Source organism: Burkholderia sp. FERM BP-3421, from assembly GCF_028657905.1.
Taxonomy (GTDB): Bacteria; Pseudomonadota; Gammaproteobacteria; order Burkholderiales; family Burkholderiaceae; genus Burkholderia.
The window spans coordinates 1,607,088-1,664,758 of sequence record NZ_CP117781.1 but is presented as its reverse complement, the minus strand read 5'-3'; the positions used below and the strand labels follow the sequence as shown (position 1 = coordinate 1,664,758).

Here is a 57,671-nt window from a genome sequence, read left to right as displayed (position 1 = left end):
GAACGGCGTCGCGCTCGCCTTCCGCCCGCTGCCGGCCTGACCTCATTCCGCCAGGAGTCTTCACCATGTTGCTGATCGTTCTCGCTTATCTCGGCGGCGTCCTCACGATCCTGAGCCCGTGCATCCTGCCCGTGCTGCCGTTCGTATTCGCGCGCGCCGACCAGCCCTTCGTCCGCAGCGGGCTGCCGCTGCTCGCCGGCATGGCGCTCACCTTCGCCGCCGTCGCCTCCCTCGCCGCGATCGGCGGCGGCTGGGTCGCGCAGGCCAACCAGTATGGCCGCTGGCTCGCGCTCGTCATGCTCGCCGCCTTCGGCATCACGCTGCTCGCGCCGCGCGTCGCCGAACACCTGACCCGGCCGCTCGTCGCGCTCGGCAACCGGCTCGCCGCGCACGCCCAGCGCGACGGCCGGCCCGCGGGCGTCGGCGCGTCGCTGCTGCTCGGCGTCGCGACCGGCCTGCTGTGGGCGCCCTGCGCCGGGCCGATCCTCGGCCTCGTGCTGACGGGCGCCGCGCTGCGCGGCGCGAGCGTCGGCACCACGCTGCTGCTGATCGCCTATGCGGCCGGCGCGGCCACCTCGCTCGCCGCCGCGCTGCTGGTCGGCGGCAAGCTGTTCGCCACGCTCAAGCGTTCGCTCGGCGCGGGCGAATGGGTGCGGCGCGGGATCGGCGTCGCGATGCTGGGCGGGGTCGGCGCGATCGCGCTCGGTCTCGACACCGGCGTGCTGGCCCGCGTCTCGACGGTCGCGACGGGCGGCCTCGAGCAGGCGCTCGTCAACCGGCTCGGATCGGACGGCGGCGGCGGCGCGATGCGCGCCTCGACCGAGGCCGGCGGCGCACCGTCGAACGCGGCCGCAGGCGGCGCGATGATGCAGGCCGCGCCGGGCATGCTGCGGGTCGACGCGAGCGCGTTGCCGGTCGAGGGCCGGCTGCCGTCGCTGGACGGCGCGGTGCAATGGCTGAACTCGCCGCCGCTCAGCGCGGCCGCCCTGCGCGGCAAGGTCGTGCTGATCGATTTCTGGACCTATTCCTGCATCAACTGCCTGCGCACGCTGCCCTACGTGAAGGCATGGGCCGCGAAGTACCGCGACCAGGGGCTCGTGGTGATCGGCGTGCATGCGCCCGAGTTCGCGTTCGAGCGCGATCCGGCCAACGTGCGCAAGGCGATCCGCGATCTCGGCATCGATTATCCGGTCGCGATCGACAACAACTATGCGATCTGGCGCGGCTTCGACAACCAGTACTGGCCCGCGCACTACTTCGTCGACGCCCAGGGGCGCGTGCGCTACCACCACTTCGGCGAGGGGAACTACGCGCGTTCGGAGCAGGTGATCCAGCAGCTGCTGGTCGAAGCCGGCCACGCGGACGCCGCGCGGGTCGCCACCGGCCTCGACGGCATGGCCGCGCAAGGCGTGCAGGCGGCCGCCGATCCCGACGACATGCGCTCGCCGGAAACCTACGTCGGCTATGCGCGCGCGGAGAACTTCGCGTCGCCGGGCGGGGCCGCGCGCGACGCCGTGCGCCGCTACACGACGCCGACGCGGCTCGACGTCAACGACTGGGGCTTCGACGGCGCGTGGCGCATCGGCGCGGAACACGCCACGCTCGCGCAACCGGGCGGCGCCCTGATCTACCGCTTCCATGCGCGCGACCTGCACCTCGTGCTCGGGCCCGGCGCCGACGGGCGGCCGGTGCGGTTCCGGGTGCGCGTCGACGGCGCGGCGCCGGGCGCGGCGCACGGCACCGACGTGGACGCGGCCGGCAACGGCACGGTGGTCGCCCAGCGGCTCTACCAGCTGGTGCGCCAGCCCGGCGACGTCGCCGACCACACCTTCTCGGTCGAGTTTCTCGACCCCGGCGTGCAGGCGTTCGCCTTCACGTTCGGCTAGCAGGCTGTTGAAAAGCGCCTCGCTTTGGCGATCGGGGCACGGTTTAAAAGGGTTTCGTATGCGATTGGCCGCTGAGTTGCAGACGGATCGTGCCGGATGCGCCGCTGGAGAGCGGACCGGCCGGCGCGTTGCCACGCAACTGCTGCGCTCGGGCGGCTCATCGCGTGGCTCCTTGCGGCACCGCTGCCAGTATTCGGGCCATTCGAGTCAGGTTGCTCGCCAGCATCGTCAGCTTGAAGTGCTGGTCGACCCGCTTGATGCCGCGATACGCGGTCTGCCGAATCCTGCCGACGGTCTTGCCCCAGCCGAAGTGCTCTTCGATGCGCTTGCGAATCACTTGGCTGATGCCATAACCGGCGTGCCGCGACGTCCGTCCGTCGATCGCGCTGCCGCCTTGATGCGTGTCGTTGCGCGCGACGTGCGGCGTCACTTTGCGCGTTCGGCAATCCCGCACAAAGTCGCGCATGTCGTAACCCTTGTCGGCACCGAGCGTCTTGGCGTGACGACCCGGTACGCAATCGAGCAGGCGCAATGCACTCGCGCGTTCGCCGAAACCGTCCGCGTGACTGACCACTGCGCCCACCACCAAGCCCGAGCGGTTCTCCATCAGGATGTGCCCCTGATAACAAAGGATGGCTCCGCTTTGCCGCCCCTTTCGGAACAGGCGCGCATCCGGATCAGTGCTCGATTCATGCGTGTCGTTGCTGCGCCGCTTGCCCTTCCAGTCGGTGTCGACATTGCGGCCACCGCCGGCCGGTGGATCGTCCGAACCGTCCTTGGGCCGGAAGCTCTTGTGGCTGGCCCACGCCTGGATCAGCGTGCCATCAACCGAGAAGTGTTCTCTGGAGAGCAGCCCTTGCTTGTCGGCCAAGCTCATGACTTCGGTAAAGAACGCTTCGACCACTTCGTGCTCGAGCAGACGATCCCGGTTCTTGGAGAACACCGAGTGGTCCCAGACGGCGTCTTCGATCGCCAGTCCGACGAACCAGCGGAACAGCAGGTTGTAGCGCATCTGCTCCATCAGCATGCGCTCGCTGCGCACCGAGTACAGCACCTGCAGCAGCAACGCACGCAGCAGCTTCTCGGGGGGGGAATCGACGCACGGCCGCTGTCCGCATAAATCGTGCCGAACAATCCGTTAAGTCGCTTCAGCGCTTGATTGACCAGCAACCGAAGCGGTCGCAACGGATGATCGGCCGGCACGAAGTCTTCCAGCTTCACCGTCGTGAACAGCGGTTCTTGCATCTCGTCCATTCCGCGCATCGCTCTCGCCTGCTCAAGATCATGAACACGATATCTCTAACGCACCGCCCTCAGGGCCCGTTTACACCGTATCCAAATTCAACAGCCTGCTAGGGCCTCGGCTCGCTCATCCATCCAGGAGGTTTCATCGTGAAGACGCAAGCAACTCAATCCACGCCGGCGCGAGCGCGCGGCTGGCGCGCACCCGGCCTCAGGACGGCCGGCGCGCTGGCGATCGCGGCGCTGGCGCTCGTCTGGCAGCACGCCGCGCGCCCGGCCGAGCCCGCCGTCGCGCTGCCGGCCCCGGCCCATGACGAGCCGGCCGGCGCGGCGCGCACCGAGACCGCCGTGCTCGCGGGCGGCTGCTTCTGGGGCATGCAGGGCGTGTTCGAGCACGTGCGCGGCGTGCGCCGGGTGGTGGCCGGCTATGCGGGCGGCGTGGCTGAAACCGCCCACTACGAATTGGTCAGCGACGGCGGCACCGGTCACGCGGAATCGATCCGGGTCGACTACGACCCGGCGCAGATCAGCTACGGGCGCCTGCTGCAGGTGTTTTTCTCGGTCGCCCACAATCCGACCCAGCTCGACTACCAGGGCCCCGACCACGGCACCCAGTACCGTTCCGCGATCTTCCCGACCACGCCGGCGCAGCGCGCCGTGGCCCGCGACTACGTCGCGCAGCTCGGCGCGGCGCGCGTGTTCGGCGCGCCGATCGTCACGCGCATCGAGGACTACAAAGGTTTTTATCCGGCCGAGGCGTATCACCAGGATTACCTCGCGCAGCACCCGGACGCGCCGTACATCGCCTTCAACGACCTCCCGAAGATCAGCGCGCTGAAACAGATGCTACCGGCGCTGTACCGGGCCGACCCGGTGCTGCTGACGGGCGCCGGGAACTGACGCGGCGCGGGGCGCCCGTCAGCGCGCGGCGAAGGTGTCGCATTGCCGCACGTCGCCGCTGTCCAGCCCGCGCCGCAGCCAGTACACGCGCTGTTCGCTCGAACCGTGGGTGAACGCGTCGGGCACCACGTAGCCCTGGCTCTGCTTCTGGAGGCGGTCGTCGCCGATCGCGGCGGCCGCGTTCAGCCCCCTGCTCCAGGTCGCCCGCTTCGAGCAGTTGCCGGTTCGCGCGCTGCGCGTTGTTCGCCCAGACCCCGGCGAAGCAGTCGGCCTGCAGTTCGAGCCGCACCGACAGCCAGTTCCCCTGCACGCGGCCCGCCCGCGCGCGCGTCGCGTCGACCTTGTCGGAAATGCCGAGCAGCTTCTGCACGTGATGCCCGACCTCGTGCGCGATCACGTAGGCCTGCGCGAAATCGCCGCCCGCGCCGAATCGATCGCGCAACTCGCGATAGAACCCGAGGTCGATGTAGATCTTCTGGTCCGCCGGGCAGTAGAACGGCCCCATCGCGGCCTGCCCGTTGCCGCACGCGGTGGGCGTGCTGCCTGTATACATCACGAGCGTCGGCGCGACGTACTGCGCGTGCAGCTGGGTCTGGAACACGGTCTGCCAGGTGCGTTCGATGTTGCCGAGCACCTTGCGCGTGAAGACGGCCGGCGCGTCGGCCGCGCGCGCCTGCTGCGCCGCGGGCGGCGCGGACGGGGCCGGCGCGCCGCCTTGCAGCATCGACGCGCCCTGGATGATCACGCGCGGATCGATGCCGAGGAAGTACGACGCCGCCAACGCCACCACGAGCGTGCCGATGCCGACGGTCGCGCGCCGCCCGCCGAACCCGCCGCCCCCCGCGGCGGTCCTCGACGTTCTGGCTTTCGGTTTCGTTGTCGAGACGCATGCTGTGACTCCGTCAATCAATGAGCAGTACTGTGGATCGGCTGCGCGGCGCGGCGATCTCGCGCCGCGCGCGGTCGGGTTCAGAAGTTGTGCATCATCCCGATGTACGCGCCCGTCTGCGATTCGCCCGCGAGCGGGCTCGTGTTGGGGCTCGCGTCGCGCGGCGTCGCGAGCAGCGAGAAATTCGAGTTCCCGCCGTTGCGCACGTAGGCGACCGTGCCGTACAGGAAGGTCCGCTTCGACAGGTTGTAGGTCGTGCCGAGCGCATACAGCATCGCGTGGCCGGACGGATCGTGCGACGCGTCGCCGCCGCCGCTGCCGACGCGGATGTAGTAGCCGCCGCCCGTCACCGCCCACTGCGGCGTCGCCTGGTAGGTCGCGCCGAGCCAGAAGTGATCGGCGCGATCGGCGAGGCCCGCCGGCGTATCCGGCGCCGAGTAATGCGTATACGCGCCCTGGATCTTGAACTGCTGCACCTTCACGTTCGCGCCGACGAAATATTCGCGCGAACTGGTGAACACATTGCTGAAACGACCGTTCGCATCGCGCAGCTCGTCGTAGATCCCGCGCACGTCGAGCAGCGGAGAGTGATACGAGATCATGATGCCGTCCGAGCGGCCGAAGTCGTTCGGCGCGCCGTAGTTGAAGCCGCGCGACTGATTGCCGAACGCGTATTGCCCCTGGATGTCGAAGCCGCCGAACACCGGGCTGTGATACTCGATGTTGTTGCTGGTCTGCTGCCAGTTGCGGCCGCGCACCAGCGACGCCGACGAAAACGCCTGCTGGACGAACGGATCGAATTCCCACACGCCGTCGCTGTCGATGAACAGGTTGCGGCCGGCCTGGACGGTGCCCCACTCGTTGCTCTTGAGGCCGACGAACGCGCGCCGCGAGAACATCCGGCCGCCGCCCGTGGTGCCGTTCATGACCTGGAACGCGGTCTCCAGGTTGAAGATCGACGACAGGCCGCCGCCCAGGTCTTCGACGCCCTTCAGGCCGAACATGCTGGTGCCCCAGTCGCCGCTCTCGGCGCTCCAGCGGCTCGAACTGCCGCCCGACGGGTTCGCGATGTGGTTCAGGTATTCGATGCCGCCGTCGATACGGCCGTACAAGGTCACGCTCGACTGCGCGAACGCAGCGGCCGGAACGGCCGCCGCCAGCGCCAGGATCATTTTTGCGCGCAACTTCATCTCCTCGTTCAAGAGTCTGCTCTCAGGTTTCGGAATACGCCGCGCCGGCCAGGCGCGGACGCACGGAGCCGGCATGCCGGACGCGGAGCGCCGGTTGCCGGATTGTCTTCAAAAAATGGGATCACCGCCACCCCGCGTCGGCGTCGGCGTCGGCGTCGTGCGCGGCTGCGGCTGCGGCTGCGGCTGCGGCTGCGGCTGCGGCTGCGGCTGCGTGCAGCGGATCGTACCGGAGAAGGCGCGGGACGTCGCCGGCGCGGGCCGGCCGCGCCCTGGCGGGCATGATCCAGGGCAAGTCCGTCGCCCGCGCCCGCCCCCAACGCAAACGGGCGGCGCATCATGCACCGCCCGTTTGCCGAGCCGTCACGCCGGCCGGCCTTGCCCCACATCGAGGCTCGGCCCGGCCCCGCGCCGCTCAGCGCAGCTTCGCCACGTCCTGCTCGGTCACCTTCGCGGCCGGATTGCCGAACTGGCCGGTCAGGTAGTTCGCGAGCGCGGCGATCTGCGCGTCGGTCAGTTCGTACTTGAAGGCCGGCATCCCGACGTCCTCCTGGCCGGCCTTGCGCTGCACGCCGTGCAGGATCACCTGCACCAGGTTGGTCGGATTCGACGCGCCCACCGTCGTGTTGTGGAACAGCGACGGGTAGTAGCCGTCCGGCGTGCCCTTGCCCTGCATCTGGTGGCAGGTCGCGCAGTTGCCGAGGTACAGGCGCGCCGGATCGATGCCGCTCGACGCGAGCGGCACGCCGCGCAGGCGCGTGCCGTCGACCGACGGCTTGCCCCAGGTCGAGCGTGGCTGCGTGCTGCCGTCGGACACGGCCGGCACGGTGCGCACGTAGGTCGCGATCGCGCCGATGTCCGCATCGGTCATCTTCGAGAAGCTGTGCTCGATCGCCTCGGCCATCGGGCCCGCCGCCTGCGCGAGGCCCGCCACGCTGCCGGTGCGCAGGTACTGCGCGATCTGCGCCTGCGACCAGCCGCCGATGCCCGCGTTCGGGTCGGACGTGATGTTGAAGCCGTCCCAGCCCGCGAGCACCGAGCCCGACAGGAAGCTGCCGCCGGTTTCGTCGAGCGACTTCTCCTGCATGCCGACGCCGCGCGCCGTATGGCAGGTGCCGCAGTGCGCGAGGCCCTGGACCAGGTACGCGCCGCGGTTCCACTCGACGCTCTGCGACGGCTTCGGCTGGTACGGGCCGTCCTTCAGGAACAGCGCGTTCCAGATCTTGAGCGGCCAGCGCATGCTCAGCGGCCACGGGATCTCGTTCTTCGGCGGGGCCGCCTTGACCGGCTGCACGCCGTTCATGAAGTACGCATAGAGCGCCTTCACGTCGTCGTCGCTGACCTTCGCGTAGGACACGTAGGGCATCGCCGGGTACAGGTTGCCGCCGTCCTTCGACACGCCGTGGCGCAGCGCGCGCTCGAAGTCATCGAGGGTCCACTTGCCGATCCCGTTGTCCGGGTCCGGCGTGATGTTGCTCGTGTAGATCTTGCCGAGCATCGGCACGGGCATCGGCAGGCCGCCCGCGAACGGCTTGCCGCCCTTCACGGTGTGGCACGCCATGCAGTCGCCCGCGACCGCCAGGTACTGGCCGCGCGCGACGAGCGCGGCGTCGGCGCTCCCGGCCGGCGCGGCGTCGGCCGCGCGCGCGAGGCCGGGCAGCACGAGGCAGCCGGCCAGGATGAAGGAGAGAGTATGTTTCAGCACGTCAGACTTCCTTCTTCAACTGATCCGAGATCCGCAGCGCGAGCGCCGCGATCGAGAGCGTCACGTTGACCGTGCCCACCGTCGGCATCGTCGAGCTGCTCGAAATGAACAGGTTCGGGTGGTCGAACGTGCGGCAGTCCTTGTCGACGACGGAGTCGCGCGCGTCCGCGCCCATGATCGTCGCGCCCGTGATGTGGTTGTTCGGCGCGAATTCGTCGTTGAACACGACGTCCGTGCCGCCCAGCACCTTCGCCGCGCTCGCGTACACCTCGCGGGTGTGCACGGCGCCGCGCTTCACGTAGTCGTCGATCGCATAGGTGATCTCGGGACGCGGGATGCCGATCGCATCGGTGGCCGTCTTGCTCGGCACGATGCGGTTCTCGGGCTGCGGCAGGATCTCGTGGAAGCAGTCGAACTGCACGTAGCGCGCCGAGCGGTCGCGGATCTGCGCGTCCAGCTCGTCGGGCTTCAGCAGCTTGCCGCCCTTGAAGATCTTCTGCGTTTCCTGGTCGATCCGCGACAGGTTCGACAGGTGGATCTTCTTGGCCGCCTGGGTCGCGCGGAACGCACCGTCCCGGAAGCCGATCAGCGAGGTCATCTCCTGCGGGCCGCGACCCGGCCACAGCTTCTCGCTCGCGTAGAACGACACGCCGGTGCCCGGATGGTCCATCAGGTTGCGGCCGACCATGTCGGAACTGTTGCCGACGCCGTTCGGGAAATCGCTGCTGGTCGACATCAGCATGATCTTCGGCGTCTCGATGCCATTCGCCGCGAGCACGAAGTACTTGCCCTCGACCCGGTGCTCGCCGCCCTTCGGATCCTTGTACAGCGCCGCGACGATCTTCTTCTGCGGGCCGACCTCAAGCTTGTACACCACCGCGTTCTCGATCAGCTTCGCGCCGGCCTGCTCCGCCTTCTCGACATGCACGATGCCGTTGTACATCGCGCCGATCGGGCAGATCGGCATGCAGTTGTTGTTGCCGCAGCAGGTCGGGCGGCCGTCGTACGGACGGCTGTTGCGCGCGACCGGCTCGGTCACCACGTGGTACGCGGGATCGTAGCCGTTGAGCGCGGTCTTGATCGTGCGCTCGTTGTACGACAGCGGCAGCGGCGCCATCGGATACGGCGCCTTGCGCGGCGACAACAGGTTCTCCTCGGGACCGGGCCCCCACACGCCCAGCTCTTCCTCGGCGCGCTGGTAATACGGCTCGATCTCGTCATACTGGAGCGGCCAGTCGCGACCAACGCCGTACACCGTCTTCATCCTGAAGTCGTTCGGGATGAAGCGCCACGCCGACGCGGCCCAGTGCCAGGTCGTGCCGCCCACGGCGCGGATGTACTGCGAGTTGAACTTGTGCTCGCCCTTCAGCACCAGGTAGTCGTTCGGCGGGCCGTACTCCGGATGCGGCGCCCACGCGCTCGACGGATACGGCGCCATGAAGTCCATCTTGTCCGGCTGATTGCGGAAGCGTTCGACGATTTCCCAGCGCGGCATGCGCGGGCCGGCTTCCAGCAGGATCACCGACTTGCCCGCCATCGCGAGCTGATGCGCCACGATCGCGCCGGCGACGCCCGAGCCCACGACCACGATGTCGGCTTGTTGTGTATCGGCCATCAGGCTTGCCTCTCGATCGGTTTATCGGCCCAGAAGCCAGGTTTGTTGGGGCAGTACGAACGGATCACCAGCGTGTCGGAGACGACGCCGAACATCAGCGCCTCTTCGTAGGTGATCACGACGTTGTCGACGACGCCGAGATACCACGCTTCGAGGATGCGCAACGCCAGCGCCTCCTGGTCGGCGCTCAGCGCGTTGCCCGAGGCGAGCACGCCCGCGAGCGCGGGCAGGCTGTCGGCGGTCTGGAACGAACCCTTCTGCAGCGCCTGCAGCAGGCGCTCGCCGACCGCACGGCTCAGGTCCGTCTTGCCGGTCAGCGATGTTGAAAGGGTCATGAAAGTATCGAGGGGCGCGGCGCCGGGATTGTCGGCCAGGGCCTTCAACGCGAGCGAGCCGGCGAGGCCGGTGGCGGTGAGCGCCAGCGCGCCCTGCAACCACTGACGCCGGGTCATGCCGGGGGCCGCGGACGCGGCGGCGTCGCTGGCGCGACGCGAGTGGGGAGTCATGTCGTTGTTCATCTTTCCTTCTCTCAGACGCCGAATTCGGGAAATCCTGAGTTGATATTTCTCAAGTTTTGGCGTGGAACCGAAATGTACGCGCTCATGTCGGTTTGAACAATCTCTTTATAGTCCATGGAATATTCCGTATTCCCGCACAATCTTTTCTTTTTACTTTTTTTGTTAATTCGGTCACCCGATTTGTTAAATCGACGGATGTCGCGTGAACTGATTCGACCTACAGGGGCCTTACAGCGCGTCGGTTAGAATCCACTACCATTTCTACAAAGCTTCTGCCCAGGGGGCGATCGCGCCATCATGCACATCCATTCGAAGAAAATCCGGCTCTGGGGCGCGCTCGCCGCGTGCGTCGCGGGCGGGCTCGCGACCGGCGCATGGCGCGCCGATGCGGCGCGCGTGACGAGCGTGTCGCCGCAAGGCACCGTGTCCGAGGTGCGGCAGACCGTCGTCAAGTTCGACGAAGCCATGGTCGCGCTCGGCGACGCCGCCGCACCCGCGCCGGGCCGCGTCGCATGCTCGGATCCCGACGCCGGGCGCGGCCAGGGGCACTGGCTCGATGCGCAGACCTGGGTCTATGACTTCACCCGCGACCTGCCGCCCGGCGTGCGCTGCTCGGTCGAGCTGGGCGAGACGCTGCGCTCGGTGGCCGGGCGCGCGGCGAGCGGCCCGAAGCGCTTCGCATTCCAGACGGGCGGGCCGTTCCCCGTCACCGCGCGCCCCGACGACGGCGAGATCGAGGAACAGCAGGTGTTCGTGCTCCGGCTCAATGGGCCCGCGACCGACGCCTCGGTGCTGTCCGGCATGTGGTGCGAGGCCAACGGCATCGGCAACCGGATCCCGGTCAAGCTGGCCGACGCCCCGACGCGCGCCGCGCTGCTCGATCATTTCCGCTGGAAGAAGGATGCCGCGCGCGTGCTGACCGTCAGCTGCGCGCAGACCCTGCCCGCCGGGGTCAAGGTGCAGCTCGTCTACGGCAAGGGCGTGGCGAGCCCGAGCGGGATCGTCAACGACACCGAGCGCCGCTTCGACTACACGGTGCGCGAGCCGTTCGCCGCGACCTTCTCGTGCGAGCGCGAGAACGCCAAGGCGCCTTGCACGCCGCTGCGGCCGCTGCGCCTGAGCTTCAACGCGCCGATCACGCGCGCCGACGCGGAAAAGATCCGCCTGGCCGGCCCGCAAGGTTCCGTCGGCCCCACCTTCAAGCCCGACGACAAGGGCACCGACACCGACCATGTCGAATTCGCCGCGCCGCTGCCCGCGCAGGCCGACCTCAAGATCACGCTGCCCGACGACCTGAAGGACCTGAGCGGCCGCCCGCTCGCCAACCGCGACCTGTTCCCGCTCTCGACCCGCACCGCCACGATGCCGCCGCTCGCGAAATTCTCGTCGGGCACCTTCGGGATCATCGAGCGCTTCGCGGAGCCGGGCGCGCCCGCGCTCGTGCCCGTCACGCTGCGCAACGTCGAGGCGGACCTCAAGATCGCCGGCCTCAATACCGGCGGCGCGCAATTCTCGAACCTGAAGGTCGAGAACGACGCGCAGATCCGCGCCTGGATGCGGCTCGTCGACCGTTTCGACGGCTGGTCGATGTCGGTCAAGGACATCGAGAAGGCGCGCCCCGGGCTGTTCGCGCGCGCCCTCCACCCGGTGTTCGTGCCGCCCGCGCAGGGCGAGCGCGCGCCGACGGGCAACAATCGGATCGTCGACATCCGCTCGCTGTCGCTGCTCGCGGGCGAGCCCGGCGTGCAGGCGCTGACCCTGCCGAAGGCCGATCCGGCCAAGCTGCGGCCGTTCGAGGTGGTCGGCGTGCCGATCGACAAGCCGGGCTTCTACGTGCTCGAACTCGCCTCCCCGGCGCTCGGCGGCGCGCTGCTGTCGCGGCCCGCCGCGATGTACGTGCGCACCGCGGTGCTCGTGACCAATCTCGGCGTGCATCTGAAGCTCGGCCGCGACAACAGCCTCGTGTGGGTGACGACGCTCGACAAGGGCCGCCCGGTGCCGAACGCGGACGTCCGCGTGTCCGACTGCAACGGCGAACAGGTCGCCGCGGGCCGCACCGATCCGAACGGCGTGCTGCGCATCGACGCGCAGCTCGCGCCGCGCCGCGCCTGCGACTACGCGACGGGCTACGGCGACTACTTCGTGTCCGCGCGCGTCGACGATCCGAAGACGGGCCCCGACATGGCGTTCGTCCGCTCCGACTGGAATCGCGGAATCGAGGCGTGGCGCTTCAACGTGCCCACCGACAGCGGCACGGACGCGCCGGCGCGCGCGCACACCGTGTTCGACCGCACGCTGCTGCGCGCGGGCGAGACGGTGTCGATGAAGCACTTCCTGCGCGTCGAGACGCTCGACACGCTCGCGTTCCCCAAGCAGTACCCGAGCCGCGTGACGATCCGTCACCTCGGCTCCGACCAGACCTATCACCTGCCGTTGACCTGGGCGGCCGATCACTCGGCCGCATCGAGCTTCACGCTGCCCGCCGCCGCGCGGCTCGGCGAATACAGCGTGTCGCTCGACAGCGGCAGCGGCGACGACGACGCGGCATCGGGCGCGACCTACGACACGGGCGCATTCCGCGTCGAGGCGTTCCGGCTGCCGGTGCTGAAAGGCTCGATCGGCGTGCGCGACGGCCGCACGAGCCCGCTGATCGCGGCCAGGGAAGCGCCGCTCGCGCTGCAGATCGACTATGTGTCGGGCGGCGGCGCGTCGAACCTGCCGGTGCAGGTGTCGGCGCTCGCCAAGGCCGCGAGCCCGCCGTTCGCCGACACCTACCCCGACTACAGCTTCGAGCCGTACCGGCCCGAGCCGGCCGCGAACGACGCCAACGCCGATGCCGGCGACAGCGACGCGAACGACAGCGACGCCGGCCGCCAGGATCCGGACGCCGCGAAGCTGATCGCCGACAAGGAGCCGCTGACGCTCGACCGCAACGGCGCGGGCTCGCTCGTGCTGAAATCGCTGCCGAAGGTCAACGCGCCGCAGCGCCTGAGCCTCGAGGCGAGCTTCGCCGACCCGAACGGCGAGATCCAGACGATCCGCGGCGACGCCCTGCTGTGGCCGGCCGCGCTCGTGGCCGGGATCAAGGCCGGCCAATGGGTGTCGGTGGGCGACAAGGTCGCGCTGCAGGCGCTGGTGGTGGATCTGCAAGGCAAGCCGCGCGCCGCCGCGCCGGTCGAGATCCACGGCTACGCGCGCAGCACGACCAGCTCGCGCAAGCGCATGGTCGGCGGCTTCTATGCCTACGACAACCACAGCGAAACCCGCGACCTCGGCACGCTGTGCAGCGGCAAGTCCGATGCGAAGGGCATCTTCAGCTGCGACGCGAAGCTGACCGAGGCCGGCGACGTCAAGCTGGTCGCGGTCGTCAAGGACGGCGCGGGCCGTAGTGCGAACGCGATGACCTCGGTGTGGGTCACGCGCGACGAGGATCTCTGGTTCGGCGGCGACAATACCGACCGGATCGACATCCTGCCCGAGAAAACCACCTACGCGCCGGGCGAGACCGCCCGCTTCCAGGTGCGCATGCCGTTCCGCTACGCCACCGCGCTGGTCGCGGTCGAACGGGCCGGCGTGATGGAAACCCGGGTCGTGGAACTGAACGGCAAGAACCCGACCGTCGACCTGAAGGTCGGCGAATCGTGGGGGCCGAACGTCTACGTGTCGGTGCTCGCGCTGCGCGGCCGGCTGCGCGAGGTGCCGTGGTACTCCTTCTTCACCTGGGGCTGGAAGACGCCGATCGAATGGGCGCGCGCCTTCTGGCGCGAAGGTCGCCACTACGAAGCGCCGACCCCGCTCGTCGACCTGTCGAAGCCCGCATTCCGCTACGGCGTGGCCGAGATCAAGGTCGGCACCGCCGCGCACCGGCTCGGCGTGACCGTCACGCCGGACGCGGCCAGCTACCCCGTGCGCGGCCACGCGCAGATCAAGGTCAAGGTCGCGCTGCCGGGCGGCAAGCCCGCGCCGGCCGGCACCCAGATCGCGGTCGCGGCCGTCGACGAGGCGCTGCTCGAACTGATGCCGAACCGCAGTTGGGATCTGCTCGATGCGATGCTCCAGCGGCGCGCATATGGCATCGAGACGTCCACCGCGCAGATGGAAATCGTCGGCCGCCGCCATTTCGGCCGCAAGGCCGTGCCGGCGGGCGGCGGCGGCGGGCTCGCGCCCACCCGCGAGCTGTTCGACACGCTGCTGCTGTGGAACCCGCGCGTGACGCTCGATGCGCACGGCGAAGCCTCGCTGACCGTGCCGCTCAACGACGCGCTGACCCGCTTCCGGATCGTCGCGATCGCCGCCGTGGATGCCGACAAGTTCGGCACCGGCAGCGCGTCGATCCGCAGCACGCAGGACCTGCAGCTGATCTCGGGCCTGCCGCCGCTGGTGCGCGAAGGCGACGGCTTCAGCGCGTTGTTCACGCTGCGCAACACCACCCAGCGCGCGATGCAGGTGCGCATCACGCCGAGCGTCGCGGGCCTCGCGCTCGACGCGCAGACCGTCGCGCTGCCCGCCGACGGCTCGCGCGAGATCGCGTGGCATGCGACCGTGCCGGACGGGCTCGCCGACGCGGCGGGCGCGCTCGTGTGGTCGATCAGCGCCGCCGAGCAAGGCGGCGCGCATGCGGCCGACGCGCTGAAGATCACCCAGAAGGTGGTGCCCGCGCTGCCGGTCACCGTGCAGCAGGCCACGCTCGCGCAGGTCGACGGCACCCTCACGGTGCCCGTCGCCGCGCCGGCCGGCGCGGCGCTCACGCCCGCGGGGCTCGCGCGCGGCGGCCTGGCGGTCTCGCTGCAGCCCAAGCTCGCCGACGGCCTGCCCGGCGTGCGCCGCTGGTTCGAGCGCTACCCGTATCGCTGCCTCGAACAGCAGGCCTCGCGCGCGATCGGCCTGCGCGACCCCGCGCAATGGCAGTCGCTCGTCGCGCGCATGCCGGTCTATCTCGACCGCGACGGCCTCGCGAACTACTTCCCGCCGTCGTCCGACAGCGGCGCGACCGGCAGCCCCGCGCTGTCCGCCTACCTGCTCGTGCTGTCCGACGAGGCCGCGCGCCTCGACGCCCGCTTCGCGCTGCCCGAGGATATCCGCGGCCAGATCGAGGCCGGGCTCACGCGCTTCGTCGACGGCCGGCTGCAACGCGAGACCTGGTCGCCGCGCAAGGATCTCGACCTGCGCAAGCTGGCCGCGATCGAGGCGCTGTCGCGCTTCGGCGCGGCGCAGGGCCGCATGCTCGGCTCGATCGAAGTGGCGCCGAACCAGTGGCCGACCTCGGCGCTGCTCGACTATCACGCGATCCTGTCGCGCGTGAAAGACATTCCGCAACGCGACGACAAGCGCGCCCAGGTCGAACAGATCCTGCGCGCGCGGATGACCTACCAGGGCACGCAGCTGACCTTCTCGACCGCGCGCGACGACGACCTGTGGTGGCTGATGACGAGCCCCGAGACCAACGCCGCGCGGCTCGCGCTCGAATTCGCGGGCGACCCGGGCTGGAAGGACGAGATGCCGCGCGTGACCACCGGCCTGCTGGCGCTGCAGCGCAACGGCGCGTGGCAGACCACCACCGCGAACGCGCTCGGCTCGCTCGCGATCGAGCGTTTCTCGCACACCTACGAGACCACGCCCGTCGGCGGCCAGACCCGGCTGAAGCTCGGCGACACCGAGCGCGCCGTCAACTGGAGCCAGCCGGCCGCCGCCGCGAGCGCCGCATCAGCAACGCCGGCCGCGCGCACCGGCCCGGTCCGCAGCCTGCTGCTGCCGTGGCCGGCCGCGCGCGCCGCGGCGACGCCGCTGACGCTGACCCAGGACGGCCCCGGCAAGCCCTGGGCGACGATCGAGAGCCTCGCCGCCGTGCCGTTGAAGAGTCCGTTCGCGGCGGGCTACCGGATCGTCAAGACGGTCACGCCGGTGGATCCGGCCGTGCCGGGCGCGTATTCGCGCGGCGACGTGCTGCGCGTGAAGCTCGACATCGATGCGCAGACCGACATGACCTGGGTTGCGGTCAACGATCCGATCCCGGCCGGCGCGACGATCCTCGGCAACGGGCTCGGCCGCGACTCGGAGGCCGCCACCCAGGGCGAAAGCGCCGCGCACGGCGCCGATCCCGCGTTCGTCGAACGCGACTTCGACGGCTATCGCGCGTACTACGACTACCTGCCGAAGGGCCGCATCTCGATCGAGTACACGGTGCGGCTCAACAACGTCGGCACCTTCGGCCTGCCGCCCACGCGCGTCGAGGCCCTGTACGCGCCGTCGACCTACGGCGTGTGGCCGAACCCGGCCGTGACGGTCGGGCCGGCGCCCGCCGCGAAGCCGTGAGCGCGACGAGGTCCGGCATCCGGATCGCGGCCGGGCTCGTCCTCGCGGCCGGCCTGGCCGCCGCACCGGCCGCGCGCGCGGTGCCCAGCTACGACAACGTGCGCGGCGGCTGGCGCAGCTCGGACTGGGTGCTGCTCGCGCGCGACGGCACGCCGTTGCAGCGCACCCGCATCGACCTCGGCGAACGACGCGGCGACTGGGTCGCGCTCGCCGACATCTCGCCCGCGCTGCGCGAGGCGATCGTCGTCTCGGAGGACAAGCGCTTCTACGCGCACAGCGGCGTCGACTGGCGCGGCATCGCGGGCGCGGCGTGGGGAAACCTGTGGAACGAGCGCACCCGCGGCGCATCGACCGTGACGATGCAGCTGGCCGGCCTGCTCGGCGATACGCCACGCCGCTCCGGGCAACGCTCCCTGCCGCAGAAAGCCGGCCAGGCGATCGACGCGCTGTGGCTCGAACGCGCATGGCGCAAGGACCAGATCCTCGAGGCCTACCTGAATCTCGTGCCGTTCCGGGGCGAGACGGTGGGACTCGCCGCACTGTCGCAGACGCTGTTCGGCAAGGCCCCGTCCGGGCTCGACGAACGGGAATCGGCGGTCGCGGCGGCGCTCGTGCGCGCGCCGAACGCGTCATATCCGAAAGTCGCCGAACGCGCCTGCCGGATCCTGCGCGACATGCGCGCGCCGGGCGCCTGCGCGAACCTCGACGGTTTCGTGCAACTCGCGTTCGCGCGGCCGGCGGGCGCCGGCTGGCGCGACACGGACGCGCTGGCGCCGCATTTCGCGCGGCGCGTCGCGTCGGAAGCCCATCCCGCGGCGGGCGCGCGGCTGCGTTCCACGCTCGACGCGGGCCTGCAACGCTTCGCGCGCGACACGCTCACCCGCTCGCTGACCGAGCTGAACGCCCCCGCGCACCGCCGCAACGTGCAGGACGGCGCGGCGATCGTGATCGACAACGCGAGCGGCGAGATCCTCGCGTGGGTCGGCTCGTCGGGCGCGCTGTCGAGCGCGCGCGAGGTCGACGCGGCGCTCGCGTCGCGCCAGGCCGGCTCGACGCTGAAGCCGTTCCTGTACGCGCAGGCGCTCGACGAACGACGCCTGACCCCGGCCACCCTGCTCGACGATTCGGCCGTCAACCTCGCCGCGAGCGGCGGGCTCTATATTCCGCAGAACTACGACAAGCATTTCAAGGGCTGGGTGAGCGTGCGGACCGCGCTCGGCTCGTCGCTGAACGTGCCGGCGGTGCGCACGCTGGTGCTCGTCACGCCGCACCGCTTCGCGCGCACGCTGACCGCGCTCGGCCTGCCGCTGACCGAGGACGGCGACTATTACGGCTTCAGCCTCGCGCTGGGGAGCGCCGACGTGACGCTGCTGTCGCTCACCAACGCGTACCGCGCGCTCGCCAACGGCGGCGTCGAGAAGCCCACCGCCGATCTGTTGTCCGGCGGCGGCGCGCGCCGCGCGCCGCCGCCGGGCACGCGCGTGTTCAGTCCGGAGGCCAGCTACATCGTCACCGACATGCTGGCGGACAACAATGCGCGCACCCGCACCTTCGGCCTCGACAGCCCGCTCGCGACGCGCTTCTTCTCGGCGGTGAAGACCGGCACGAGCAAGGACATGCGCGACAACTGGGCGGTCGGTTATACGTCGCGCTATACGGTCGGGGTGTGGGTCGGCAATGCGGACGGCTCGCCGATGTGGGACGTCTCCGGCGTGACGGGCGCGGCGCCCGTCTGGGCCGCGCTCGTCGGTTACCTGCATCGCGCGACGGGCAGCGTCGCGCCGCGACCGCCCAAGGAGGTCGTGCGCACGCGCGTCTCGTTCGAGCGCGCGCTCGAACCGACCCGCGACGAGTGGTTCGTGCGCGGCACCGAGGTCGATACGGTGCGGCTCGCGGCTGGGGCCGCGCCCGATCTTCAGCGTGCGCCGCTCGCGATCGGCGCGCCGACCGACGGCACGATCTTCGCGCTCGATCCGGATATCCCGCCGCGCAATCAGCGCGTCTGGTTCGAGCGCGTGGCAGGAGACGGCGGGCGCAGTGCATGGCGGCTCGATGGACGTGTGCTTGGGCGCGGTGAACGGGTTGCGTGGCTGCCGTGGCCGGGGCGTCATGTGCTGGAACTGCTGGACGCGCAGGGCAAGGTTGCGGATACGGTGAAGTTCGAGGTGCGCGGCACGGTGGCGCGGCCGGATGTGGGTGCGAATAATGGGGCGGCGCGGGGCGGTAGGCGGGTTGTTGGGCGGTATTGGGCTTGGGGGAGATGGTCGAACAGGGCTCGTGTTTTCAGCGCACGAGGGCAATGAACGTCGCGACGATCAAGTTCTTTGCAGTATTGCGAGGATGTTGTTGTACGACCCTTCTCAGCCGGTCAAGTCCCGAGTATCACGTTTCGAAGCGCATCGGTCATCATCTCGCGCTCATGGCACAATAACCCGTCATCTGGTGGCACCCGTCCAAGCAGGTCGTAGATAATCATTTCCCGTTTCATCCTTACAAGCTTTCACTATGAAGAAGGGCATGCCGGAAAGAATTTGGAAAAACAGCCTCGGAAACTTTATCTACACATTTGCACATTTGGAGACGCAGCTATTTTTAATTTGCGCGTGCTTCATGGAACTCGAAGAAATCAAAAAGATTACTTTCTCAAAGAAAGTAGATAAGGCAATCGGCTTTCTGAGAAGGCAGTTTTCCGCGCAAGCGCACCCTCTGATCGATGCCCTGGTAAAAGCCAGAAAGCTGGCCCAATTCCGCAACGATGTCGTACACAACCCCGTGTTCAACTGGATCAGGTTTGATAAGGAAAATGGGCTGGACTACCAACCGGGATACATCATGGTTACGGGCACCACTTCCACCGATATTAAACTTCAAGATCTGAAAAACAAAACAGCCGAGCTAATTTCACTCTCAAAGGAAATCTCCCGCCACGATCGCATGCTCAAGCTTCATGAACTCGCCCGGATACCGGAACGCCGAAGTTAATGAGCCTCTTTCAGCCTTCTCTCTGGAGCCCCCATCTTTTCGAGCCGGAGCCAGTCGATCCAGTGGGCAGCGGCGCGCCTATATCAGATACTCGCCCCTTCGGTTCCCGGCTATCTTTCTGTGGATGTCGCGCCCATTCAATTGTCTATCCAGTGAAGACCTTCGACTGGAAATCCGCGATGAACCAGTTTGCTATTCTGTTCGGGGAGCGATTTACGCAAGCCCGCTGATCACTGGTTGTGCAACCGCCTCGCCCACAAAAAATGCGGATAGGTCCGGTCCCGAATTTACCTCTGACCACCCGCGTCAAATCCTTCGCGCCGTTCTCGCATGCATTCGCACGCACGGGGCGATCATCAACGTGAACGCCGTCAAACGCGCATCGACACACAGCGGCGGCTCGGCGCTCGACGGCCCTGCCCGTTAATTTCAACCGAGCCGCCCGCCCCCTGCTGCTCTACGTACTTCCCCGCCATTGACACACCTACTCGCCTTCACCCTATACTCTCCGAAGCGTCGAAAATTGTTGAACAATCAAACTCACGGATCGACGCCTGACCGGCCACCACCAATGATTCAGGCCGGATTTCGATATCTGCCAATCCTTCGCGAGGGCACCGCGTCATGTCGAACTATCCCGCCGCCTACCAGAACAGCACAGGCTCCGTCCTCAACCTCGAATCGTCCTTTTACGCCTCGATCGCGCAGCGCCAAGACGCGCGCGAACGCATCGAATCGCACGTCGTGCCGATCCGCAGCGGCTTCGCGTGGACGGTGCCGGCCGGCCATGTGTTTCGCATCGTCACGCTGGAAGGTCCACAAGTCGCCGACTTCAACATGTGGAACCTGCACAACCCGCGCGAACGCATGTGGGCATCGCGTACGCGCCAGCTACAGGCCGCGCACGTCACGACCTTCGATCGGATCTGGTCGACGCTGCCCTACCTGCGCCCGATGGTCACGATCACCGACGACACGCTGGCCGGTTACGGCGTCGACGGCGACGGCGGCCGCGTGCACGATCTGCTCGGCACACGCTGCGATCCCTACGTGAACAAACTGCTGACCGGCGAGGATTTTCATTTCCACTGCCACTCGAATCTCGTCCGCGCCGTCGCGCCCTACGGATTGACCGAGTTCGACGTGCACGACGTACTGAACGTGTTCCAATGCACGGGGCTCAACAACGACGACAAGTACTTCATGAAAGCCTGCCCCGCGAAACCGGGCGATTACCTCGAATTCTTCGCCGAGATCGACCTGTTGTGCGCGATGTCCACCTGTCCGGGCGGGGATCTGTCGGTGCCGATGTGGGGCCCCGATGCGCGCGACCCGATCGACGTCTGCCGGCCGCTCGGCGTCGAGGTGTACCGGCTCGACCCGCGCCTGCTCGAAGGCTGGTCGCAGCCGCCCGTCGCGCCTTACCAGGGCCGGCACGGCATGCAGCCGCCGCAGGCAGCCTGGCAGCACGACCAGACGGCATGACAAAGTCCGTAGAATGACGAACCGCCGCCGTCGACCCACCACGCCGACGGCGCGCGATCAGGAGAGGAGCGAACAAACGGCATGGCAAGCGAAAAAGCGGGCAGGCAATCGGTCTCCGACCGGATCAGCCATCAATTGCGCGAGCACATCATCAACGGCAAGCTGCCGCCCGGCACCGCATTGATCGAGATGGATCTCGCGGCCGAATACGACACGTCGCGCAACTCGCTTCGCGAAGTCCTGCATCAGCTCGGCCGCGAAGGCCTCGTGACGTTCGTGCGGCATAAGGGTGTCGTCGTTCGCACGCTCAATCGCCAGGATGTGCGCGACCTCTATGTCGCGCGCCGCACGCTCGAACTGCATGCGCTGAACACCGCCGAGCTTGCGCAGCCGGCCGTGCTGGAAAAAATGCAGGTCGCGATCCGCGCAGCCGAGCGCGAACTCGATAAGGAAAACTGGCAGGCTGTCGGCACGCACAGCCTGCGATTCCACCAGCATATCGTCGCACTGCAAAAAAGCGCCTTGCTCGACGAATTCTTTCGGACCATCTCCGCGCAGCTGCGTCTGGTGTTCGCCTCCGATCCCGACGAGAAACGCGTGCAGACGCCCGACTGGATCCAGCGCGACTACCAGATCTACGACCTGCTCACCCAGAACCATCGGACCAAAGCCGTCACCGCACTCACGCGCTATCTCGACGATTCCGAACGGATGCTGCTGGACGCGCTGAAACGCCGCCAACGAAAGCCCGCCTGATGAGCACCGCGCCGCACGATGCGGCGCGGGCGGCTCCGGCATCGCGCCTCATCCGGCGTCTTCGTCGGCCGGCAATGCATAGCTGCCGTCGTCCCGATGTGTTTCCAACCCCGTCAGCGGCGGATTGAACACGCACACGAGATGCAGATCGCCGCGCGTCGCGCGCAGGATGTGCGGATCATTCCGATTCAGCGCGTAGATCGTTCCGGGCGTGATCCGATGCACGGCCCCGGTGGCCGTTTCGATGACTTCCCCCTCGCCCGCCACGCAATAGTTGGCCTCGAAGTGATGCTTGTAATGCAAGTTCAACTCCGCGCCTTCCTGCACGCGCGTTTCATGAACCGAATAGCCGACGCCGTCCTGCTTGACGATCATGCGCTTGCTGTCCCAACCCGGACCGCGTGCGTGGCGTTCAGTGTTTGCGATATCGGCCGATCTTACGACTATCATGCGAACCTCCGATGAGTGACGAGGAAAGAGAACTCAGCGGTTCATACCGCCGAGAAACGGATCACGCTGAAGCGGCCAGCACGCGTTCGACCATCGCCGCCGCGTCGAGCAGGCATGCGTCGTCACCGCGCCGCCCCGTCATCAGCAGGCCGATCGGCTGCTTCAAGTGCGGGTCGCACGGCACGCTGATGCTCGGCAGGTCGAGTCGGTTCGCGAACTCGGTCAACTGGAATGCGCGTGCGTTCTGCGCCAGATACACGGTTTCGTCCGCCAGATCGGCAATGCGCGGCGGCACCATTGGCACGGTCGGCGTCAGTACCGCATGCGCGTCGTCAAGTTCAGCGTGGTAGGTGTCGGCCAGCGTCGCCAGACGCCGCAGCGCGGCCGCATACTCGTGCGCGCGCACCTGTTCGCCCGCGGCGATGCGCGGGCCGACGAGCGGATCGTAGCGATCTGCGGCGGTCGCCAGCCTCAGGCGATGCAACATGAACGCCTCGGCCGCGATGATGCCGCCCGCGCGCGCAATCGGGCCTGCCTCGGCGATGCAGTCGAGCCGCTTGTACGTAATACGCGCGCCCTGCTCGGACAATCGCGACAAGCATGCATCGAATGCCTGCCCCACGGTTGAGTCGACGTCATGGGTCGCGAACCGCTCGGGCACGATGAAATGCAGATCCTTCACGCTTGCCGGCGCGCGCCGGCTCGATCCGCCTCCGCACAGAACGGCGTCGATCCGCCGACATGAGCCGGCCGTCCTGGCCAACATCCCCGGCACGTCGAACGTCGTCGACAGGAACGTCATGCCGGCATCGGCATAGCGCCCGCGCGACGGCTTGAATCCGGCAACACCGCAAAACGCGGCCGGAATACGCACCGACCCGCTCGTATCGGAACCCAGCGACAGGTCGGCCGCGCCAAGCGCCACCGACACCGCCGCGCCCGAACTCGATCCGCCCGCCACACGCTCGCGCCGTACATCAAGCGGCGTCGCGAGCGTGCCATAGGCGTGATTCACGCCGAGCGCCCCATAGGCGAATTCCGTCATGGCGGTCTGCGCAACCAGGATCGCACCGGCGCGCCGCAGCGCCGCGACAAGCTCGGCGTCGGCATGCGCGGCAGGCTCTGCGGCCAGTACGCGCGAGCCGGCATGCGTGACCCACCCGTCGCAATCAATATTGGCTTTGACCGTCAACACCGAGCCGGCCAACGGCGCAGCGGCTGCACGCGTCGATGCATCCTGCGCACGCGCCTCGGCCAGCGCCGCCTCGTCGCGGCGTGCGAGCCATGCTCTCCCGATGTCGCCGGCATGCACATCAGCCAGCGCGAAACACGCGCGCAACCGCTCGACGCTTCCGCGCCCATCCGTGTCAGGCAACCGCAAATCAGCGCAATCCATCGTCGGTCCTCGCAGATCCTTCAGTTCCGCTCATGCAAAATGCACGTGCTGCAAAAAATCCCTCACACGCACATCCTCCGTGTCGCGAATCCGCTCGGGTGGCACGTCGTGCAGGATCCGGCCGTTCTCCATGAAAACGATCCGGTCGGACAGCTGGAACGCGAAGTTCATCTCGTGGGTGACGATGATCATCGTCATTCCCTCCTTCGCGAGCGTCTCGACGACCTTCAGCACGTCGCCGACGAGTTCCGGATCCAACGCCGACGTCGGCTCGTCGAACAGCATGATCGATGGCCGCATGGCGAGCGCGCGCGCGATCGCCACGCGCTGCTGCTGGCCCCCCGACAACTGATGCGGATACTTGTACGCGTGTTCGAGCATCCCGACCTTCGACAGCAACGCCAGCGCCTGCATCCGGATGGCGTCCGCATCGGCCTGCCGGTGATAACGCGGCGCCATCATGACGTTTTGCAGTGCCGTGCAATGTGGAAACAGGTTGAAGCTCTGGAACACCATGCCAATGTCGAGAATGCGATCGTGCGGTACGCGGGAATACGCGCCGGACGCGCGGATGAACGGCTCGTCATACAGTTCGATCTCGCCCTCGTTGAGCGGTGCGAGGCCGTTGATGGTGCGGATCAGCGACGTCTTGCCCGACCCGGAAGGACCGATGATCGAAATGATCTGGCCGGGCGCAACGTCGAGATCGATGCCCTTCAGCACCTCATGACGGCCGTATCGCTGCCGCACACCTCTCAGTCGCAGCGCGAATGCGGCGTTCGTGCGCGGCCCCGGCGCGACGATCCGCGTCGGCGTCGACGATGCGATGGCCTCCGCGCCCGCTCGCACCGGCACGCGCCGACTGACATCGAGGTGTCGTTCGAGATGGCTCAGCAGCCGGCTGAACACCGTGACGATCAGCACGTAATAAAACGCGACGGCCAGCATCGTCTCGAACACGAGGAAGTTCTGCGTGTACAGGCGCTGCCCGACGAGCAGGATCTCCGCGAGCGAGATCACCGACACGAGTGACGTCAGCTTCACGATCGTAATGAACTCGTTCGCCAGGGCCGGCAGCGCGATGCGGATCGCCTGCGGCATCACGATCATCCATTGAATGCCCGTGAAGCGAATGCCGAGCGCTCGGCCGGCTTCGATCTGCCCGCGAGGCACCGACAGGATCCCGCCGCGATGAATCTCCGCGAAGTAGGCGGTCTCGCTCAGCACCAGCGCGATCAGGCCGGCCGCGAACGGGTCGGACAGTAGCGCGCTGGTGGCCGGAAACACCTGCGGCAGGTTGTAGATGAAGACGAGCAGCACGAGCAGCGGCAGGCTGCGGAAAAACCAGATATACACACTCGCGGCGCGTTTGAGCGCGGCGCGGTGAGACTGCCTTGCGAGCGCCAGGGGAAAGCCGAGCAACATGCCGAGCAGCCAGGCGGAAATGCTGAGCTTGACAACCACGAAACCGGCGCGCCAGAAATCCCGGTCCCACAACAGTTGCAATGCATAGTGCCAATCGAACTGCATCGGAGGCTCCTCGAGTGCAGACAGGGGATGCGGGCGCCGTGCGTCCATCGCGTGTTCGCACCCGCGCGCATGCGTGGCCGTGCTTAGTTTGCCTTGCCGAGCGCAGCGGCAATATCGACCTCCGTCGGCTCCTGCAATCCGTATTTCTTCACGAGGCGGCCATACTCGCCGCTGCGCCTTGCCTCATCCAACGCGCCAGCCAGCGCGCTTTGCAGGCCCGCCTCTCCTTTCGTCACGCCGAGGCCGATCACGATCGGATAGAGCAGCGTCGTCGGGATCAACTCGACGCGCCCGCCCGTCTGCTTGGGAATGCCCTGCGCGACGGCCGCGTCTTCGATCTGCACATCCACCGCCTTCGACATCAGCGCGGACGTCGTTTCCGGCGAGGTCGGAAACTCGAGAATCGCGATCGCATCGCGACCGGCCGCCTTGCAGGCGCCCTGCGAGACGACGCGCAGCTTCGGCGTCCACGATGCGCCCTTGATCGTGCCGACACGCTTGCCGCACATGTCCAGCGGCGTTTTCGGCAGATACGCGCTGCCTTTCGTCACGAGCAGCAACGCCCCGGTTTTCAGGTAGGGAACGAAGTCGATCTGCTTCACGCGATCCGGCGTGACGTAGAGCGCCGATGCGACGACATCGAAGCGGCGCGCCTTCATTCCTAGGATCAGATCGGGGAAACGCGTGTCGAGGAAGACCGGATCGAGCTTCAGGCGGCGCGCGAGCATCCGCGAGAACTCGGCGTCGAAGCCGGCCGGCTTGCCGCTGTCCAGATACGCGTATGGCGGATAGGTCAGATCGGATCCGATCAGGAGGCTGCCGGGCCGCACCGTCTGCAACGGCGCCGCCGCAGCGAGCGAGCATACGAAGGCCAGGGACGCGAGTATTCCGCGCAAGAAATATCGAGACAAAAGTTGACCGTACATGACGAGGCTCCCGGGATTTTTCGGCTCTCGCTCAGTAACGGCGCGCGGCCATTCTCAGGCCGCTACGTTTGCATTCGAGAGGTTTTCATGCCGAAGATTGTTGAACAATCCAGGAACATTCTGACCAGTTCATATTGTTCACTGAATCCGGGTTTACTCGTGAAGTTGCGTAGCCGCTTGCGTTCGTCCATGCATGTAAGCGCCGCCGCCCGGCGCCGGCACGGATTTCAGAAATGGGAGACCGGCGGGGAGAAGGCGGCGATCCGATGGATCGCCGATGCGGCTGGCACACCGCTTATCGTTGCGCCGGCTTCAGCTGGAAAACCTAAAAGACGGTTTCAAAAAGGCTGCCGGGCGCGTCGGAGGGTGTTCCACAGCAGAGCAGGCGGCAACCGAGTTTGAGGAACGCGCCGTGAATATCAGCACGGCGCTTGAAACCAGCACGGAGGCGACGGAAGTGATGCAACCCGGCACGCGTGCGCCCAACGACCCGGCGATACTTGCCAAGGCCGCGGCCATGTTCGGTCCGGCGCTCGGCAGCCACCGGCTCGATACCGCGATTGCGCAACGCATGTCGATGTCACTCGGAGTCGGAACCGCGATCGGCGTGGACCACACTCGGCCTCTGCAATGGGTGGCCGCGCAATCCGCGAATCGGTGGAATCGCGTCGATCAGCGGCAGCCATTGCTTGACGTCGTTGACGTTCGCACCGGTCAGGATCGCGGCGAGCGGGGTGCCGTTGGCGTCAGTGACGATGTGGTAACGGTGCACCGGCCCGCACCACACGCTCGATCATCGCTTGACGGATTCGGATCACGACGTTGTTCGACACGTATCCGAGCAGGTAGGCGGAGGCGAACTGGGCGCCTCCGCGCAAGCAGGCGAGCCCCAGAAATGCCAGAGGAATAGTCCACCATGCGGATTGCGGCGCATGCTCGCCAAAACCATAGGCGAGTACGACCTTCAGGAAAGCTGGAATGGAGGTTTCCGTTGCCGCAACCAGTGCAGTCGCCGCAAGGCCGCATGCCGCGCTCCATGCCACCGGCCTAAGGAAAGGCCATAACCGTGCCAATACGCTTTTTACCGAGATACTCGTAAGTGACCTGTTCCATCTTGTTCGATCAAATAAACTTCCCGGCGAACATATCTCACGCAGTTTTTCAAATACGATAAACACTTTGGCTTCAACGTGGTGACGAAACCACTCGCGGTACAACAATGCATCGCACGGCTTGTCCTTGCCGCTTTCGGCAAAACCATCTTGCCAGAGACTATCTGGACGTATTGAAAGTCAAGACGATAGATACACCGTGCAGCAAGCGCATACCATCACGTCCGGACTCGGAAGCCACCTGCAATACAGGCGGTTGGCTGTACACCTGACGGTCACACGCTTGTGGAGTAGACTGCCGCATTGCCCCGAACGCGAACGCGCTGCACGAGTCGACTGACGACGTTATTAAGACGAGTAGGAATGAGGATCGGAAATTCTACAGATTCGACAAATTGGAGTACCAGCCTCTAATGTTCTTGGCGTAACTGATGGTCACCCATAAATATAGAACGGTCATTGCCAACCCTCCGGCACGACTTAGAACGGATTGGTTATTTTCAATACAACCAAATAAAATCAAGATTCCGCAAATACACAACAGAGCCGCACCCAAAAAACCAACACAATCGCACACAATAAGCTTGCTTGATTTTTTCATAACCTTGCTCGGCTGCTGGTTCAAAATACAGATCAATCAGCACCCTCTGCGGGAATCGCTATTCCAGCGCCATATACGGCAGCGGTGGCCGCGCACTGGCACTCGGTTCTTTCACGTTACAGATATGTGCATGCCACCCCAAAGCTATTCCTGCCCATTTTTCATGGATTTCATATCGCAACTCAGGGCAGGACAGAGAGTGCCTGGCAAGAAACGTTCTCCAAGCATGAATATTATCTCCGTGATGTCGCCAAGAATTGCGTCATCAAAAAAAGCATGCATTGAGTGTCGTTACTCGACGAGCGCAGATTGGCACCGACAAAACTAAAAATCAACATATTTTATCTTTCAAATTCAATACGACATGATTTCTGAATTTTTGTATATTAATGTGGTGACGCTCATTACATTTCTGCACAATTGAATTACAGGCTTTCCATCCATCGAGATTTATTATCGGTCGCACATAGCCGCTCCTGTTACGCATTCCGAAACATGTCGATCTGATGCGATTTTTGTGGAATGGATTCATCCGGCTCGACGGCCTCGATGCAATACTCATTTGCCTTCATCCGCCGTGGCTCACGGAAAACAACAAAATCTATTGTGATGTCCCAGGCTCCTCTTTTCCGTGAAGCAGCTCAGGACGCGCAGCGGACCCGGACGCTGGGTGAAACGATAAGGGTTCGTCCTGTGTCGTTTGCGTTCCTGACAGCCGCTGCCGCCTGCATGGCGTCCGTCGTGATGCTGTTCTAGCTATACGCGCCGCACCACAGTCGAAGGCGTGCTGAGCCCCGACACCGGACTCGTGAAGCTCTATGCAAAGCAGCCTGGCGTCGTGCTGGAAAAGCATGTGACCGCCTACGGCAAGCCATAGATGTTGCAATCCGGCATGGCACTACAGGCGGATGTGCTGCCGGAACGCCGTCGCTTGTACGAATGGGGGCTCGAACCTCTTTACAGCCTCACCGGCAAACTCTGACGCGGCGCCTGGTCATGTCCCTTCTGGATCGCCTTTCATTCGGCATCAGCGCCAAACTACCGATGCCCCTGCGGACCGAAGCCTGGTTCTCCGGAACAAACGCAAGGCAGCATCCGATTCATTTCGCAACAAGGTCCAAGGGGATATTGACGCCGAGATCCGCAACGCGACACGCATCGATCGCGCGACCCGGCCGCACAGGAGCGCGGCCCGCCCCCGCACACCCTCACGCAATCAGTACTGCGCCTGATCAGTCGGATTCCTGAACAACTGTTTCATTTCCGCCGACAGCGGATAGTTGAGACTCATCCCCTTGGGCGGAATCGGCTGCATGAACCAGCGATCATAGAGTTTCTCGGCCTCGCCCGACGTCTGCAGCTGCGCGATCACCGTATCGACCACCTGCTTGAACGCCGGATCGTCCTTGCGCAGCATGCACGCGTAGTTCTCGTGGGCGAGCGGCGTCCCCGTCACGGCATAAGCACCGGGGTTGCGATCCTTCGCGATCTCGCCGTACAACAGCGGCTCATCCATCACAAAAGCCACCGCCCGCCCGGACGTCACGTTCAGGAAGGCCTCGGCATGATCCTTCGCGCTGATGATCGTCATGTTCATGCCCTTCTCCTCGTTGAGCTTGCGCAGCAGGCGCTCGTCCGAGGTGCCGGCCGTGGTCGCGACCGTCTTGCCCGCCAGATCCGGGAAGTCCTTCACGCCCGAATCCTTGCGCGTGGTGAAACGGATGCCATAGAGAAAGATGCTGTTCGAGAAGGCCGCCTGCCGCTGCCGTTCCAGCGTGTTGGTGGTCGACCCGCATTCGAAGTCGATCGTGCCGTTCTGCACCAGCGGGATCCGGTTCTGCGAGGTGATCGGGATTTCCTTGACGACCAGCCCCGGCAGGCTCAGCCGCGTGCGCAGCGCGTCGACGATGCGCGCGGCGATGTCGCGCGAGTAGCCGATGTTCTTCTGCTGGTTGTCCGAATACGAGAACGGCACGGACGATTCGCGGATGCCGAGGCCCACGACGCCGGTGTCCTTGATCTTCTTCAGCGTGCCGGTCAGCGCCTGCGCGTGCGCCGCGCCGCCCGCGAAACACAGTGCGGCGGCCGCGGCGAGCCAGCCAAGACGACGATGCATGTCTTCCTCCTGTCTAGTGGTCGAACAGGCTCGCATCGTAATCCGGCCAAAATTCTCACGCGCCCGAATCGTCGATGCGCGGCTCGCAGCGGATCGGGAAATTGACCGAGTTGGCGATATAGCAGCGCGCATGCGCGACGTGATGCAGGCGCTCCGCCAGCGCGGGATCGTCGCCGGCGCGGATCGTCACGCGCGGCCGCAGCACGATGTCGGTGAAGCGCCCCGCCTCCGGGCCGTCGAGCATCGTGCCCTGCGCCTCGTCGACATAGTCGAGCACGGTCACGCCGGCCTCCGCGCACAGATGCAGATACCACAGCTTGTGGCACGCCGACGCCGACGCAAGCAGCAGATCCTCGGGATTCCAGCGCGCGGCGTCGCCGAGAAACGCGGGATCGGACGAGCCCGCGATCGGCGGCTTGCCGTCCGCCTCGATCAGATGGTCGCGCCCGTACTGCCGGTAGCCCGACGTGCCGCTGCCCCGGTTGCCGGTCCAGCGCACGGTCACGCGATAGTGGTGTTCGCCGTATCCCATGAGTCCTCCGTCGAATGTCGACCCGCCGCGATTCTGCCAGCGATCGGCAATTTGGTATACCATTATTCCAATCAACCTTCATCGACCATGAACAGCTCATTCGACTCCACGGCGGGCGCGATCGCCGCCTCGCTGCGCGAACTGATCGTCGACGGCACGCTCGCGAGCGGCGAGCGGCTCGTCGAGCGCGATCTCGCCGACCGCTTCGAGGTGAGCCGGATTCCGCTGCGCGAAGCGATCCAGCGGCTCGCGCGCGAGGGGCTCGTGACCCTGCAGCGCAATCGCGGCGCGACCGTGCGCGAACTCTCGGCCGCCGACGTCGGCGAAATCTACGACTTGCGCGTGCTGCTGGAAGGCGACGCGATCCGGCGCGCCGTGAAACGGATGGACGACGAGGCGCTCGCGCGCGCCACGCTCGTGCATCAACTGCTCGGCACGGCCGACACCCCCGCGCGCCAGGGCGCGCTCAATCGCGAATTCCACGAACTGCTTTACGCGCCCTGCGGCAATGCGCGTCAGCTCGTCGCGATCCATGAACTGCGCGCGCAGGTCGAGCGCTACGAGCGCCTGCACCATACGCTGCTTGCGGATACACCGGCGTTCCAGCATGAACACGCGCAGATCCTCGACGCCTGCCGCGCGCGCAATGCGCGCCGCGCGCAGGCGTTGACCGCCGCGCATCTCGATTCGGCGCGCGCGATCGTGCTGCGTCTCGTCGAATCCGGCTGAGCGCCCCGCGCCGTCGCCTGGGCGGCGCTCAGGCCCGGTCGCCCAGATGCGCGGCGAACCAGCCGACGGCCGCCTGGATCGCCCGCTCCGCCTGCGCGACGTAGGGATCGAAGTGCCCGCCCGGCAGGATCTCCAGCCGTTTCGGTTCGAGCGCGCGCTCATACGCGGCCAGCGCGAGGTCGGCCGGCGTCACGGTGTCGCGTTCGGCGACCAGCATCAGCAGCGGCGTCGGACTGACCCGGTCGATCCAGCTACCGGGCTCGTACGCGCTCGCGAGTTCGCTCGATCTGAGCGTGACGCGGTTTTCCCAGCCGGCGTCGCGCGCCGCCGACATCGTATAGAACGCGCGCGCATCGTCGCCCGCGTAGAGGCCGGCGACACCGTCCTCCGAGCAGACCCGCCGTTCGCCCGGCGCCTCGCCCGCATAGCGCGCGGCCCGGTCGCGCTCGAAATCGGCGCGCACCGCGTGCAGCCGCTCGCCCGCGCGGCGCAACAGGCTCTGGTAGCCACTGATGGTCGGCACCTGGCTGACGACGCAGCGCACGCGCCGATCGAGCGCGCCCATCATGATCGCGTGGCCCCCGCTGTAGCTGGAACCCCATACGCCGATCCGGTCGGCGTCGACTTCCGGCAGCGTGCCGGCCCAGCTCACCACGTCGCGTATGTCCGCGATCTGCTGGTGAGGATCGATTTCGCCGCGCACGTCGCCGCCGCTCGCGCCGAAGTTGCGATGATCGTAGAGCACCACCGCGAAGCCCGCCTGCGCGAAGCGTTCGGCGAAATCCGTCAGGTAGTGGCGCTTGAGCGCGGCGAAGCCGGGGCTCATCACGATCAAGGGCGCGGGACCGGGGCGCGTCGGGGTGTACAGCCAGCCATCCAGTTCGACACCGCCCGCCGCGATACGGCGGGATACGCGTACATAGTCGTCGCTCATGCCATGCTCCATCTGGAGAGGGGTTCGGAAGAGGCGAAGCGTAGCGCGGGCGAGCGGCCCGCGCCGCCTCCGGTACGCCAGTGGATCGCGCGCATCGGACAGGTTGGCGGCGCGAGACGGTGGCGCGCCGGCCCGGGAACGGCGCGACGCATGCCGCGGGACGGTCAGGCCGTCATCCTCCGGCCGCCCGGACGGCCGTCGCGACGGCCGTCATTCGCCGCTCGACGCGACCCGCCATGTCTTCATCATGGAACCACCGGCGCATATCGCTTTCATAGATACGTCGCTACCTCATTCCATCCCGTCGTCCGGCGGCCTCGCATCGGCGTCCCGATCCCGGAAATCACCGACAGCCCCTGCACCCGCCATCGAACGCGTCTTTCTCGACCTGAGCCCATTCGCCATGCCCCTCCACCCGATTTCCTCCGCCCGACAGCCGCGCCCGCGCCGGATGACACTCTCCATGCTGATGTCCCTCGCGTTGCTGAGCGGCGGCGCCCGCGCCGAGATCGCGCCCGTCTCCCGCGACCAATGCCGGCAGATGCAGGCGAGCGGCGTGATGCCCGCCGACGCGCCGGTGGGCTGCGATCGCCTGCGCAACGTCTCGTTCCAGTACCTCGGTTTCGAGAACGAGCCGCGCATGGGGACGATCGTCGTGCTCGACGCGCTTGCGCCGCGCGTGCAGGCGATCTTCGACGCGCTCCGCAAGCTGGATTTCCCGCTTCAGCAAGCCGTACCGATCGAGCATTTCTCCGGCGACGACGATGCGTCGATGAATGCGAATAACACGTCCGCCTTCAATGCGCGGCCGATCTCAGGCGGCAGCGCATGGTCGCTGCACGCGTTCGGCGCCGCGATCGACCTCAATCCGATCCAGAATCCCTACATCGTGCTCGGAACCGACGGCGTCGCGTCGGTTCGCCCGCCCGCTGCCGCGAGAACCTCGGTCAACCGCTTCGACGATCGGCCCGACAAGCCGAAACGACCGGGCATGGCCGAGGCCGTCGTCGATGTGTTCGCCGACAACGGCTTCATCGGCTGGGGCGGATACTGGAATTTCCCGATCGACTACCAGCACTTCGAGATCGGCTCGCGCGGCTTCGCGCAACGGCTGGCTCGCGCATCGCCTGACGAGGCGGGACGGCTTTTCGAGGCGCAGGTCACGCGCTACGCGGATTGCATGCGCGGCGCGCAAGGCGTCGAGCATGCCGCGGCGCGCGCCGCCTGCGTGACGCGCGTGTGGCAGTAAAGCGGCATGTCTTCGCAGCGCGGCGCGGGCGCATCAAGGCCGCCCCGCCTCATTCGGCCTGCATGGCGAACGCGCGCGGCGTGTGACCGGTCAGGCGGCGAAACACCGCGATGAACGCGCCCGGCGAGTCGTAGCCGAGATCGGCCGCGATCCGCGTGACCGGTTCGCCGTCCGCCAGCCGGGGAATCGCGGCCGCCACGCGCACTTGCTGGCGCCACAGCAGGAAGCTCGTGCCCAGTTCGGCGCGGAACAGCCGCGACAAGGTCCGCGCCGAAGCGCCGACGAGCGCGCCCCATGCATCGAGCCCCCGGTCGTCCGCCGGATCGTCGAGCAGACGCAGGCAGACGTTGCGCAAACGGTGGTCGCCGGGCAGCGGGATGTCGAGCGGCATCACCCGGGCGCGCTCGATCTCGTCGAGCAGCAGTTGCATCAGGTGGGCGTCGTAGCCGGACGCGGGCGTGTCGTCGGTCACCGCCTGCGCCTGCCGGATCAGTTCGCGCAGCAGCGGCGTCGCCGCCAGGCTGCGCGGCGCGTCGGGCAGGCGCTTCGCGCACAGGCGCGGCGCGACATAGACGCTGCGCAGCGTCACCGCCCCCCGCGCGCGCAGCGCATGCGGCAGTTGCGCGGGCATCCACAGCGCCTGCTGGGGCGAGATGATCCAGCAGGCGTCGCCGCACTTCAGTTCCATCACGCCGTGAAGCGCGTAGATCAGCTGCGCGGCGTCGTGCCAGTGGTCACTCAATGCATAACCGTCGGGATAGTCGCGCGCAACCGGCTTGAACAGTTCGTGTTCGGACGAGAAGACTGGCAGGTGCATGGAGAACGGCGCGCGTGGGATGCGGGAGCGGAGGTGCCGGCATTCTAGCCCGCACGACGCGCCGCGCATGCCCGAACCGCTTCGGACCGGTCTTGGCTCGTAACAGAAATACAGCATTGCGTCTCTTATCCACATTCCGCGTCGATTGCCTGCGTCCAGCGCGGTAAAACAGGAGGTCGGCGCAAGCATCCCGGCCGTATTGCACGTAATCCCGCGGCGACGGCCCATGCCTGGCCCCGCCTCCTCGCGCCGAACCCGCTCTGGCCCGCCCGATGCCCCGGCCGACATTGACACCCGTCCAACCCGCCCCCTACCATCGTCCGCAGCCATCACGCCACACGGAGGACTGAATCGATGAGCGCGCATCCCCCGAGAATTGTCATCGTCGGCGGCGGCATCGCCGGTTTATTGCTGGCCACGCGGCTCGGCAACCAGTTGGGGCGTTCGGGCCGCGCCTCGGTCACGCTGCTCGATAAAAGTCCCACGCATATCTGGAAACCCATGCTGCACACGATCGCGGCCGGCACGCGCAATATCCAGCAGCAGCAGGTCGTCTTCCTCGCGCATGCCAGCGAACACGGCTTCGCCTACCAACCCGGCGAACTGTGCGGCCTCGATCGCGAGCGGCGTGAAATCCACCTCGCCGACCTGCATACGCCCGACGGCGAACTGATCCTCGGCGCGCGCAGCCTCGGCTACGACGTGCTGATCCTCGCCATCGGTAGTCATGCGAACGATTTCGGCACGCCCGGGGTGCGCGAGCATTGCTATTTCATCGACAGCCAGTCCGAAGCCGAAACCTTCAATGTCGCATTGCGCACGCGCATCTTCCGCAGCGTCGCGGAAGACGAGCCGTTGCGCGTCGCGATCGTCGGCGGCGGCGCAACCGGCGTCGAGCTTGCGGCGGAGTTGAGCCGCCTGCTCGAACTCGCGTCGAGCTACGGCGATCCGCGCGCACGCGAGCGCCTCGACCTCACCCTGCTGGAAAGCGGCCCGCGCATCCTGGCCGCGTTTCCGCCCGGGATCTCCGCGTCGGCCGAACAGCAGCTCCGCAACATCGGGTTCCGGGTGCTGACCTCCACGCGCGTCACGTCCGCCGACGCGAGCGGTTTTCACTACGGCGACGGCGGCTTCGCGCCTGCCAACCTGATGGTGTGGGCGGCCGGCGTCAAGGGTGCGGATTTCGCGAACGGCCTCGGCGGCCTCGCGAGCACGCGCACGAACCAGATCCTGATCCGGCCGACGCTGCAGGCGCAGGACGACGACGCGGTCTTCGCGCTCGGCGATGCATCGAGCCTGACGCCCGACGGCGCCGAGCGCCCGCTTGCGCCGACCGCCCAGGTGGCGACGCAGCAGGCCGAATTCCTCGCCAAACATCTGCCCGCCTGGCTCGACGGCCGGCCGCTGCCCGACTTCGCGTTTCACGATTTCGGCTCGCTCGTGTCGATCAGCGACTACAACGCCTTCGGCACGCTCGGCCGCTTCGGCTTCTTCCGCAGCGCGTTCATCAAGGGCCGTTTCGCCCAGTTGAGCCACGCGATGCTCTATCGCCACCACCAGCAGGCGCTGCACGGGTTTCCCAAGGCCACGCTGCTGTGGACCGCCGAGCGGATCAACAGCTGGGTGCAGCCAAAGATCCGGCTGACCTGAGCGGCCAGCCGGCAAGGTCCGGGGCGGGGCGCGCCCGCCGCCGAGTGGTCGCGCGCGGGGATGAGCGCGGTATCGAGACCCTGGCGCAGGCATCCCGCGTCGGCGCGCTTGCCCCGTCACGTCGAAGCGACGCTTCTCCGCCTCGTTTAATGCTCATTGCTAGATCAGTTGCTCATTTCGGCAGCCTCTTGGCCAGATTCGAGATCAGCGACGTCACCGGTCCGAGCGGGCCCACGCCGTGCGCGCCCGCATTCGCCGCCGTTCCCGGGCCTCCGGTCACTACCGTGATCGTCTGAGCCGCGTCGCTGCCGCCGGCCCCCGCCAAGGACACCACGCTCACGCCTTCAAGCCGGCCGGCCGGCTTCGCGAGCCCGGCCGCGCGTCCGCTCCCCCCGGTCGACCGCCCAAGCAGACCGCCTGCCTCGCCCAATATTTCCGTCACCGACCCGATCACGCCATGCAGCGTGGCAATCGGACTGATCGGCATGACCGGATTCGCCGGCGGCGTCGCCAGGGCGCCAATGATCTCGTTCACCACCTTGCTCACCGGCGCGAGCGGATTGCCTCCGGTTCCGCTCCCTGCCGCCGGCGTCGGGATCCCATACACGGTCAGCCCCAGGCCGGGCACCTCCGTTGCACGATCTCCGCTCGCCCCCGCCCGGGCGGTCACGCTCGCCGCCAGCGCGAATCCCGTCAGGACGGCCAGCGCCAGATGCCTCCGTTTGAAGACGCGTTCCATGTTTGACCTTTTCCAGGTTGTGCCGCAGATGCGGCCCGGAGGTAGCTGCAGGGAAAGTGCCAGGTACCCGGGTTCGAGTGAGTGAAATTTAAATTTCGTAAATTCATAAATTATGGAATTTACAGCCAATTAATAGAAAAAACTTCGCAAAAAAATCGAACCATGGTCGTGATGTTACCCCTCGTTTCGATACGAAACGCCCGTGACGCGTGACATCCCCAACCCACACGCGCCCTCTCGACGCGCACGGGCCACTTCACTCCTCGCATGCGACACGACCACGCATGCGTTCACATTTTTATGATCATCCCGATCGTTAATTTTTTACGTCCACATCTGATTAACCACCACCAAAAGATAATCCCCACTAAACCTCAGACTTAATCCCTCTCAACGCCGCCCGTCCGCGCCGGGCCGACCTCTCGGAAATAGACCCCCATCAAATCATTTCCGGCCAACTATTAAGAATTGTTAAAAGCAGCCGTTACCCACATCCATGAGCCTCGCCGAAGCAGGACCAAATCCGGCGGGGACACGGGAAAAATCCGTTGGATGTGTCGGACTGCGAATTAATACGAGGGCGCTTCCGGCTCGCCGATTCCATCGGATTCCGCCCGCCTTAACCGTGGGATAGCGGTTTCGAACCATAGGACCGAGAGCCAACATGAGAGTCAAACGTTTCAACCTCCCCCCCGCACGGCTCAGCCAGACGCGTACGCTCGCAGGCATCCTTTCCGTTTCCCTGCTGATTCCCCTCGCCGGTTGCGGCGGCGGCGGCGGCGGCGGTGATGGCACTCCGTCCCCCCCGTCGACCGCGACGCCGACCACCCCGACCCGACCACGCCGACGCCGACGCCCGGCACGTCGACCTCGCCGAATTCGAATGCGTCCTGCGCCGCCCAGACCTCGTCGTCCGCGTCGTCGAGCACGACGCCCGGCACCACCGCGCAGGACGTGCCGGTCGACCACGTGATCATCAAGCTGCAGCCGACCACCACGTCGTCCGCTTCCGGAGCCCGCATCATGGCGGCGAGCGTCAGCGATCCGGCCCGCGTCAGCGCCGTGATCCAGCGCGTGATGACCAACTGGAACGCGCCGAGCGCGCAGAACAGCCAGGCGCGCAATTACGCGGCCAGCGCCGCGCAGCCGGCCGCCGTGCAGATGGAGCGCACGCTGTCGGACGGCTCCTCGCTGCTGTCGCTCGGCCGCCGGATGGCCGCCGCCGACGCGACCGCGCTCGCGCAAGCCTTCGCGGCCGACCCCGACGTCGCCTACGCGGAACCGGATCGCCGCGTGTTCACGCGGACCGTGCCGACCGATCCGATGTTCTCGCAACAATGGAACCTGACCGACCCGTCCGTCGGCATCGACCTGCCGCTCGCCTGGAACCTGACCACGGGCGCGCCCGGCCTCGTGACCGCCGTGCTCGACACCGGCTACCGCCCGCATCCCGACATCACGCCGAACCTGCTGCCCGGCTACAGCTTCATCACGAGCGTCGCGACCAGCAACAACGGCAAGACGCGCGGCCCGGACGCCACCGATCCGGGCGACTGGGTCACGCAGGCCGAAATCAACGATTCGACCGGCCCGTTCTACAACTGCGAAACGTCGCCGAACAACAGCAGCTGGCACGGCACCAAGGTAGCGGGCCTCATCGGCGCGTCGGCCAACAACGGCATCGGCATCGCGGGCGTGAACTGGAACAGCCAGATCCTGCCCGTGCGCGTGCTCGGCAAGTGCGGCGGCGCCACCAGCGACATCGCGGACGCCATGCGCTGGGCCGCCGGGATCCCGGTCGCCGGCGTGCCGAACAACACGCATCCGGCCAAGGTCATCAACCTGAGCCTCGGTGGCACCGGCCCGTGCGGCGACACCTTCCAGCAGGCGATCAACGACGTCAATGCGGTCGGCGTGAGCGTCGTGGTCGCGGCCGGCAACAACGGTCAGTCGACCGCGCAGGATCGCCCCGCGAACTGCAAGGGCGTGATCGCGGTCGCCGCGACCGACAACACCGGCCGTCGCGCGTGGTACAGCAACTTCGGCTCGGAGATCACCCTGAGCGCGCCGGGCTCGGTCATCCTGTCGACCTCGAACACGGGCACCACCTCGCCGGTGGCGGACACCTACGCGACCGACAGCGGCACGAGCCTCGCCGCGCCGCAGGTGGCGGGCGTGATCTCGCTGATGCTGTCGATGAACCCGACGCTGACGCCCGCGCAGATCGCGCAGAAGCTCGCGGCCACGGCCCGTCCGTCGCCCGTCGCCGCCACCGCGACATGCAGCGCCTTGCCGCCCGGCGCGGGGATCCTCGATGCGAAGGCCGCGGTGACCGCCGCGACGTCGAACTGAGCAGGACGCGTGGTGCGGCGATTCCGGCACGGGGTCGCCGCGTCATGCTTGCGGGAGAGATGAACGGCGGCGGCGCGTGATGCGCCGCCGTTTTTGCGTCGGGAGAACCGTTGCATGACGCGCGCGCCGCAACCTGGCGCAGGCGCAACGCGCCGCTCATCGGCCCGAGGGCGCGCCCCCGACACCGCGTCCGCCGCACCGGCTCACGCCGCGCACGCCATCCGGATCCGCTCGCGCTGCCGGCGATGCGCGGCATCGTGCTCGACGCGCGGATGCCACATCATCGACACCGTGACGCCCTCGGTCTCGACCGGCAGCTCGAACGTATGCAGGCCGTCCCGGCCCTGACGGGTCTGGCGCCCCGGCACGCAGGCGACGAACCGGCCGCCGCGCGCCAGCGCCAGCGCGGCCGAAAAACTCGACACGACCGCCGACGACACGAAGCCCACTTCGGCCGGCGTGAGCGCGAACGGCTTCGCGATGTCCTTGATGCCGTACGCGAGCGAGGTCAGGTCGTACGCATCGAGAAACACGCCGCCGAGCGCGATCACGATCACCGCGCGCGCCTTGCCGAGCGTCGCGCCCTGGTTCGCGAGCCGCGCGACGTCCGCGGCCGAGCGGATCACGGCGGGCGCGCCGGACGGAACGGCGCGCGCGGCGGACGCCGCCGGGTCGAGAATCACGATAGACATGCCGCACACTCCCTCGCACTGTGGCGGACGGCGAAACACGGCGACTATATCGGCCGCGTTCCGCTCCACAAATCCGCATTTCGCGTATCGATATCGCCGCGCCTGCGTGGCGCGCGCGGCATCCGGCGCGGCGGACCGGAACGAATCTGCGTAAACCTTGCGTAAAGGGGTTGACGTTTTGCTTGCCGGGCCTTTACCATCGGCCCCGTCTAAATACATGGAGTGTTCTGTGAACACCGATGCGAGTTGTAGTTGGTCCTGCACCAACTTTGACTGCTGACTGAGGAAACGCGCAGAGCTTCATCTCCTGCCGCATCCTCGATCGCAGGATGCGGTGTCCTTCCGGCCTTCCCGGCCCGATCTTCCCGCCCGAATTTCATTGAACGAACGACGCGCCCCATGCGCGCGCCTGTGTTCGTCCACGCCGTGCGGCCTTGCGCCGCCCGGCGAACGCGCCCGCACGACGCCTGGCGCGTGCGCGACCGCGCACGCGCAGCGGCTTGCGCCCCGATCGTGAAGGCCTTGCGCCTTTGCCCGCAATCGACAGGAGTTCTGATGGAAGCAGACGACAGTAGCCGATTATGGCTCGCCGGCGCGCACCTCCAGCGTGTGCCTGCCGATCGTCGCGCGCCGGCGAGCGACCCCATAGACCTCGAATCTCAGCCGAACGCGCCAGACGCGACGCGGCGGGGGACGCTCGCGCCGCGTTAACGCGACGGACGCCCCTCGCCGGTCCGCCCGGCCATGGAGCGTCCCATGACACAACGCACGAACCCGAAGAACAAGCAGCGCGGTTTTCTCAATTACGGCGCGCGTCAACGCGACGACGACGCGCAGTCCATGCGCATCGTCCGCGAAGCCGCCCAGCCGCTCGAAGCCACGCTGAAGAACCTGCGCACCACCACCGGCGGTCTCACCTTCGCCCAGGCCGAAGACCGCCTGCTGCTCGACGGCCCGAACGAGATCGCGCACGACAAGCCGCCGCACTGGACCCGGCAGTTGTTGCAATCGTTCAACAATCCGTTCATCTACGTGCTGCTGGTGCTCGCCGCCATCAGCTACTTCACCGACATCTATTTCGCCGAGCCCGGCGACCAGGATTACGTCAAGATCTCGATCCTGATGGCGATGGTCGGCATCAGCGCGCTGCTGCGCTTCTTCCAGGAATTCCGTTCGCTGCGCGCCGCCGAGAAGCTGAAGGCGATGGTGCGCACCACCGCCACGGTGCAGCGGCGCATCACCGAGGCCGGCGAACCCACGCGCACCGAAGTGCCGATGCGCGAGGTCGTCGTCGGCGACATCGTGCACCTGTCGGCGGGCGACATGATTCCCGCCGACGTGCGGCTGCTGTCGTCGCGCGACCTGTTCATCAGCCAGGCCGTGCTGACGGGCGAAGCGCTGCCCGTCGAGAAGTACGACACGCTCGGCGCGGTCGCGCAGAAGTCCGCGCATCATCCGGCCACCGAGACCGAGGCGAGCGCCGAGGCGCGCGAGCCGGAAGGCGCGCTGCTCGATCTCGCGAACGTCTGCTTCATGGGCACCAACGTCGTGAGCGGCACCGCGATCGCGGTCGTGGTCGCGACGGGCGAAGACACCTACTTCGGCTCGCTCGCGAAGAACGTGGTCAGCCACAAGCGCATCGAGACCAGCTTCGATCGCGGCGTATCGAGCGTCAGCTGGCTGCTGATCCGCTTCATGCTCGTGATGGTGCCGGTGGTGTTCATGATCAACGGCCTGACCAAGGGCGACTGGCTCAGCGCCCTCACCTTCGCGCTCGCGGTCGCGGTCGGCCTCACGCCGGAAATGCTGCCGATGATCGTCAGCGCGAACCTCGCGCGCGGCGCGGTCGCGATGGCGCGCCGCAAGGTCGTCGTCAAACGCCTGAACTCGGTGCAGAACTTCGGCGCGATGGACGTGCTGTGCACCGACAAGACCGGCACGCTGACGCAGGACAAGATCATCCTCGAGCATCACCTCGACATCCTCGGCCAGAAGAACGAGGACATCCTGCGCCTCGGCTGGCTCAACAGCTATCACCAGAGCGGCCAGAAGAACCTGATCGACATCGCGGTCGTCAATCGCGCGAACGAGCTGGGCGACCGGGTGAAGCCGAAGGAATACAAGAAGATCGACGAACTGCCGTTCGACTTCGTGCGCCGCCGTCTGTCGGTGGTGGTCGAGGATCCGCGCGGCGAGCATCTCCTCGTCTGCAAGGGGGCGGTCGAGGAAATGCTCGCGGTGTCCACGCACGTGCAGGACGAGGACGGCGTGCGGCCGCTCGACTACGTGGCCCGCAAGCGCCTGCTCGAACAGGCGAATGCGTACAACGAGGACGGCTTCCGCGTGCTGGTGCTCGCGACGCGCGCGATCCCGCGCGGCGACGAGCGCGAGCAGTATCGCACCGCCGACGAGCGCGACCTCACGGTGCGCGGCTTCCTGACCTTCCTCGATCCGCCCAAGGAATCGGCCGCGCCGGCGCTCGCCGCGCTGCGCGAGAACGGTGTCGCGGTGAAGGTGCTGACGGGCGACAACCCGACCGTCACGATGAAGGTGTGCCGCCAGGTCGGCCTCAATCCCGGCAAGCCGATCCTCGGCCCCGAGATCGACACGCTCGACGACGCGACGCTGTCGCAGGTGGTCGAACGCGCGACCGTGTTCGCGAAGCTCACGCCGCTGCAGAAGGCGCGCATCGTCAAGGCCCTGCAGGCGAACGGCCACACGGTCGGCTTCCTCGGCGACGGCATCAACGACGCCCCCGCGCTGCGCGACGCCGACGTCGGCATCTCGGTCGACAGCGGCGCCGACATCGCGAAGGAAACCGCCGACATCATCCTGCTCGAAAAGAGCCTGATGGTGCTGGAGGAAGGCGTGATCAAGGGCCGCGAGACCTTCGGCAACATCCTCAAGTACCTGAACATGACGGCCAGCTCGAACTTCGGCAACGTGTTCTCGGTGCTGGTGGCGAGCGCATTCCTGCCGTGGGAGCCGATGCTCGCGACGCAGCTGCTGATCCAGAACCTGATCTACGACACCTCGCAGATGCTGCTGCCGTGGGACAAGATGGACCCCGAGTTCCTGAAGAAGCCGCGCAAGTGGGAAGCAGGCAATATCGGCCGCTTCATGCTGTGGATCGGGCCGACCTCGTCGGTGTTCGACATCACCACCTACGCGCTGATGTGGTCGGTGTTCGGCGCGGGCGCGCTGTACCACCTGCATGGCGGCGCCGCCGGCCAGGTCGTGATGAACTCGGGCTGGTTCATCGAAGGGCTCGTGTCGCAGACGCTCGTCGTGCATCTGCTGCGCACCCAGAAGATCCCGTTCCTGCAAAGCACCGCGGCGCTGCCGGTGCTGCTGTCGACCGCGGTCGCGATCGGGATCGGCTGCTGGCTGCCGTTCTCGCCGTTCGCCGAGTCGCTCGGCTTCATCCACCTGCCGAGCAGCTACTGGATGTGGCTGATCGCCACCATGATCGGCTACATCGCGCTTGCGCAGGTCGTGAAGACGATCTACGTGAAGCGCTACCGGCAGTGGTTCTGAACCGCGCCCGCTGACTCCGGGCCCGTCCGCGCACGCCGCGCGGGCGGGCGACCCCGCTCCTCTCCTGCAGTCATCGACATGAAAAAGATTCTCCGTTTCGCGACCGCCTGCTCGCTGCTGTCACCGGCCGGCGCGTACGCCACCCATCCGCTCGTTTCCGACGACACCGGCACCCAGGGCGACGGCAACTGGCAATACGAACTCAACATGGAGCAGACCTCGCGCCAGTCCGACACCGGCCGCCAGCAGCTCTGGAACACCACGCTCACGCGCGGCTTCGGCCCGTCGTTCGATCTCTATGTGAACGCGCCCTACACGCACGTGCAGACCCGCTCGGACGAGGCCAGCTCCGGCTTCGGCGACGTCGAGATCGGCGCGAAGTGGCGCGTGCTCGAGCGCGGCCCGCTCAGCATCGCGCTGAAACCGCGCATCAACGTGCCGACCGGCGACGACCATCACGGGCTCGGCAACGGCCGCGTGAACGCCGGCGCGACGCTGCTCGCGCAGTACGACGTGGCCGCGTTCACGTTCCTCGTCAACGCGGGCGTCGCCTACCAGCCCAACAGCCACGACGACCGGACCTCGCTATGGCAGGTGTCGGGCGCGATGCTGTACCGCGTGACCGACCGGCTCCAGCTCGCGCTCGACATCGGCGCGTCGCGCAATCCGGATCGCGACCATCACACCTCTCCCGCGTTCCTGATCGCGGGCGCGATCTACACGCCGCGCCCCTGGCTCGATCTCGACGTCGGCTACCGGCGCGGGCTCAACGACCAGACCTACAATCACTCGCTGATGGCGGGCGTGACCGCGCGCTGGTAGCGCGTTGCCGGCGCGGCTCGACGCGGCGCGTCAGCCCGCGTCGAACAGCGCGGCGCACAGCGCGCGCCCTTCGTCGGTCAGCGCCGCGCTGCCCGTACCGTCGTCGCGCAGCGTGGTGACGGTCAGCCCCGCTGCGTCGAGCTGGGGTCAGCATCCGCCGCAGGCTGCTCATCGGCGCCCGCGCGCGCTTGCTCAGCTTCGCGAGCGACCAGGGCTTGCCCGCGCCGTCCGCCGCCGCCTCGTGGAGGCACGCGAGCAGCGCCGCCAGCGCCGGGTCCAGTCCGTCTTCGTCGCCGCCTTCGGGCGGCGCATCCGCCTGATCGTTCATCCTCTCCTTCCCCTTCATGCGTGCATGCGCGCGCAGCGCGCGGCCAGTTCGCCGAGCGTCTTGAGCGCCTGCTCGATCTGCGCCGACCACGGCGCGCTGTAGTTGAGCCGGATGAAATGCCGATAACCGTCGGTGGTCGAGAACATCCGCCCCGGCCCGATCGTGATGCGCTGCGCGAGCGCCAGTTCGTAGAGCCGCATCGCGTCGACCGTCGGCGGCAGCTCGACCCACAGCACGTAGCCGCCCATCGGCTGCGACAGCCGCGTGCCTTCCGGGAAGAAACGCCGCACCATCGCGGCCATCAGCTTCGCCTGCTGCGCATAGGCGCGGCGGATGCGGCGCAGATGATGATCGTAGCCGTCGTGGCGCAGGTATTCCGCGATCGCCAGTTGATCGATCGCGGGCGTCGCGAGCGTGTTCAGGAACTTGAGCTTCTCGACTTCGTCGCGGTAGCGCCCCGGCATCGCCCAGCCGATCCGGTAGGCGGGCGACAGGCTCTTCGAGAACGACGCGCAATGCAGCACCAGCCCTTGCCGGTCGTAGGTCTTCAACGCGCTCGGCCGCGCGTCGCCGTAGTACAGCTCGTGATAGACGTCGTTCTCGATGGCCGGCACGTCGTGGCGCGCAAGCAGCTCGACCAGCGCGCGCTTGCGCGCGTCCGGCATCTGGAAGCCGAGTGGATTCTGGAAGTTCGGCATCACCATGCAGGCGGCGATCCGCTCGCGCCCGAGTATCTCCGCGAGCGCGTCGAGGTCGATGCCGTCCGACGGATGCGTCGCGACCTCGATCGCGCGCATGCCGAGCCGTTCGATCGCATGCAGCATCGCGTAGAAGGTCGGCGACTCGACCGCGATCGTATCGCCCGGCCTGGCCACCGCCTGCAGGCACAGATTGATCGCCTCGGTCGCGCCGATCGTCACGACGATCTCGTCCGGCTCGACCGGCACGCCATGCTCGTGGTAACGGCGCGCGATCTGCCGGATCAGCTCGGGATTGCCCGGCGGCAGGTCGTCGATCACGCCCCAGCGGCTGCGCTGCCGCGCGATCGCCTGCGCGTGGCGGGCGATCCGCGCCGACGGGAACGGCGTCGAGTCGGGATAGGGCGAGCCGAACGGCACCGCGTCGTCGCGCGCGATCGAACGCAGCGTCGACAGCACGAGACGGCTCACGTCCACCCGCGCCGACACCGCGAGCGGCGCCGACGCGTGCAGCTCGGATGCGGCCGGCTCCGCCGTCCGCGCGCGCACGAAATAGCCGGACTGAGGCCGGCTCTCGATCGCCCCGCGGCTCTCCAGCACCAGATAGGCGCGCACCACCGTCGTCGCGCTCAGCTGCTGCTGGCGCGCGGTGTGCCGCACCGACGGAATCCGCTCGCCCGGCTGGTACACCCCGCGCCGGATCATCCCGTCGATATCGTCGGCCAGTTTCTCGTAGCGCTTCACGCCGCTCCCTGTCGAATATCTTTCAGAGACACAGTTCCTTGATCCGGCTCATCCAAACCGCGAACTGTACTCTTTTTTTGCACCGCAAGGTGTGCACGCAGGGCGCGCCGACCTGCACGTACCCTGTGCCTGTCATCGTCGCCCCAACCTCACCGCATCATGAAAAAGAAGCAAGCCAACGCCCGCATCGAGCCGTACACCCACCCCGCCGCGGGCTGGGGCGCGCTCAAGTACGTCGCGATCAACCTGATCAAGGAGAAGGTTCCCGGCCGCGACTACCGCCTGCTGTTCAAGCAGAACCAGCCGGACGGCTTCGACTGCCCGGGCTGCGCCTGGCCGGACCGCGCGCACGCGTCCACCTTCGAGTTCTGCGAGAACGGCGTGAAGGCGGTGGCCGCCGAGGCGACGGGCAAGCGCGTCACGCCCGCGTTCTTCGCGGCGCATACCGTCACCGCGCTGCTCGACCAATCCGACTTCGAACTGGAGCAGCACGGCCGCCTCACCGACCCGATGGTCTACGACGCGGCGTCCGACCGCTACGTGCCGATCGCCTGGAACGAGGCGTTCGCGCTGATGGCGCGGCACCTGCGCGCGCTCGACGATCCGAACCGCGCCGCGTTCTACACCTCGGGCCGCGCGAGCAACGAGGCGGCGTTCCTGTACCAGCTGTTCGTGCGCCGCTTCGGCACCAACAACTTCCCCGATTGCTCGAACATGTGCCACGAGGCGACGAGCCGCGGCCTGCCGGCCACGGTCGGGGTCGGCAAGGGCACCGTCACGCTCGACGACTTCGAGCACGCGGACACGCTGCTGATCTTCGGCCAGAACCCGGCGACGAACCACCCGCGCATGCTCGGCGAGCTGCGCGAATGCGCCAAGCGCGGCGCGACGATCGTGTCGATCAACCCGCTCAAGGAACGCGGCCTCGTGCGCTTCGCCGATCCGCAAAGCCCGCTGGAGATGATGTCGATGTCGGGCACCGCGATCGCGTCGATGTTCATCCAGCCGACCCTCGGCGGCGATTTCGCGCTGATCAAGGGCGTGGCCAAGCGCGTGCTCGAACTCGACGACGCGGCGCGCGAGAACGATGCGCCCCGGGTGCTCGACGTCGCGTTCATCGAAGCCCACACGCACGGCTTCGACGCGTTCGCCGATGACCTGCGCGCCGAGCGCTGGGGCGCGCTGACCGCCGAAAGCGGCGTGTCCTACGCGCAGATCGACGCGCTCGCGCAGGTCTACGTGCGCGGCGAGCGCACGATCGCCACCTGGGGGATGGGCATCACGCAGCACAAGCACTCGGTCCAGACCGTGCACATGCTGTCGAACCTGATGCTGATGCGCGGCAACATCGGCCGCGAGGGCGCGGGCCTGTGCCCGGTGCGCGGCCACTCGAACGTGCAGGGCAACCGCACGGTCGGGATCGAGGAAAAGCCGAGCCAGGCGTTCCTCGACCGGCTCGGCCGCGTGTTCGGCTTCGAGCCGCCCCGCCATCACGGCTACGACGTCGTCGAGACCATCGAGGCGATGCGCGAAGGCCACGTCAAGGTGTTCATCGGGCTCGGCGGCAACTTCGCGATGGCCACGCCCGACACGCCGCGCACCTGGGAAGGCCTGCGCCGCTGCGACCTGACCGTGCACATCACGACCAAGCTCAACCGCAGCCACCTGATCCACGGCCGCGACGCGCTGATCCTGCCGACCCTCGGCCGCACCGAGATCGACCTGCAGAACGGCGTCGCGCAAGGCGTGACGGTCGAGGATTCGATGAGCATGGTGCACGTGTCGTACGGCATGAACCGGCCGGCCTCGCCGAACCTGCTGTCGGAGACGGCGATCGTCGCGCGTCTGGCGGACGCGGTGCTCGGCAGCGGCGAGATCGACTGGCCCGGCTACATGAACGACTATGCGAAGGTGCGCGATGCGATCGAGCAGACCTTCGACGGCTTCGAGCATTACAACGAGCGGATCGCGAAGCCGGGCGGCTTCCACCTGCGGGTCGCGTCGCGCGAGCGCGAGTGGCTGACGCCGACCGGCAAGGCCAACTTCATCGCGCACCCGCTGCCGGCCGACACGCCGATCCAGCGCGCCCGCGCGCGCCACGGCGAGCGCCTGATGACGCTCATGACCACGCGTTCGCACGATCAGTACAATACGACGATCTACGCGCTCGACGACCGCTACCGCGGCGTGTATGGCCAGCGGCGCGTGGTGTTCGCGAACCCGGACGACCTCGCGATGCTCGGCTTCGCGGCGGGCGAACGGGTCGACCTCGAGACCGTGTGGGACGACGGCGTCGAGCGCCGCGCGAACGACTTCCTGCTGGTCGCCTACGATATTCCGCGCGGCTGCCTCGGCGCGTACTATCCGGAGACCAACCCGCTGGTGCCGCTCGACAGCGTCGGCGACATCTGCAACACGCCCACCTCGAAATCGATTCCGGTGCTGATGCACCGCTCGGCGACCCTGGCGACGGCCGCCTGACCCCGGGAGGCCCCGATGATCGTCCGACCGCGCGAGCACTGGCTGCGGATGCTGTTCGTCTGGCGCGGCTCCGTGCTGCGCCAGATCCTGCCGCAGCTCGTGCTGCTGACCGCGATCAGCTTGCTCGCGCTGCGCACGGGCGGCCGCATCTTCGGCGAGAAGGTCACGCTGAACCCGACGCCGTTCACGCTCGCCGGCCTCGCGCTCGCGCTGTTCGCGGGCTTTCGCAATACCGCGAGCTACGACCGCTATTGGGAAGGCCGCAAGCTGTGGGGCGGTGTCCTGACCACCGCGCGCGCGTTGACCTCGCAGGCGCTGTGTTATGTCGTGCCGGGCGTCGCTGCGCCGGGCGTCGCCACGTCGGGTGTGGCGGCCACGTCGACCGCAACTTCGCCGCGCACCGCCGGCTTCGACCGCCCCGGTTTCGTCAACCTGACGATCGCCTTCGCCTACGCGCTCAAGCACCAGTTGCGCGGAACCGATCCCGCCGCCGATCTCGCGCGCTACCTCCCCGCCCCGCTCCTGCCCGCGCTCGCCGCCGCCCACTACCGGCCGGTCGCCGTGCTGCACGCGCTGCGCGGCATGCTCGCCGAGCAGCAGCGCGCCGGCGCGCTCAGCGACACGCAGCTGTGGATGCTCGACGCGCAGCTCAACGAACTCGGCGCGAAGCTGGCCGGCTGCGAACGGATCGCGTCGACGCCGATCCCCTTCGCGTATCACGTGCTGCTGCACCGGACCGTCTATGTGTACTGCGTGATGCTGCCGTTCGGGCTCGTCGACTCGATCGGCTACGCGACGCCGTTCGTGTCGATGTTCGTCGCCTATACGCTGATCGGGCTCGACGCGATCTCGGGCGACATCGCCGAGCCGTTCGGCCCCGGGCCGAACCACCTGCCGCTCGACGCGCTGACCCGCACGATCGAGCGCTCGATCCTCGAAACGGCCGGCGAGCCGCTGCCCGGCGAGATCCGCGTCGACGCCGACTTCCGCCTTCACTGACGCCGCGCGGCAGCCGGCGTCCAGCGATAGACCACGAGGCTGGAACCGTTGTAGTTGTCCTTGGTGATCAGGTATTCGCCGCTCGCGCGCTGATAGGCGCGCAGGCCGTACATCGAATCGACGTCGTTGCCGACGTCGAGCACCGCCGGGTTCGAGTTGGCCAGCGTGGTCACGAGGCTGCCCGTCGCGAGGTCGAATACGTCGACGTCCGGCACCGTATGCACGTAGCCGACGAACAGATAGCCGCCCGCCGCCGCGATCGACTTCGGATTCGGCCTGGCCAGCTGGATCACCACGCCGGGCGTGGTCGTGTTGCCCGCGCGCCAGCCCGGATACACCTCGATATGGCCGTTCATCGCGGTCCAGTCCCAGTTGTTCGCAAGCCCCTGCGCGAGAATCATCGTGTCGCGTCCGGCCAGATAGATCACGCGCGTGAGCGGCGCGACGCTCGCCGGCACCGCGCTCGTCTGCGGCGCGCCCCATGACGGCGCGCCGTTCGCGTCGAAGCCGGCCAGCGGATAGCGGGTCAGCGCGTTGGTGCCGGCGAGGCCCGCCCATACGTCGCCGTTGTCGTCGAGGCAGAAGCCGTTCGTCACCTGCAGCTGCGTGCCGAACGCCGGCCCGGGCAGGGAGGCGTCCGGAATCGCGATATAGCCGCTCGCCGCATTGAAGTGATAGAAGTTGAAGTTGCCCGGGTTCTGGCCCGACGCCACGAGGATCCGCCGCCCGCCGACGCTCGCGAGCTGGCCGAAATGCTGGCCGCGCTGGTAGTCGTTCATGTCGAGGCGCGGATCGCGCGGATAGGTGAACGGATCCACCGTATTGGCGACGAATCCGCCGCCCGCCCCGCCCGCATAGAGATTCATGCCGCTGTAGAAATACGCGCCGTCCGTCACCGGGTCGGGCGCGGCGACGCCCTCGAAGTTGAGCGCCTGCAGCGTCCATAGCAGGTTGCCCGCGCCGTCGTAGGCATGCAGGTCGGTCGTGCCGTTGCGCCCGAGGTCCCAGCCGCCGCCCCACGGGTTGTTCAGCACGTACAACGTGCCCGTCGCGTCCCTGCCGATCCCCGCCACCCGCGTGAAGCGGCGCGCGCCCACCTGGCCGCGGATCCCGGTCGTGGCGTCGAGATAGCCGCCCGTCACGCCGAAGGTGCCGAGGAGCGTGGGCGCGGCGCGCAGGTCGTAGCGCTTGATGTTCATGTCCGGCCCCTGGTCGCCGACCATCAGCAGGCCGGCGGCGGCATCGTAGTAGAGCGCGGACGGCCGCGCGGCGGGATCCATCCTGATCGTCGCGAGCGGCGCGCCGGACGGCGTGAAGCCGTCGATCTCGGCCGCGGCCCGGCGCGCGACCCTCAGGTTGCCCGCGCCGTCGAGCGCGAGCGCGCCCGGCCCCGTCACCGCGAGATCGCGCTGCCAGACGCCGTCGGTCGTGAACAAGCGCACGCGGTTGCCGAAGAAATCGCTGGCGTACAGCTGGGTGCCGGCGGTCGCGAGGCCCGTGATCACGTCCGCCCGGCTGACCGCGTTCCACACGCTGACCGGAATCACGAGATCGCGCTTGAGCGTGGCCCGGTCGTAGCGCCCGACCGAGCCGCTGCCCGGCTTCGTACTGACCTGCAACGCGGCGAAGATCGAGGTCGCGTTGCCGGTGATCGCCCCACCCTGGAATTCCGCGTGGGTGCCGATCGAGCCCAGGCTGCGCCCGTTCCGGTAGATCGCGACGCCGCCCTCGTTTTCATCCCAGAACGAGGCGGTGTAGACGGTGCCGTCGGGCGCGACCCACAACGCGCGCGCGCCGTTGCCGACGTGGGTCGCCAGCGTGCCGAAGGTATTCGCGAGCCAGTCGGTCGCGTATTGCGCGCGGCAGGCCGGCGCGAGCGCCGCCGCCCCGATCAGAAGGCCCGCGCACGCGACGCGGATTCGTTGCGTGACCATGAAAGCGCGCTCCTTGTCGTCGAGTGAAGGACACCACGAAAACTCTGCCGCACGGGCGATGAAACGTCGATGACAGCCGCCGGGCCGTCCTGCCTGGCCCTGGCAGAAACACGCCCGGCCCGCCTGATCGGCTAAGATACGCCCGCCTCGCAACTTCCGCTTACCGGAGTGATTCCCGTGATTCAACCGACCCCCGTATTCAAGGACAACCTCGCCCAACTGCCCGCGATCGACGCCATCGCGCGCATCGATCTCGTCGACGCCGCCGGCGCGGTGGTGGCCAGCATCGAGAACCAGCCGGGCAAGCAAGGCTCGCTCGCGCTCTATCATTATCTCCAGCAGGCCTTCGGCACGCTCGACGCGCGCGCCGCCGAGCACGGCCTCGCGGTGTTCGGCGAGCACACCGCCGATGCGCGCAACCGTCCGGGCGCGCATCCGAACGTCGACCGCCTGCTCGCGATCGCCGCGGGCGCGCCGGCGCTGCGCATCGACGTCATCGCAGCCTGATCGCCTGATCGCCTGATCGCCTGATCGCCTGATCGCCTGATCGCCTGATCGCCTGATCGCCTGATCGCCTGATCGCCTGATCGCCTGATCGCCTGATCGCCTGATCGCCTGATCGCCTGATCGCCTGATCGCCTGATCGCCTGATCGCCTGATCGCCTGATCGCCTGATCGCCTGATCGCCTGATCGCCTGATCGCCTGATCGCCTGATCGCCTGATCGCCTGATCGCCTGATCGCCTGATCGCCTGATCGCCTGATCGCCTGATGCGCGCCGCCGCGGCGCGCATCAGCGCTCATTGGAACGCGGCCCGGATCAGGTACGCGTTCAACGCGAGTATGACCGCCGCGGCCACCCCGGCCACGACCCGCAGCGCGCGATGCTGCACGTGCGCGCCCATCACGTCGACGCGAGCCGACAGCACGCACAACGCGATCATCGGCATCGGCAGCACGAAGCTCAGCACCACCTGGCTCAGCACCATCGCCCGGGTCACGTCGCAGCCCGCCGCGACCACCGCGAACGCGGGCGCGATCGTGACCGCGCGGCGCACCCACACCGGCACCCGCTGCCGGATGAAACCCTGCATCACCACCTGTCCCGCCAGCGTCCCCACCACCGAACTGGACACCCCCGACGTCAGCAGCGCGACCAGGAACAAGCCGCCCGCGGCCGGCCCGAGCACCGGAATCAGCGCGTGATAGGCCTCGCCGATATCGGCCATCCCGGGGGCCGTACGATGGAACGCCGACGACGCGGTCATCACCATCGCGAGATTGACGAAGCCCGCGAGCCCGAGCGCGACGGCGACCTCGCGATTCGAGAAGCGCAGCAGGCGCCGCCGCTCGGCCTCGTTGCGCGGCGCGGTGCGCCCCTGCGTGAGCCCCGAGTGCAGATACAGCGTGTGCGGCATGATGGTCGCGCCGATGATCCCGACCGCGAGCGTGAGCGCCGTGCGATCGCCAAGCTGCGGCACCACCAGGTGATAGGCCACCGCGCCCCAGTCCTGCGGCGCGATCAGCAGTTCGCCGAGGTAGCTCGCGCCGATCACGCCGACGAGCGTGGCGATCGCCGCCTCCAGCGGCCTGAAGCCGCGCCGCTCCAGCATCAGGATCGCGCAGGTGGCAAGCGCGGTCGCCACCATGCCCACCAGCAGCGGCACATGGCACAACAGGCCGAACGCGAGCGCGCCGCCGAGGAATTCGGCGAGATCGGTCGCCATCGCGGCGATCTCGGACGCGCCCCACATCGTCCAGACGAGCGGCGCGGGAAAATGCTCGCGGCACAGCTCCGCGAGATTGCGGCCCGTGACGATGCCGAGTTTCGCGGACATCGCCTGGAACAGCATCGCGACCAGGTTCGCGGCCAGCACCACCCACAGCAGGCGGTTGCCGTAAGCCGCGCCCGCCTGGATGTTGGTCGCGAAATTGCCGGGGTCCATGTAGCCGATCGAGGCGATCACGGCAGGACCGACGAACGGCAGCAGCGCGGCGATGCCGGTGCGGCGGCCTTCCAGCGCGGCGCGCGCCGCCGCTTCGGTGCGCGTCGTCGACGCGCCCGACAGGGCGAAGCCGTCGGCGGAGGGATTCGAGACAGGAGGCATGGCGGATTCCTTCGTGCGGGGAAGAAAAATCGCGGCCGGCGACGCGCCGGCCGCGCGTCTCATCACAGCGGCACCACGTCGGGGCGGGTGCGCGGCAGGCCCGCGAGGATCCCGGGCGCGAGATTCAGGTGCGCCTCGACGAGCCGCGGCGGCGTATGCGCGAGCCAGTCGGTCAGCGAGACCTCCGCGTAGTGGTCGGCCTTGAAGATCTCCAGGAACACGAGATCGGTCTTCCCGGTGTTCTGCACGTAGTGTCCGAGGCTCTTCTTCACGTAGCCGACGTCGCCCGCGCGGAAATCGGCGGTCTGCGCCTTCGGGCCTGTGTCGAACACCGTCATGCGCGCCTCGCCCTGGATGTAGTACTGCCATTCGTCGGCGTTCGGATGCCAGTGCAGCTCGCGCATCCCGCCCGGATGCACGGTGACGAGCGCCGCCGCGACGGTCTTCGAGACGCCGAAGTTGCCGCTGTCGACGATCCGCACCTCGCCGCCGCGCGTGCGGATCAGCGGCTTCATGTCGCCCATCGAGAAGATGAACGGCTGCTTCGGCTCACCCTTCGGCGACGCGGCCGCGCGCTGCGCGTCCGCGAGCGGGCCGGGATCGCCGCCCTGGAAGATCCACAGGTTCTCGAGCGGGATCTTCGCGAACGCGCTCGCCGGCACGCCGAAGTTCAGCGCGAGCACCTCGGGCGGCGTATGCGCGATCCAGTCGGTCAGCAGCAGCGTGTTGAATTCGGAGGCGCGGCCGTTATCGAAGGCGAGCAGGAATTCCGCGCCGTCGACGCCGACGCCCTGCAGCGAATGCGGCAGGCCGGGCGGGAAATACCACAGGTCGCCCGCTTTCACGTCCTGCACCGAGGGCCGCCCGGCCTCGTCGAGCACCGTGATCCGGCAACGGCCGTCGAGCATGAACGCCCACTCGGCCTGCTGATGCCAGTGCATCTCGCGGATGCCGCCGCGCGTGAGCCGCATGTTGACGCCCGAAATGGTGTCGGAAATCGCGAAATCGTCCTGGGTCACCTCGCGCGCCCAGCCGCCGTCCTGGATGCGTTTATGTGAATTATTGAACGAGGCCCAGAATAACGGCATGCCGTTGATATCAGTGGCTGGTGGATCCTGGAATGAAGGAAATTGATTCATTACCGCCTGGTTTTTCGGACCGGGGTCCGTCAGGCTTTGCGGATTGCGGGCATTCACCGCGCCTTCGGGCGGCTGATCGGGATTGCCGAACGACGCGGCCCGCGCCGAGATCGCCACGCCCGCCGCGGCAAGCGCGCCGGCCGTACCCGCCAGCATTTTGCGTCGGGAAAGATTCGTCATGGATCATGCTCCATCGGTTAATTGAAATGATTTCCCGGCGCGTCGATTCGATTTTCTTCAGATCACCCGCGCCGCCCGACAAGTTAAATACAAAATCAGTACTTATTTAAATGATTTGTCGAGATAAACCGATGAGTTAATGTGATTTCCTTTAAATATGTAATCTTCGCGGCGCGGGCGGCGCGCGGCGACGCCCGCGCCGATTTTCGATTTCGCGCGCCGGGATGAGAGAATCGCGAAACGATTTCTCATGACTGTCGGAGCCTGCATGAAGCACCTGCTGTCCAAACTGCTCGTGGCCGCCGCGTGCGCCGCACTCGTCCCCACGCTGGCCGCGCACGCCGCGACGCCCCCCGGCATCTTCGTGATCGCCACCCAGATCGGCGAATTCACGACGCTCGATCCGAGCGAGATCTACGAGCTGGTGCCGTCCGAGTACGTTGCGAACACCTATGAACGCCTGGTGCGCGTCGACCTGCGCGACCCGACCAAGTTCGAAGGCCGCATCGCGCAGGCGTGGAGCGTGAGCGCCGACGGCCTCACCTATACGTTCAAGCTGCGCCCCGGGCTCACCTTCCATTCCGGCAATCCGCTGACGGCCGACGACGTCGCGTGGTCGCTGCAGCGCACGGTGCTGCTCGACAAGGGCCCGGCCGGCGTGCTCGCCGACCTCGGTCTCACGAAGGACAACGTGGCGCGCAAGGTGAAGAAGATCGACGACCTCACCGTGTCGCTCGAAACCGACCGCAAGTACGCGCCCAGCTTCGTGCTGAACGTGCTGAGCGCGGGGCCCGGCTCGGTCCTCGATCGCAGGCTGCTGATGTCGCACGCAAGCGGCGGCGACTTCGGCAACGCATGGCTCAAGAGCAACGACGCCGGCTCCGGTCCGTATCAGCTGGTCAAGTGGACGCCCAACGAAAGTCTCGTATTGCAGCGCTTCGAGGCTTATCGCGCGCCGTATCCGATGAAGCGCGTCGTGCTGCGTCATGTGCCGGAGGCGTCGGCGCAGCGCCTGCTGCTCGAGAACGGCGATGTCGACGCCGCGCGCAACCTGAGCCCCGACAGCCTGGCCACGCTGTCGAAGGCGGGCAAGATCAAGGTGGCGTCGTGGCCGGTCGCCGCGCTGCTGTATCTGAGCCTCAACACGAAGAATCCGAACCTCGCGAAACCCGAGGTGCAGCAGGCGATGAAATGGCTGGTCGACTACGACGGCATCCAGCACAACATCGTCAGCACGACGTACAAGGTTCACCAGACCTTCCTGCCCGACGGCTTCCTCGGCGCGCTCGATGCGAACCCGTACCGGCAGAACGTCGCGAAGGCGAAGGCGCTGCTCGCCAAGGCCGGGCTGCCGAACGGGTTCTCGGTGGCGATGGACATGCCGAACGACTATCCGTTCATCGAAATCGCGCAGGCGCTCCAGGCGAATTTCGCGCAGGGCGGCATCAAGGTTCAGCTGATTCCCGGCGATGCGAAGCAGGCGATCGGCAAGTATCGCGCGCGCCAGCATGACATCTTCATCGGCGAGTGGTCGCCGGACTACATGGATCCCAACAGCAATGCGCGCGGCTTCGCATGGAATCCGGACAACTCGGAACAGTCGAAGACCAAGATGCTCGCGTGGCGCAACAGCTGGGATATTCCGCAGTTGACCGCGCGGACCGAGGCCGCGCTCGTCGAGCCGTCGCCGGCCAAGCGCGCGAAGCTTTACCAGGGCTTGCAGCAGGACGTGCTCGATCGCTCGCCGTTCATCGTGATGTTCGAGAAGGTCGTGCAGGTCGCGACGCGGCCCGGCGTGACGGGGCCGGAGATCGGGCCGATCAACGACTTCGTGTCGTATCGGACGCTGGCCAAGCCGTGACGGGCGCGCGCGGCGGCGACGGCCAGGCAAAGGCCGGTGCGCAGGGATCGGCGTGATAGCCCGGGTGCCGGCTTTCGAGCCAGTAACCGGCGATGACGCGCTGCAACTGCGTGCCGTCGCGCAACAGCGCGCAGGCATGCGCGACGCTGGCCGGGCGGCCATCGAGCAGGTGGGTGGGCGCCGACGCGTGTTCCGTCGCGGCGTCCGCCCTGCTCTCGCGGCGCGCCGACCCGGGCGCCTCGCCCGCCAGCGCGGTGCGACACAGTACGGCGAGCGGCCCGAGCACCGGGTCTGCGGTCTTGCCTTCCACATAGCCGAGCAGCGACGCGCATCCTGAGGCCGCCGCGCACCACAGCGCCTCGCGCGCCCTGTCGTCCGCGTCGAGCCGGGCGACCCAGCTTTCGACCCGGTGGCCGGGCAACGCCAGCGCCGCGCGCAGGAACCACTCCGGCGTGTCGATATGCGCCCATGCCGGCGCATCGACGGCAGCCGCCGCACGTTGCGGCGCGATACGCAGCAGCGCGGCTTGCGCCGCTTCGCGAACCGGCGCGGCGTCCGCGCGCGTGAGCGCGACGAGGTCCGGCTCGAAACGCGGCAGGCCGAAGGCCAGGACCGTGCGCGCGACCGCCTCCAGCACACTGTCAGGCGACACATGCGGAATCGATGCGACCGCGGCGTCCGCGGCCTCGGGCGTGACGGCGGCCGCCAGCCTGAGCTGGGCCGCGATCGCGGCATCGTCGGAGGCGGGCGGCTGGAATACCGCGTCCTTCGCCACATGCCGCGCCCAGCGCTGCCACTCCCGCGCCAGCGCATACGGCGACGCGCAATGATCGAGCCACGCGGCGAGCGCATCGCGCCAGGCAGCGCGGGCGTCGAAACCCACCAGCAATCCCGCGACGAGCATCGGAACCTCGCCGGGACCGTTCTGCTCGACCCATGCGTCCAGGCGGCGCCACGCGGCCTCCGGCCTCGATACCAGCCCGCGCAGGTGGCCCAGCAAACGCTTGTCGACGCGCAAGCGCTCCGCGGACGGAACCGCCCATGTCTCCAAGCCGCGCATCCGCATCGGCGCAAGATGCAACAGCTCGTCGAAGTGATCCTCGCAAAAGCCCTGCGCGAAGGCGTCGTGTGACAGCGCCGTCATGACCTACTCGGCAATCACGTCGACGACGGTTTCGCCCGCCGCATGCCCGTGGAGCAAGCGGGCGTTGAGCAGGTCGAAACAGGCGAAATCCACGGCGAAGCACACGTCGAATTCGAGCGCGATGGTGCGCGGATCTTGCTGGAACGCGGCGACGAACAGGGTTCCGGCGGCGGACGGATCGACGTCGGGGGGCGCGAAGCCGCCGCACATCGCGACCTTGCCCCACACGGAGAATTGCTCGCACAGCTGGCGCGCTCGAGCCGCGTCGAGCGGTGCATGGTACTGCACGGAGACGGTGCAGCCTGGAATGGGCGCCGACTCGTCGAGTTCGAGCTGGAACGGGTACGGCGGCGCGGCGGGCAAGCGCGGGTAGTCCCGCCCGATCGTCAGCGGCG

Annotated in this window: 39 protein-coding genes and 7 pseudogenes (2 of these 46 cut by a window edge); 20 read left to right on the top strand and 26 right to left on the bottom strand. The window is 67.4% G+C overall.

The window, feature by feature from the left end; translation table 11 throughout:
• Positions 1-40, top strand: the 3' portion of a protein-coding gene (msrB, locus tag Bsp3421_RS10320; RefSeq protein ID WP_273995819.1) for a peptide-methionine (R)-S-oxide reductase MsrB. Its footprint begins 467 nt before the window's first position; the window shows 40 of its 507 coding nt (coding positions 468-507); the start codon falls outside the window, past its left edge; the stop codon is at positions 38-40.
• A gap of 25 nt (positions 41-65) precedes the next feature.
• Positions 66-1,886: a cytochrome c biogenesis protein DipZ gene (locus tag Bsp3421_RS10315; protein ID WP_273995818.1), complete on the top strand. Its 1,821-nt coding sequence runs from the start codon at positions 66-68 to the stop codon at positions 1,884-1,886.
• Positions 1,887-2,043: 157 nt separating this feature from the next.
• Here the strand turns inward: Bsp3421_RS10315 and Bsp3421_RS10310 are convergent.
• A pseudogene (locus Bsp3421_RS10310) lies at positions 2,044-3,149 on the bottom strand (IS5 family transposase).
• A 129-nt stretch (positions 3,150-3,278) separates the two neighbouring features.
• On the opposite strand from Bsp3421_RS10310, the gene msrA reads away from it, so the two are divergent.
• Positions 3,279-4,028: a peptide-methionine (S)-S-oxide reductase MsrA gene (gene msrA / locus Bsp3421_RS10305; RefSeq protein WP_273995817.1), complete on the top strand. Its 750-nt coding sequence runs from the start codon at positions 3,279-3,281 to the stop codon at positions 4,026-4,028.
• A gap of 18 nt (positions 4,029-4,046) precedes the next feature.
• Here msrA and ypfJ read toward each other — a convergent pair.
• The 5 genes and pseudogenes from ypfJ to Bsp3421_RS10280 all read right to left on the bottom strand — a co-directional run bounded on the left by ypfJ (position 4,047) and on the right by Bsp3421_RS10280 (position 9,942).
• Positions 4,047-4,918, bottom strand: a pseudogene (gene ypfJ, locus Bsp3421_RS10300) (KPN_02809 family neutral zinc metallopeptidase).
• 79 nt (positions 4,919-4,997) lie between these two features.
• Positions 4,998-6,089 (bottom strand): porin, encoded by a 1,092-nt coding sequence (locus Bsp3421_RS10295; protein WP_443111505.1) that lies wholly within the window; start codon positions 6,087-6,089, stop codon positions 4,998-5,000.
• A gap of 430 nt (positions 6,090-6,519) precedes the next feature.
• Positions 6,520-7,809: a cytochrome c gene (locus Bsp3421_RS10290; RefSeq protein WP_273995815.1), complete on the bottom strand. Its 1,290-nt coding sequence runs from the start codon at positions 7,807-7,809 to the stop codon at positions 6,520-6,522.
• A 1-nt stretch (position 7,810) separates the two neighbouring features.
• Complete coding sequence (locus tag Bsp3421_RS10285; protein ID WP_273995814.1) at positions 7,811-9,424, bottom strand: GMC family oxidoreductase; 1,614 nt, start codon at positions 9,422-9,424, stop codon at positions 7,811-7,813.
• Positions 9,424-9,942 (bottom strand): sugar dehydrogenase complex small subunit, encoded by a 519-nt coding sequence (locus tag Bsp3421_RS10280; protein ID WP_273995813.1) that lies wholly within the window; start codon positions 9,940-9,942, stop codon positions 9,424-9,426. Before Bsp3421_RS10280 ends, Bsp3421_RS10285 begins: the two co-directional genes overlap by 1 nt.
• 297 nt (positions 9,943-10,239) lie before the next feature.
• On the opposite strand from Bsp3421_RS10280, the gene Bsp3421_RS10275 reads away from it, so the two are divergent.
• The 5 genes from Bsp3421_RS10275 (at position 10,240) to Bsp3421_RS10255 (ending at position 21,477) form a co-directional block, all read left to right on the top strand.
• A complete protein-coding gene (locus tag Bsp3421_RS10275; protein ID WP_273995812.1) occupies positions 10,240-16,254 on the top strand; it encodes an alpha-2-macroglobulin family protein in 6,015 nt (2,004 codons plus the stop codon).
• Positions 16,251-18,557, top strand: coding sequence for a penicillin-binding protein 1C (pbpC, locus tag Bsp3421_RS10270; protein WP_443111426.1), 2,307 nt, complete (start codon positions 16,251-16,253; stop codon positions 18,555-18,557). Before Bsp3421_RS10275 ends, pbpC begins: the two co-directional genes overlap by 4 nt.
• Positions 18,558-18,759: 202 nt before the next feature.
• On the top strand, positions 18,760-19,236 hold the full coding sequence (locus tag Bsp3421_RS10265; protein ID WP_273995811.1) for a hypothetical protein: 477 nt from the start codon (positions 18,760-18,762) through the stop codon (positions 19,234-19,236).
• Between the two features lie 624 nt (positions 19,237-19,860).
• A complete protein-coding gene (locus Bsp3421_RS10260; RefSeq protein WP_273995810.1) occupies positions 19,861-20,721 on the top strand; it encodes an urea carboxylase-associated family protein in 861 nt (286 codons plus the stop codon).
• A gap of 81 nt (positions 20,722-20,802) precedes the next feature.
• Complete coding sequence (locus Bsp3421_RS10255; protein WP_273995809.1) at positions 20,803-21,477, top strand: GntR family transcriptional regulator; 675 nt, start codon at positions 20,803-20,805, stop codon at positions 21,475-21,477.
• 48 nt (positions 21,478-21,525) lie between these two features.
• On the opposite strand, the gene Bsp3421_RS10250 is transcribed toward Bsp3421_RS10255, so the two are convergent.
• The 6 genes and pseudogenes from Bsp3421_RS10250 to Bsp3421_RS10225 all read right to left on the bottom strand — a co-directional run bounded on the left by Bsp3421_RS10250 (position 21,526) and on the right by Bsp3421_RS10225 (position 26,999).
• Positions 21,526-21,927: an ectoine synthase gene (locus Bsp3421_RS10250; protein ID WP_273995808.1), complete on the bottom strand. Its 402-nt coding sequence runs from the start codon at positions 21,925-21,927 to the stop codon at positions 21,526-21,528.
• Between the two features lie 61 nt (positions 21,928-21,988).
• On the bottom strand, positions 21,989-23,323 hold the full coding sequence (locus tag Bsp3421_RS10245) for an amidase family protein (protein WP_443111425.1): 1,335 nt from the start codon (positions 23,321-23,323) through the stop codon (positions 21,989-21,991).
• A 30-nt stretch (positions 23,324-23,353) separates the two neighbouring features.
• Complete coding sequence (locus Bsp3421_RS10240) at positions 23,354-24,853, bottom strand: amino acid ABC transporter permease/ATP-binding protein (RefSeq protein ID WP_273995805.1); 1,500 nt, start codon at positions 24,851-24,853, stop codon at positions 23,354-23,356.
• 83 nt (positions 24,854-24,936) lie between these two features.
• Positions 24,937-25,779 (bottom strand): ABC transporter substrate-binding protein, encoded by an 843-nt coding sequence (locus Bsp3421_RS10235; protein WP_273995804.1) that lies wholly within the window; start codon positions 25,777-25,779, stop codon positions 24,937-24,939.
• Positions 25,780-26,117: 338 nt separating this feature from the next.
• Positions 26,118-26,554 (bottom strand): annotated as a pseudogene (locus tag Bsp3421_RS10230) (transposase); the annotation flags it as partial.
• Entirely contained in the window at positions 26,526-26,999 is a 474-nt protein-coding gene (locus Bsp3421_RS10225) for a hypothetical protein (protein WP_273995803.1), read from the bottom strand. The gene Bsp3421_RS10225 and the pseudogene Bsp3421_RS10230, both read right to left, overlap by 29 nt.
• Before the next feature lie 1,102 nt (positions 27,000-28,101).
• Here Bsp3421_RS10225 and Bsp3421_RS10220 point away from each other — a divergent pair.
• Positions 28,102-28,348 (top strand): annotated as a pseudogene (locus tag Bsp3421_RS10220) (HlyD family secretion protein); the annotation flags it as partial.
• Positions 28,349-28,372: 24 nt separating this feature from the next.
• Positions 28,373-28,474 (top strand): annotated as a pseudogene (locus tag Bsp3421_RS34315) (secretion protein HlyD); the annotation flags it as partial.
• A 234-nt stretch (positions 28,475-28,708) separates the two neighbouring features.
• Here Bsp3421_RS34315 and Bsp3421_RS10215 read toward each other — a convergent pair.
• Together Bsp3421_RS10215 and Bsp3421_RS10210 are read right to left on the bottom strand one after the other, a co-directional pair.
• The gene (locus tag Bsp3421_RS10215) at positions 28,709-29,608 is read right to left on the bottom strand and encodes a glutamate/aspartate ABC transporter substrate-binding protein (RefSeq protein ID WP_273995802.1); all 900 of its coding nucleotides are present in this window, start codon (positions 29,606-29,608) and stop codon (positions 28,709-28,711) included.
• Positions 29,609-29,663: 55 nt separating this feature from the next.
• Complete coding sequence (locus Bsp3421_RS10210) at positions 29,664-30,140, bottom strand: OsmC family protein (protein WP_273995801.1); 477 nt, start codon at positions 30,138-30,140, stop codon at positions 29,664-29,666.
• Between the two features lie 87 nt (positions 30,141-30,227).
• Between Bsp3421_RS10210 and Bsp3421_RS10205 the strand changes: the two genes are divergently transcribed.
• Positions 30,228-30,869, top strand: coding sequence for a GntR family transcriptional regulator (locus Bsp3421_RS10205; protein WP_273995800.1), 642 nt, complete (start codon positions 30,228-30,230; stop codon positions 30,867-30,869).
• 28 nt (positions 30,870-30,897) lie between these two features.
• On the opposite strand, the gene Bsp3421_RS10200 is transcribed toward Bsp3421_RS10205, so the two are convergent.
• Positions 30,898-31,803: an alpha/beta hydrolase gene (locus Bsp3421_RS10200; protein WP_273995799.1), complete on the bottom strand. Its 906-nt coding sequence runs from the start codon at positions 31,801-31,803 to the stop codon at positions 30,898-30,900.
• 463 nt (positions 31,804-32,266) lie between these two features.
• Between Bsp3421_RS10200 and Bsp3421_RS10195 the strand changes: the two genes are divergently transcribed.
• Positions 32,267-33,052: a M15 family metallopeptidase gene (locus Bsp3421_RS10195; protein ID WP_273995798.1), complete on the top strand. Its 786-nt coding sequence runs from the start codon at positions 32,267-32,269 to the stop codon at positions 33,050-33,052.
• A 49-nt stretch (positions 33,053-33,101) separates the two neighbouring features.
• Here the strand turns inward: Bsp3421_RS10195 and Bsp3421_RS10190 are convergent, their stop codons facing one another.
• A complete protein-coding gene (locus Bsp3421_RS10190; protein ID WP_273995797.1) occupies positions 33,102-33,869 on the bottom strand; it encodes an AraC family transcriptional regulator in 768 nt (255 codons plus the stop codon).
• A gap of 354 nt (positions 33,870-34,223) precedes the next feature.
• Here Bsp3421_RS10190 and Bsp3421_RS10185 point away from each other — a divergent pair, with 354 nt between their 5' ends.
• Positions 34,224-35,519, top strand: a complete 1,296-nt coding sequence (locus Bsp3421_RS10185; protein ID WP_273995796.1) for an NAD(P)/FAD-dependent oxidoreductase — start codon at positions 34,224-34,226, stop codon at positions 35,517-35,519.
• Between the two features lie 172 nt (positions 35,520-35,691).
• Here Bsp3421_RS10185 and Bsp3421_RS10180 read toward each other — a convergent pair whose 3' ends face one another.
• Positions 35,692-36,258, bottom strand: a complete 567-nt coding sequence (locus Bsp3421_RS10180; protein WP_273995795.1) for a hypothetical protein — start codon at positions 36,256-36,258, stop codon at positions 35,692-35,694.
• Between the two features lie 664 nt (positions 36,259-36,922).
• Between Bsp3421_RS10180 and Bsp3421_RS10175 the strand changes: the two are divergent.
• Positions 36,923-38,610: pseudogene (locus Bsp3421_RS10175) on the top strand (S8 family peptidase).
• Positions 38,611-38,813: 203 nt separating this feature from the next.
• Here the strand turns inward: Bsp3421_RS10175 and Bsp3421_RS34310 are convergent.
• Positions 38,814-39,302, bottom strand: coding sequence for a hypothetical protein (locus Bsp3421_RS34310; protein WP_443111424.1), 489 nt, complete (start codon positions 39,300-39,302; stop codon positions 38,814-38,816).
• 756 nt (positions 39,303-40,058) lie between these two features.
• Between Bsp3421_RS34310 and mgtA the strand changes: the two genes are divergently transcribed.
• Together mgtA and Bsp3421_RS10160 are read left to right on the top strand one after the other, a co-directional pair.
• Positions 40,059-42,839 carry a magnesium-translocating P-type ATPase gene (gene mgtA, locus Bsp3421_RS10165; RefSeq protein WP_273995794.1) on the top strand — a complete coding sequence of 927 codons (2,781 nt, stop codon included), beginning with the start codon at positions 40,059-40,061 and terminating at the stop codon, positions 42,837-42,839.
• A 78-nt stretch (positions 42,840-42,917) separates the two neighbouring features.
• Positions 42,918-43,661, top strand: a complete 744-nt coding sequence (locus Bsp3421_RS10160) for a transporter (RefSeq protein WP_273995793.1) — start codon at positions 42,918-42,920, stop codon at positions 43,659-43,661.
• 30 nt (positions 43,662-43,691) lie between these two features.
• On the opposite strand, the pseudogene Bsp3421_RS10155 reads toward Bsp3421_RS10160, so the two are convergent.
• Positions 43,692-43,989: pseudogene (locus tag Bsp3421_RS10155) on the bottom strand (transcriptional regulator).
• A gap of 14 nt (positions 43,990-44,003) precedes the next feature.
• Positions 44,004-45,431, bottom strand: coding sequence for an aminotransferase-like domain-containing protein (locus Bsp3421_RS10150; protein WP_273995792.1), 1,428 nt, complete (start codon positions 45,429-45,431; stop codon positions 44,004-44,006).
• A gap of 159 nt (positions 45,432-45,590) precedes the next feature.
• On the opposite strand from Bsp3421_RS10150, the gene Bsp3421_RS10145 reads away from it, so the two are divergent.
• The gene (locus Bsp3421_RS10145; RefSeq protein ID WP_273995791.1) at positions 45,591-47,912 is read left to right on the top strand and encodes an FdhF/YdeP family oxidoreductase; all 2,322 of its coding nucleotides are present in this window, start codon (positions 45,591-45,593) and stop codon (positions 47,910-47,912) included.
• 15 nt (positions 47,913-47,927) lie between these two features.
• Positions 47,928-48,911: a bestrophin family protein gene (locus tag Bsp3421_RS10140; protein ID WP_273995790.1), complete on the top strand. Its 984-nt coding sequence runs from the start codon at positions 47,928-47,930 to the stop codon at positions 48,909-48,911.
• Here the strand turns inward: Bsp3421_RS10140 and Bsp3421_RS10135 are convergent.
• Positions 48,905-50,845 carry an SMP-30/gluconolaconase/LRE-like region family protein gene (locus tag Bsp3421_RS10135; RefSeq protein ID WP_273995789.1) on the bottom strand — a complete coding sequence of 647 codons (1,941 nt, stop codon included), beginning with the start codon at positions 50,843-50,845 and terminating at the stop codon, positions 48,905-48,907. The two genes, Bsp3421_RS10140 and Bsp3421_RS10135, sit on opposite strands and share 7 nt — an antisense overlap.
• 177 nt (positions 50,846-51,022) lie before the next feature.
• Between Bsp3421_RS10135 and Bsp3421_RS10130 the strand changes: the two genes are divergently transcribed.
• Positions 51,023-51,352, top strand: coding sequence for a DUF2322 family protein (locus Bsp3421_RS10130; RefSeq protein WP_273995788.1), 330 nt, complete (start codon positions 51,023-51,025; stop codon positions 51,350-51,352).
• Here Bsp3421_RS10130 and Bsp3421_RS10125 read toward each other — a convergent pair.
• The 3 genes from Bsp3421_RS10125 to Bsp3421_RS10115 form a co-directional block, all read right to left on the bottom strand.
• A complete protein-coding gene (locus Bsp3421_RS10125; RefSeq protein ID WP_273995787.1) occupies positions 51,339-51,638 on the bottom strand; it encodes a hypothetical protein in 300 nt (99 codons plus the stop codon). The two genes, Bsp3421_RS10130 and Bsp3421_RS10125, sit on opposite strands and share 14 nt — an antisense overlap.
• Positions 51,639-51,644: 6 nt before the next feature.
• Positions 51,645-52,952 carry an Nramp family divalent metal transporter gene (locus tag Bsp3421_RS10120; RefSeq protein WP_273995785.1) on the bottom strand — a complete coding sequence of 436 codons (1,308 nt, stop codon included), beginning with the start codon at positions 52,950-52,952 and terminating at the stop codon, positions 51,645-51,647.
• A 62-nt stretch (positions 52,953-53,014) separates the two neighbouring features.
• Positions 53,015-54,271 carry an oxalate decarboxylase family bicupin gene (locus Bsp3421_RS10115; protein WP_273995784.1) on the bottom strand — a complete coding sequence of 419 codons (1,257 nt, stop codon included), beginning with the start codon at positions 54,269-54,271 and terminating at the stop codon, positions 53,015-53,017.
• Between the two features lie 268 nt (positions 54,272-54,539).
• Between Bsp3421_RS10115 and Bsp3421_RS10110 the strand changes: the two genes are divergently transcribed.
• Entirely contained in the window at positions 54,540-56,132 is a 1,593-nt protein-coding gene (locus Bsp3421_RS10110) for an ABC transporter substrate-binding protein (RefSeq protein ID WP_273998344.1), read from the top strand.
• On the opposite strand, the gene Bsp3421_RS10105 is transcribed toward Bsp3421_RS10110, so the two are convergent.
• Together Bsp3421_RS10105 and Bsp3421_RS10100 are read right to left on the bottom strand one after the other, a co-directional pair.
• Positions 56,092-57,276, bottom strand: a complete 1,185-nt coding sequence (locus tag Bsp3421_RS10105) for a hypothetical protein (RefSeq protein ID WP_273995783.1) — start codon at positions 57,274-57,276, stop codon at positions 56,092-56,094. The two genes, Bsp3421_RS10110 and Bsp3421_RS10105, sit on opposite strands and share 41 nt — an antisense overlap.
• Positions 57,277-57,279: 3 nt before the next feature.
• Positions 57,280-57,671: the 3' portion of a hypothetical protein gene (locus Bsp3421_RS10100; RefSeq protein WP_273995782.1), read on the bottom strand. Its footprint extends 331 nt past the window's final position; 392 of the gene's 723 nt are visible here — the last part of the coding sequence; the start codon falls outside the window, past its right edge; its stop codon occupies positions 57,280-57,282.

What these genes read in the sequence shown, in the direction of transcription:
- Bsp3421_RS10215 (WP_273995802.1), bottom strand. Translation starts at nt 29,608, where the DNA reads ATGCATCGTCGTCTTGGCTGGCTCGCCGCGGCCGCCGCACTGTGTTTC.
- Bsp3421_RS10280 (WP_273995813.1), bottom strand. Translation starts at nt 9,942, where the DNA reads ATGAACAACGACATGACTCCCCACTCGCGTCGCGCCAGCGACGCCGCC.
- Bsp3421_RS10205 (WP_273995800.1), top strand. Translation starts at nt 30,228, where the DNA reads ATGAACAGCTCATTCGACTCCACGGCGGGCGCGATCGCCGCCTCGCTG.
- Bsp3421_RS10180 (WP_273995795.1), bottom strand. Translation starts at nt 36,258, where the DNA reads ATGGAACGCGTCTTCAAACGGAGGCATCTGGCGCTGGCCGTCCTGACG.
- Bsp3421_RS10235 (WP_273995804.1), bottom strand. Translation starts at nt 25,779, where the DNA reads ATGTACGGTCAACTTTTGTCTCGATATTTCTTGCGCGGAATACTCGCG.
- Bsp3421_RS10245 (WP_443111425.1), bottom strand. Translation starts at nt 23,323, where the DNA reads ATGGATTGCGCTGATTTGCGGTTGCCTGACACGGATGGGCGCGGAAGC.
- Bsp3421_RS10315 (WP_273995818.1), top strand. Translation starts at nt 66, where the DNA reads ATGTTGCTGATCGTTCTCGCTTATCTCGGCGGCGTCCTCACGATCCTG.
- Bsp3421_RS10200 (WP_273995799.1), bottom strand. Translation starts at nt 31,803, where the DNA reads ATGAGCGACGACTATGTACGCGTATCCCGCCGTATCGCGGCGGGCGGT.
- mgtA (WP_273995794.1), top strand. Translation starts at nt 40,059, where the DNA reads ATGACACAACGCACGAACCCGAAGAACAAGCAGCGCGGTTTTCTCAAT.
- Bsp3421_RS10275 (WP_273995812.1), top strand. Translation starts at nt 10,240, where the DNA reads ATGCACATCCATTCGAAGAAAATCCGGCTCTGGGGCGCGCTCGCCGCG.
- Bsp3421_RS10210 (WP_273995801.1), bottom strand. Translation starts at nt 30,140, where the DNA reads ATGGGATACGGCGAACACCACTATCGCGTGACCGTGCGCTGGACCGGC.
- Bsp3421_RS10120 (WP_273995785.1), bottom strand. Translation starts at nt 52,952, where the DNA reads ATGCCTCCTGTCTCGAATCCCTCCGCCGACGGCTTCGCCCTGTCGGGC.
- Bsp3421_RS10240 (WP_273995805.1), bottom strand. Translation starts at nt 24,853, where the DNA reads ATGCAGTTCGATTGGCACTATGCATTGCAACTGTTGTGGGACCGGGAT.
- Bsp3421_RS10135 (WP_273995789.1), bottom strand. Translation starts at nt 50,845, where the DNA reads ATGGTCACGCAACGAATCCGCGTCGCGTGCGCGGGCCTTCTGATCGGG.
- Bsp3421_RS10285 (WP_273995814.1), bottom strand. Translation starts at nt 9,424, where the DNA reads ATGGCCGATACACAACAAGCCGACATCGTGGTCGTGGGCTCGGGCGTC.
- Bsp3421_RS10295 (WP_443111505.1), bottom strand. Translation starts at nt 6,089, where the DNA reads ATGATCCTGGCGCTGGCGGCGGCCGTTCCGGCCGCTGCGTTCGCGCAG.
- Bsp3421_RS10125 (WP_273995787.1), bottom strand. Translation starts at nt 51,638, where the DNA reads ATGCGCGCCGCGGCGGCGCGCATCAGGCGATCAGGCGATCAGGCGATC.
- Bsp3421_RS10140 (WP_273995790.1), top strand. Translation starts at nt 47,928, where the DNA reads ATGATCGTCCGACCGCGCGAGCACTGGCTGCGGATGCTGTTCGTCTGG.
- Bsp3421_RS10250 (WP_273995808.1), bottom strand. Translation starts at nt 21,927, where the DNA reads ATGATAGTCGTAAGATCGGCCGATATCGCAAACACTGAACGCCACGCA.
- Bsp3421_RS10265 (WP_273995811.1), top strand. Translation starts at nt 18,760, where the DNA reads ATGAAGAAGGGCATGCCGGAAAGAATTTGGAAAAACAGCCTCGGAAAC.
- Bsp3421_RS10110 (WP_273998344.1), top strand. Translation starts at nt 54,540, where the DNA reads ATGAAGCACCTGCTGTCCAAACTGCTCGTGGCCGCCGCGTGCGCCGCA.
- Bsp3421_RS10255 (WP_273995809.1), top strand. Translation starts at nt 20,803, where the DNA reads ATGGCAAGCGAAAAAGCGGGCAGGCAATCGGTCTCCGACCGGATCAGC.
- Bsp3421_RS10160 (WP_273995793.1), top strand. Translation starts at nt 42,918, where the DNA reads ATGAAAAAGATTCTCCGTTTCGCGACCGCCTGCTCGCTGCTGTCACCG.
- Bsp3421_RS10145 (WP_273995791.1), top strand. Translation starts at nt 45,591, where the DNA reads ATGAAAAAGAAGCAAGCCAACGCCCGCATCGAGCCGTACACCCACCCC.
- Bsp3421_RS10190 (WP_273995797.1), bottom strand. Translation starts at nt 33,869, where the DNA reads ATGCACCTGCCAGTCTTCTCGTCCGAACACGAACTGTTCAAGCCGGTT.
- Bsp3421_RS10185 (WP_273995796.1), top strand. Translation starts at nt 34,224, where the DNA reads ATGAGCGCGCATCCCCCGAGAATTGTCATCGTCGGCGGCGGCATCGCC.
- Bsp3421_RS10105 (WP_273995783.1), bottom strand. Translation starts at nt 57,276, where the DNA reads ATGACGGCGCTGTCACACGACGCCTTCGCGCAGGGCTTTTGCGAGGAT.
- Bsp3421_RS10115 (WP_273995784.1), bottom strand. Translation starts at nt 54,271, where the DNA reads ATGACGAATCTTTCCCGACGCAAAATGCTGGCGGGTACGGCCGGCGCG.
- Bsp3421_RS34310 (WP_443111424.1), bottom strand. Translation starts at nt 39,302, where the DNA reads ATGTCTATCGTGATTCTCGACCCGGCGGCGTCCGCCGCGCGCGCCGTT.
- Bsp3421_RS10260 (WP_273995810.1), top strand. Translation starts at nt 19,861, where the DNA reads ATGTCGAACTATCCCGCCGCCTACCAGAACAGCACAGGCTCCGTCCTC.
- Bsp3421_RS10195 (WP_273995798.1), top strand. Translation starts at nt 32,267, where the DNA reads ATGCTGATGTCCCTCGCGTTGCTGAGCGGCGGCGCCCGCGCCGAGATC.